Source organism: Roseovarius albus, assembly GCF_900172335.1.
GTDB classification, from domain to species: Bacteria; Pseudomonadota; Alphaproteobacteria; order Rhodobacterales; family Rhodobacteraceae; genus Roseovarius; species Roseovarius albus.
Window position 1 is genome coordinate 115344 of sequence record NZ_FWFX01000010.1, and the last position, 40517, is coordinate 155860.

29 protein-coding genes are annotated in these 40517 nt (G+C 54.4%); 4 read left to right on the forward strand and 25 right to left on the reverse strand.

Features of this window, described 5'->3' with window-relative positions; all coding sequences use genetic code 11:
* Positions 1-193: 193 nt before the first annotated feature.
* Together ROA7450_RS15095 and ROA7450_RS15100 are read left to right on the forward strand one after the other, a co-directional pair.
* The gene (locus tag ROA7450_RS15095) at positions 194-775 is read left to right on the forward strand and encodes a hypothetical protein (RefSeq protein WP_085806715.1); all 582 of its coding nucleotides are present in this window, start codon (positions 194-196) and stop codon (positions 773-775) included.
* A gap of 9 nt (positions 776-784) precedes the next feature.
* A complete protein-coding gene (locus ROA7450_RS15100; protein ID WP_085806716.1) occupies positions 785-2257 on the forward strand; it encodes a hypothetical protein in 1473 nt (490 codons plus the stop codon).
* 26 nt (positions 2258-2283) lie between these two features.
* On the opposite strand, the gene ROA7450_RS15105 is transcribed toward ROA7450_RS15100, so the two are convergent.
* The 22 genes from ROA7450_RS15105 to ROA7450_RS15205 form a co-directional block, all read right to left on the reverse strand.
* Positions 2284-3030 carry an endonuclease/exonuclease/phosphatase family protein gene (locus ROA7450_RS15105; RefSeq protein WP_159454062.1) on the reverse strand — a complete coding sequence of 249 codons (747 nt, stop codon included), beginning with the start codon at positions 3028-3030 and terminating at the stop codon, positions 2284-2286.
* A 324-nt stretch (positions 3031-3354) separates the two neighbouring features.
* Positions 3355-4590 carry a cytochrome P450 gene (locus tag ROA7450_RS15110; RefSeq protein ID WP_085806719.1) on the reverse strand — a complete coding sequence of 412 codons (1236 nt, stop codon included), beginning with the start codon at positions 4588-4590 and terminating at the stop codon, positions 3355-3357.
* The gene (locus ROA7450_RS15115) at positions 4587-6158 is read right to left on the reverse strand and encodes a Dyp-type peroxidase (RefSeq protein ID WP_159454063.1); all 1572 of its coding nucleotides are present in this window, start codon (positions 6156-6158) and stop codon (positions 4587-4589) included. Before ROA7450_RS15115 ends, ROA7450_RS15110 begins: the two co-directional genes overlap by 4 nt.
* Positions 6158-7771 (reverse strand): hypothetical protein, encoded by a 1614-nt coding sequence (locus ROA7450_RS15120; RefSeq protein WP_085806721.1) that lies wholly within the window; start codon positions 7769-7771, stop codon positions 6158-6160. Before ROA7450_RS15120 ends, ROA7450_RS15115 begins: the two co-directional genes overlap by 1 nt.
* 709 nt (positions 7772-8480) lie before the next feature.
* Positions 8481-11336 (reverse strand): DUF6519 domain-containing protein, encoded by a 2856-nt coding sequence (locus ROA7450_RS15125; RefSeq protein ID WP_085806722.1) that lies wholly within the window; start codon positions 11334-11336, stop codon positions 8481-8483.
* A gap of 33 nt (positions 11337-11369) precedes the next feature.
* A complete protein-coding gene (locus ROA7450_RS15130; RefSeq protein ID WP_085806724.1) occupies positions 11370-13433 on the reverse strand; it encodes a phage tail protein in 2064 nt (687 codons plus the stop codon).
* Positions 13430-16123, reverse strand: a complete 2694-nt coding sequence (locus ROA7450_RS15135) for a putative baseplate assembly protein (RefSeq protein WP_085806726.1) — start codon at positions 16121-16123, stop codon at positions 13430-13432. The genes ROA7450_RS15130 and ROA7450_RS15135 overlap by 4 nt, the downstream gene beginning before the upstream one ends.
* Positions 16120-18588 (reverse strand): baseplate J/gp47 family protein, encoded by a 2469-nt coding sequence (locus tag ROA7450_RS15140; RefSeq protein ID WP_085806728.1) that lies wholly within the window; start codon positions 18586-18588, stop codon positions 16120-16122. Before ROA7450_RS15140 ends, ROA7450_RS15135 begins: the two co-directional genes overlap by 4 nt.
* 1 nt (position 18589) lies before the next feature.
* The gene (locus tag ROA7450_RS15145) at positions 18590-18955 is read right to left on the reverse strand and encodes a GPW/gp25 family protein (protein WP_085806730.1); all 366 of its coding nucleotides are present in this window, start codon (positions 18953-18955) and stop codon (positions 18590-18592) included.
* A gap of 13 nt (positions 18956-18968) precedes the next feature.
* A complete protein-coding gene (locus ROA7450_RS15150) occupies positions 18969-19298 on the reverse strand; it encodes a hypothetical protein (protein ID WP_085806732.1) in 330 nt (109 codons plus the stop codon).
* Positions 19298-19795, reverse strand: coding sequence for a phage baseplate assembly protein V (locus tag ROA7450_RS15155; protein ID WP_085806733.1), 498 nt, complete (start codon positions 19793-19795; stop codon positions 19298-19300). Before ROA7450_RS15155 ends, ROA7450_RS15150 begins: the two co-directional genes overlap by 1 nt.
* A complete protein-coding gene (locus tag ROA7450_RS15160) occupies positions 19792-20934 on the reverse strand; it encodes a hypothetical protein (protein WP_085806734.1) in 1143 nt (380 codons plus the stop codon). The genes ROA7450_RS15155 and ROA7450_RS15160 overlap by 4 nt, the downstream gene beginning before the upstream one ends.
* Positions 20935-20938: 4 nt before the next feature.
* On the reverse strand, positions 20939-21229 hold the full coding sequence (locus ROA7450_RS15165) for a hypothetical protein (RefSeq protein WP_085806735.1): 291 nt from the start codon (positions 21227-21229) through the stop codon (positions 20939-20941).
* Positions 21230-21239: 10 nt separating this feature from the next.
* Positions 21240-21890 (reverse strand): CIS tube protein, encoded by a 651-nt coding sequence (locus ROA7450_RS15170; RefSeq protein ID WP_085806737.1) that lies wholly within the window; start codon positions 21888-21890, stop codon positions 21240-21242.
* A complete protein-coding gene (locus ROA7450_RS15175) occupies positions 21890-26974 on the reverse strand; it encodes an eCIS core domain-containing protein (RefSeq protein ID WP_085806738.1) in 5085 nt (1694 codons plus the stop codon). Before ROA7450_RS15175 ends, ROA7450_RS15170 begins: the two co-directional genes overlap by 1 nt.
* A complete protein-coding gene (locus ROA7450_RS15180; protein ID WP_085806740.1) occupies positions 26971-27216 on the reverse strand; it encodes a hypothetical protein in 246 nt (81 codons plus the stop codon). Before ROA7450_RS15180 ends, ROA7450_RS15175 begins: the two co-directional genes overlap by 4 nt.
* Positions 27213-29033 (reverse strand): ATP-binding protein, encoded by a 1821-nt coding sequence (locus ROA7450_RS15185; protein WP_085806741.1) that lies wholly within the window; start codon positions 29031-29033, stop codon positions 27213-27215. Before ROA7450_RS15185 ends, ROA7450_RS15180 begins: the two co-directional genes overlap by 4 nt.
* Complete coding sequence (locus ROA7450_RS15190; protein WP_085806742.1) at positions 29030-30346, reverse strand: Pvc16 family protein; 1317 nt, start codon at positions 30344-30346, stop codon at positions 29030-29032. The genes ROA7450_RS15185 and ROA7450_RS15190 overlap by 4 nt, the downstream gene beginning before the upstream one ends.
* 3 nt (positions 30347-30349) lie before the next feature.
* Positions 30350-31126, reverse strand: a complete 777-nt coding sequence (locus tag ROA7450_RS20815) for a hypothetical protein (protein ID WP_143534479.1) — start codon at positions 31124-31126, stop codon at positions 30350-30352.
* The gene (locus ROA7450_RS15195; RefSeq protein WP_143534480.1) at positions 31123-31728 is read right to left on the reverse strand and encodes a hypothetical protein; all 606 of its coding nucleotides are present in this window, start codon (positions 31726-31728) and stop codon (positions 31123-31125) included. Before ROA7450_RS15195 ends, ROA7450_RS20815 begins: the two co-directional genes overlap by 4 nt.
* 50 nt (positions 31729-31778) lie before the next feature.
* Entirely contained in the window at positions 31779-32306 is a 528-nt protein-coding gene (locus ROA7450_RS15200) for a phage tail protein (RefSeq protein ID WP_085806744.1), read from the reverse strand.
* Between the two features lie 18 nt (positions 32307-32324).
* Positions 32325-33917, reverse strand: a complete 1593-nt coding sequence (locus ROA7450_RS15205; protein ID WP_085806766.1) for a phage tail sheath family protein — start codon at positions 33915-33917, stop codon at positions 32325-32327.
* Positions 33918-34883: 966 nt separating this feature from the next.
* Here ROA7450_RS15205 and ROA7450_RS15210 point away from each other — a divergent pair.
* On the forward strand, positions 34884-35600 hold the full coding sequence (locus ROA7450_RS15210) for a DUF8692 domain-containing protein (protein WP_143534481.1): 717 nt from the start codon (positions 34884-34886) through the stop codon (positions 35598-35600).
* 322 nt (positions 35601-35922) lie between these two features.
* On the opposite strand, the gene ROA7450_RS15215 is transcribed toward ROA7450_RS15210, so the two are convergent.
* Positions 35923-37065 (reverse strand): phosphoenolpyruvate carboxykinase (ATP), encoded by a 1143-nt coding sequence (locus ROA7450_RS15215; RefSeq protein ID WP_159454064.1) that lies wholly within the window; start codon positions 37063-37065, stop codon positions 35923-35925.
* Positions 37066-37172: 107 nt separating this feature from the next.
* Complete coding sequence (locus ROA7450_RS15220; protein WP_085806749.1) at positions 37173-37406, reverse strand: hypothetical protein; 234 nt, start codon at positions 37404-37406, stop codon at positions 37173-37175.
* A gap of 392 nt (positions 37407-37798) precedes the next feature.
* Here ROA7450_RS15220 and ROA7450_RS15225 point away from each other — a divergent pair, with 392 nt between their 5' ends.
* Positions 37799-39079, forward strand: a complete 1281-nt coding sequence (locus ROA7450_RS15225; RefSeq protein ID WP_143534482.1) for an ATP-grasp domain-containing protein — start codon at positions 37799-37801, stop codon at positions 39077-39079.
* On the opposite strand, the gene ROA7450_RS15230 is transcribed toward ROA7450_RS15225, so the two are convergent.
* Entirely contained in the window at positions 39076-39870 is a 795-nt protein-coding gene (locus ROA7450_RS15230; RefSeq protein ID WP_085806753.1) for a TauD/TfdA family dioxygenase, read from the reverse strand. The two genes, ROA7450_RS15225 and ROA7450_RS15230, sit on opposite strands and share 4 nt — an antisense overlap.
* Positions 39871-40517: the final 647 nt, after the last annotated feature.

The window sequence follows — 40517 nt, forward strand, 5'->3', positions numbered from 1 at the left end:
TCTTGACGATGAATATGTTCCTTTGTTCTCAAATCATGCTGCCAAAAGCTGACCTAACATTCCCGAATTCACGCGTTGTAGTAATTTCGCCATCACCACAACCATAACGCGCACAAGCGGCTCAATTGCTTTTTAGACGAAAACGTGAGATTGTTAAGTATCACTTCGAAATCAATTTATTGATGAATTTTGCATGCTGACATTCGACATTTCTGAACGTCTTCGGCTAACGAAACTACTCGTGACACTCTTCCTCACCACAGTGATTAGCGCAGACGAATTGGCGGCGAAGGAACCCGCTTATTTGCAGGCATGTGGCGTCCTGGGTGCGCTTAAAAGCAACGAATCCCCCTTTTGTGACGGCGCTCTGATTGGAGGAACCCAGTCAAACGCGCACAATTGCCCGCAGAGCTTCGATCCTGTGCAATCACTCCACTTTGATGATGATCTGCACGTTCGATGGTATGCCAGATTCTGGACTGGAAAATGCAAGGGCTTTGGAGTTTTTGATTTCTGCGTTGAGGAAGAAGGCGGATGGCACCAGTTGGTAGACGAAATGTCCTCACTTGTTCCAAAGGTTGAACGCCCACGCGCGCGTGCAGAGCTTTGGGCAATCGGGCGAATGATTGGTTTCGAATGGGCGAAACGCAATCACTTGCGCAAGATCAGTACAGAAGATCTTCGTGACTGGTATCCAATGTTTCGCGCTGAGCAAAACGCGTGGCGTGCCATGAGGCAGCTATGTACGAAGGCGAAGAATAGGCTTGGCATTTAGGAGGACGATATGAACGATCAGGTCGTTGATCCTGACAAAAATGCGATCTTTGACGATCAGACTTATCTAGTTCGCACCGTCCGGGCATTCTGGCGTATCAATCCGTTTTTCATTTTGGCGATTACGTTCATGTTGGGTGTCTTGCCGCTAATTTTTTCTGTGCTCGCCTCGCCAGTAGGCTCGGTCTCCTACTACATGCCAACAGACGGTTTTGAAGGCGAACTATGCACCACGGCCGACGTCAAAGCTGGTACGTGTATTGAAAAGCAGGTTGGATATGGCTTCGCCATCAACTGGTGGCCTGTCCAAGTTATCCTGATGCCCTTTGCATTGTTTTTCGCCTTCAGCTCGGTACAGAACATGCAGAGCGTTTTCCGCCGTATGCTTGAACAGGGGATGTTCTGCACACTGGACTGGTCAAAGCCAAACAAAGAAAACGGCGGCATCGCCGAATTAAAAAAACTCGTGCGCTACATGTGGGTTACTTTTTCAGTATCGGGTTTTGTTATTTTTGTCTTAATTGTCGGGACCGTATTCAGTGATTGGTACTGCGTCGTAAACGCACCGTTGCAATATGGTGAGCTTCTAACGCAGATTCCGGTAAAGGATCGCCCAGCAATCTGTCAAAACACTTCTGGACAGGAGCTTGATTGGTCGATTTCAGCGATTTTTGGGACAAGCCCGGGGATAACCCTACCTGCGCATGCAACTTTGCCCAGCAATACGATGAACTGGTGGTTCTCGGCCTACGTTTATTTGGTTTTGTGCGCCGAGCTCGCACTCCTGATGATTTATTTTTGTTTTGTTTTCTCGCTGGCCGTCACGGTTTTTCGCCTTCGCCAGCGCACTTTGAAATTGCGATTAATCCCAAATCTAAGATCAGCAGACCCTCTCGAAAGAATGGGTTTCGAGAATTTCGAACCCGTCATGCAGCCTTGCATTCTTGTGACCATTCTCAGCTTCACCATGGCATTTCTGATGCGGTTGCAAAATGAATACTTGCGGAGTGAAGCGCCTGGCAATGTCTTTCAATTCATGTTCTCAGGCATTGAAGACATAGTCTCAACTGAAGGCGGGATCCAAAATATAGGACTTCTATTTGATACTGGGCAACTCGGTGACCCCAATTCCCAAATCGCTGGTCCCGCAGTTATTATCATCTTCGCTTTGGTTTCCATCGTTCTTGCATTCATTCTGCGTCAAACCGCCATCCAAGCAAGAAATCGGGTGCAGACTGCTTTGAACGACGCAGAGAAAACTCAAAAAGTTGTATCGCTCTATAAAATGCAACAGGAGGAGCTGCACGAAAAATTGGACCAGATATCCGTCTGGCCCCTAGGTTGGCCGAGATTGCGGCAAATGCTCACGCTTGCGGGTTTCGGTATTGCCTGCTTTTATTTTTATAAACTTGTCTTCGTATGGATCGCGATCGTTTTATTGCGGCTTGTTCAAGGTGGGTTGTCTTCTAAGAACCCGGAATGACTTTGCACAATGTCGGCCTTGTTTGATCATTTAGGAACACTAAGCTCCACCTTAATAGGCAGGTGGTCTGAACCGAAGTTCTTGTCTATAATTTCGGCGTTCACCGCATTGGTATTTTTCAGAAATACCTGATCGAGTTGCAACCGCCATCTGGGCATTGTAACCCCGCGGATGGCTGCATCAAAACCCTTGCCTTTCCACCAGTTCTCGACGGTACGCCTTTCGAAGGTCACCATATCTGGCAACCGGTAACCGAACGGCAAAGCAAGTAACAGTGCCCACGCGGGCGTCGAAAACATGTTGAAATCGCCAACTACGATGCATCTTCCAGATTGCTCCAGGTGCGCTTTCACAGTAGCTTCAATTTCTGCCATTCGTGTTGAAGGGCCGGTGGCGGCAGACGTATGGAGATTCACGATCTTCAGCATTGAGCGATCCGGCAACTGAATGCAGGCGGACAGGCTGTCAAGAAACTCAACCCATCCAGCCCATTTGGAAAAAATGGATGGATGTGGTTTGTTGTCCGGGAAGTGCATTACCACATTGGGTGAAATAAGTGGCTTACTTGAAGCAATCGCGAGATAGCATGGAGAACCTCGCAGAATGTAGTCCCGGCCCACAATGCAATGCTTATACCGTGCCCGAAGACACTCTAAATGACCAGGCAACGCCTCCTGCAAACAAGCGATGTCAGGTTTGACGAGATCAAGACATGCATTGACCCTGTCCGTGTCCGGATTTTCATTGAATACATTCCAGGACAGAAGTTTCACTATGACATACCATCCTGCTGATCCGGGCGCGCTCGCCACCTGAGCGCCAACTCAGAAAAGGCGCGCGATAGGAGCAAGATAAGTGATGCGGCTTGATTATTTAGTATTGCCTGGGCCAAACATTGATGACGACCTGCGCTGACTCGATTTGGATGCCATTGAGACGTCGTTGCGATCTCTTGCTCCTTTTGTCTCGTTGCAACGTTTCCAGGGGGCTTGGCCATTTTCATATACCTTAAAAGGTTTGGGATAAACCTTAGATCAATGTCCGGTTTTCTAGCACCACTTCAATTTCTTTGAGTTTAGGTCGCGTCCGGTTGTTACCTAAGAAATGCGGACCACCAATCGATCCGCAAAGATCTTACGTTTTTGCAGCCTCCCAGCTTGGCCCGGCGAACGCGAAAGGGCCTTTCGTTTCAATACCGGTTTTAAAATTCTGTGCAGGGTGGCCCGGTTCATGTGCAGACCGAAGCATTCGTGCAGGCCGTGTCCGAAATGCACATACTCGTGGGCCCCGCGATAAGGATCAAACTCTTTCGGATTGCCTATACGGCGCGGGTCCATCATGGCCGAGGCAAAACCCACGTATATGGTTGCACCCTTCGGCACTTTGCACTGACGAGACGTCCCCCGGGCAATCTCGGTGTCTCGGAGGACTATTCTGGGCAACACAGGAGCGAGCGGATCAAACCGGGCCGCTTCCATGACGATTGCACCCAACCGATCATCATCGTCCGCCTCTGCCGCTTTGCGGGCAGCATCCAAAGCCTTCGGTCGACGCAAAAGTTGCTCCATAGCCTGGGGCACCACCATCGGCACCTGGGGCGGACCGCCAACCAACATGCACAACAGATTTGTACGGATGAAATCATCGGTGAAAATCGCTTCTCCGTCGGATTGCGCCTTGAGGCAGCGCCCGAGAACGTCGCCCTTTGTGACACCATTGGATTTCCGTTTAACTATCTCATCTGTAATGTGGGCGCGCAATGCAGGGGCTATGGCGTCGACTTCTGCGCGAAGCTCTTTGTCCTTTGGAGAACCTGCGAATTGGTATTCAAAGAGTCTGGTGGACCAGACATCGATGTTTTCTGTCGGCACCTGTGGGATGCCGATGTAGTCCATATAAAGGTCAAAGGTCACTTTGCGAACCAGTTGGTCAACAATCTCCAACTCCGCACCACTTTCATCGACAATCTTTTCGGCGCGCTCTTCGGCCATATCCCCGAGCCAAATCAGATCCTCAGTACGAAAAACCGATAACATCGCCCGTTTAGCCGCCTGATAGGCTGCCCCTTGCTGCAAACCAAGAAAGAAGTCCTCTCCACCCGTGAGGACATGAATATTTTCAATGTAAGGAGTGTCGAATTCTTCATCTCGTGAAAACACTTCGCGCACGTCATCATAGCGCGAAACGATGACGACATTGCGTAGTTTTAGGATCGGCTTAAAGCGACGCAACGCCGCAAAGCCCGCAGGTGCCGCCGCCATCATTGCATTGGCGAGCCAGGTTCCGATTGCCCCGCTTTCGCGAAGCGGGTTTTTGCTTTCGAGGCCATTCATAAGCTAGCAAGGTATTTGAGCCCCGAGATACTGGGCAGAAAGAAATATTCGCCACCGACCATCTGCACGAAAGTCTGAACAGGCACCCGTCGGCGTAAAGGGTCTTCAGGGATGGTCATTTGACCGTCAGGGCCGACCAAAGGATCCGTTTCTTCAAAGAGCACCGAGAAGTCGGAATTCAAAAGCCAGGTCTGTTGCGTAAATTCGAACTGACGCGCGATGTCGGTGTTCAAGCACATGAACAAAAGACCGCGCTCTTTGCCGTCATCCACAGATGTATTCATAAGCGTGCTTCCGTATTTGCGTGCTCGACGCAGAATCCGGTGATTGTTAGCCGCATCAAGCAGCGTCTGTTTCATCTCTGGCTTGGGCGCAAGACTGTCTCGTGGGTTGGCACGTCGCACATGGCTTCCAAGGGGGCAACCAAAGCCGTGCCTGTCATCGTCAAAGAAAAAGAAATCGTTATTGATTTCACTGTTTGGCCCATTTGGAATTCGTCCGTCAGGACGGAGCATACGTCCATCGACACCGCGCCCGACGACCTTTTCAGCAACCCACATAGGCGTAATGTGTTCCGCCATTGGATCTTGTTTTTTCAAAACCTCCGCAGCGGCTTCCATACCCTTCCAAAAGCCGGCAACATTCTGATGCAATTGACGGACCACAAGGTATGAGCCGTTCAGACCCAGATCGCGGAACCCACGCGCTTCATGATGGGGGCGGAGTGGATTTTCGCCATCCTCTTTTCTCTCTTCAACCACCGGCCCCGGAGCCACCTCCTGATGACCGTTCTTATGTCCCATTAATACTTCACCCAGTCGCACTCCATGCACCGGGTCACCTGTAAACGACTCCTCTCCGTTCAGGCTGACAGCACCGCCTTCATCATAGGGAATTGGTTGGGAAATGCCGTCGGCGAACCCGAAGTGCTCGCGGCTGAAGCCTTCGTCTGCGACAGTATCAAGAACCAGCGGAAGCGTGTGAACGACCGATACCTGATTGGCATTTAGGTTGCTCTCCAAATTTGACCTGCGCACTAGGACTTCTTCTTCGGTCTGGGCGTAGAGCAGCAACATTGCGTGCACGGTCTTTTCCGTTGGATTTACGAAAGTATCCTCTGTGGCCTGAGAGGAAACATCATAGGCACCCATTGGTGTTTTTTGCTGTGGTGCATCGATGTTTCCGCTCCAAATTGGCCCACCGTCGATTACAGTATCGAGCCACTTTCCCTTGCGCTTATCCCCCAAACGACGCAGGCGGTCCTGTTGCATCATGCCTTCGCGAAAGGGCGCAGAGAATGAAGCAAGTGCAGCATCGGGCAGTCCCATTTTTTCAAGACCCGTCCAGGTAAAAGCCAGCGAGATCGCCTGTGGCACAACCGGCCCGGAGGTCTGGCTCGCTGTGGTTGCCGGAAAGTCCTCTGAAATGGCACGAAGCCACTCGGCACCGTTTGTGTGAGATAGCTCAAGAAAAAGAGCGACACCGTATTCTAACCGCCCGAAGCCAGACGCGACGATCCCTTGCGTGTCGTCCGCTATATCGTTTTGAAGTTTCCAAGTCGCTACCATCAAAGATCCCTCACCCATTTGATTGCATCTTCTGCGTTCAGGTTGTCTTCGCGCAAGCCCTTAGCCAGACGGTAATTCCGTTCAATTTGATCTACCGATAGATCGGGATAAGCACTGATCCAAAAGCGCGAGACAGACCGAGAGGCCAGCGCCCAGTTTTTGAACAAACGTCCGCGACTTGCACCGTCATAAATAAGGAATCGTGTAGGTGGAAAACCGACTCCGCAGCCCCAGGCAAGTGTCAGGCCCACATGGGCTTTTTCAATGAAGTCATCCAGGTAGCTGCCCCAGCTTTGGTCATAGTTGCTAAAGAACAATAAGCGGCTGTGGTTGTTCAAAAAGGCCCAATGGGCAAAGTGTACTGTCCGCATACTGCCCAGATACCCATCGCGCGCAGTAACACGAAGCAACAATCCAAGGCCTCTGTGCCCAAATCGAACGATCAACGTGCGTAACACGCCGGGGCGTATATGCACGATTGAGCCCATATGGTTTTGGGAGACCCAGTCTTCGCGTTTGGCCATCTCGGCCACTTCTTTTGGCTCGATCTGCGCGGCATGTTGCGAGCTGTCATGAAGCTCCAAACGGCGCAACCAATAGATCATCCCTGGGAGGACGACAAGCAAACCGATGAATCCCATAAACAGTACGTAAGCCAGTTCGACGTACCAGGATGTTTCTGTCGAATAGCCGAAAAGGCGTAGCAGTCGGTCGATTAGCCAGAAGATCGCGAGAAAAATTGGGTAAGAGAAAATTACCGCTGGGATTTGTTGTGTCAGCGCCTGGAGCAACTTGAAGTTGGTCGTCACCTCGTCGTCTTGCAAAGGTTTATGCAATTTATAAATTGCAAAACTCAGGACCGCGAAGAGCACGGCAACACCGATCAAGTAATAGAACGTTCCAAATAACGTAAAAGCAATAATCCCCGGTAAAGACAATATCGCCATGACAACTGCCGCATACCCCGCCAATCTTAGCTTATCGGCAGTCCTTTCTTTCTTGCTTACGCGCGGTTCCGCGTCTTCGTTCAGCCATGGAAAGTCGCCCTTCAAGGTCAGACGCAGGGCTTTGCGCAATGCTTCCGGATCCAAACCAAAATAAGGATTGTTCTCCGCACGATCTAATTCAGAACGAACGGCGCGAAATAACTCGGCTTCCTTTTCGATTCGCGTACGTCTCAGTCCCCTATTCCCATGGTGAAACACGCTTGGCGGCTCAGCCATAGCTTCAAGGTATTTGGCAACTGCCGCTTTACTACCGGGCTGTGTCACCTCCTGATAGAGAATATGGTTTCCATCCAACGGCCTTTTGCAGCAGCGCACCATGTCCCGCAAATCTTCTCCGACAAAGCTGTCCAAGGCCGCCCAAAGTGGGCCCGGCGCGCCATCGCAATTAATTTCCAGAATGAAAATCGGATCATAGGAGGGATCCCGAAAAATACTTATCGACATGAAATGGAGGGTTGGTATCCCATCAATCAGCCTGCCAAAGTTATTTTCAGACTCCCCTATATTAACGTCTTCTTTATCCCGAAATTGTTCCACAAGCGCCTCCAGTCTTGGCGCGCTTTCCGGTTTGACATCGAGTGGAACAGAAAGAGTGGTCTGGAGCATTCACCTGGCCCTTAATCAATTCATCCCAAAACTTCGAAGAGGAGATCCGTCAAAATACATGCGACACTAGCACCCTGAAATAATCGGCACTATCTCTCCCGCAGCGTGAACGTCCTACCATCGCTGGCACGCAACGTACGCTTCTATCACTAGCATTCACTAGGAAGGCATCAACCGTCAAGAGAATATTCAGAGGAGTTTCCAGATCGGCATAGCAGTCGTGTTTGAGATTGTGGAGCCTATTAATCAATCCAAATGGATAGCGCAGTGATTTCTCACAAGTGCCATCGCTTTGCCCCACAGATCATCACGAAAACGTCTTGGATATATGTAAAATTATGCTTCACTTAAGGAGAGCTAAGAATGTTACATAACGCGAATTTTGAATGGACCAACCCGTTAAGAGCGATCAGCAAGTACAATGAATCCTCACTTACCGCGACTTCGGATTTCACCCAATATAACGGCGCAACCTAGGTCAACTCAACGCCCGATTGCCGCAATAATGACGTCATGCCCTGACCGGTTCAGCAATGCCGACCCTTAAAATGGGTAGAGGCACGGGTATGACCGTGCCTCATCCTGACTCGCTCTGCCAGTCGAAGGTCAGAAGTTCCACGCTTTGACACGCAGATACCACAAGCGATCACAAACCGGATTGAGTCTCGATTCCCTGATACCACAAAAACGCGTATTTGGCCACTCTTGCTCAGAATACTTCGATATCAGATGCTAAGGCGTATGGGCGGGCGCAATTGCGTGTTGCGTTGTCCCGCAAGCGCCAAATACCAACACCTCCGACCGGGTCAATTGTCGGCACCACTGCGAAGCCATGATAAAAACTGCGCGCCGTATTTTCGGTGATGGTGAGGCGCGCACCACGGTAGCCATGTTGGTACAATCCAAAATGCGGCTGCGGGCGATCATCGTCAAACGGCAAGCTTGGCCCAGAGAGCTCATTTTCGCCCACCGAAACGCTTTCCACGTGACCCAAATAAATACCATGGGCGTCGGTTGTTTCGGACAAAGGCCGCACCCCGATGACATTCCCGGTGATCCGCGCGCGGCGCACGATGTTTGGCGGCTCTCTTCCGATCCAGGAAGCAGGAACGGGATCCGCATCGGAACTGGCTGCGATGCGGATCCCATCGATTGCACCTTCAATCCGGTTACCGGTGACCTGTGCCTCTTCAACTGACGCGCCAGCGATGGTGATCCCCTGCGCGATGTATGAGCGATCTGTTAAACCTAAATCTACCAGCCGGAATTGCCGTGGGCCAATCCTTGCCCGTCCATTGGTGTCACGAATGGCAGTATTGACTAGATTGATCAGATGCTCGCGGAGTTCGCGTTCTGACGAAATGCGTGACGCCCGGTTTTGCTGAAGAGAGGGCAGCAAACGTCGCGCCAGAGTGTTATCAGTCTGGGCGATAACTGTAGCATTGCGACCTCCCACACTAATCGTGGTTTGCTCACGTGGGGCCGACAGGGCAGACAGCGGGATGGCTCGTCCACGCCCTCCGCGGACATCAAGCAGATTTATCGTCCTGTTCTGTCCAGAGCGAGCAGAGAAACTGATTAAGGACTTTCGAAGTCGTGCCACGAGCACTGGATCGTTTGTAATGCGTCGCCGCACGATCGGACCAAAAATGGGGACCGGTAGGATCAGATTGTCTTGTACGATGGCGCGTTGCGCGCCAATGATTTGAACCCCGGTCTGACTTTGGCCAACATGCATAATGCAATCGCGCACCAAAATCCGTGCACTGCGTGAGGTGTTGCGTGTCGACAAACAGGCCGCTTGACGATCCAGCCCTGCCCGACATCGCAACCGCAATCGTTCAAAATTGGAATGACCGCAGTTCAACACCGTAATCGCCCCTAGACGGTTTTGTGTTACCAGGTCCCCGGAATGTCCGGTCGGCCCGCCGTTCACCGACATGTCGGTCACCTGAACTGAAGCACAGTTTTTAAAAGCAAATGCGGCTTCACCATTGGCCACGCTGACAATCGTCTGAGGGCCAGTGCCCACAACAGTCACATGACCCAATCGACCAAAAACTAGTGTTCGCGGCAACTGAAACTGACCGGCGCGCAGGCAAATGCGAACCGACTGACCTTGCGATAGTCCGCCTACAGCGGTGATAAGCTCAGCTGCTGAGGAGACAACAATCGTGCATAGGCCTGACGAAGTGCGTTGACACAACAGGTCAATTGCCTCTTGCACCGTAGCCGCCCCCATCTGGCAGATACTGTCATCATAACCGACATCTTCGGCCTGCAAGCAGGTCAGATGCGGAAATTCTGCCCGCAGATCGGTGATGTCGGTCAGGGCATCGTTTTCAAGCGTGCCGAGGGCCAGCGCTGCCCGACGATGCCCCCACCCCATTGGCGGAACTGGTTCGGCTGGGTCATCCATCGGATATTGTGGCCAGACAATATTGCCTGTCGCAGCGCGCGCTTCAAAGACCCAATAATCTCCCTCGCGATAGCTTCCGTTGGTAAAACTGATCTCGATTCCGCGTTCCAACTCGGTTGGCGTCGTGGGCAAGGTCAATCCCAACGCTGAATTTCCGCCGTGGTCCCAACGACGCACCAACGGATGTTCCATCTGATTGAAGTCGGCGATTGCAGGGGCAAAAGTCACGGTTCCCCCCGCCACCGTGATCCGGTGCAGACTGCCCGATCTCATGTTGTACGTGTCCGCTTCATCGAACACTTCAACCCAATTGTCGGTTTTAAAGGAAAGCGCCTCGTCTTCGCGATCTCCTTGCAGGATGAAATCACCGTCGCTGTTGCGGGCCAGCGCCGCCAGAACAGACCCGTTTTCACGCGACCAGACGTAGCGCGCCTGTGCACGCGAACCGCCACGAATGATCTTGACATGATAAAGCTGATTTTCCTGCGACAGATAGCCAGCTTCTGGTGGAATCTCACAATCGCTGGTTGGGGGAAGAACACCTGCTGGCAAGGTTCGTGCCGACAGCTGGCCGGTTGATGCGCCCCACCCTGGCAGATTCGGCGGAGTGCCGCAGGCAACCGAGTCAATCAGATCATCGCGTTCTGTGGCTGTCAGCTGAACCGTTTCAACCCCGACGCGCCATCCAGCACGAATTCTGGTTGCGGTGTCGATTCCAGCCAGCGCTGGATCGGCCATCCGGTTGTCTTCCAATGCGGTCACATGCTGATGGTTGGCCTCCAAAAACACCACGACCTCGGTACCATCGCCACCGACATTCGACAAAGGTGGAACCGCCACCACATCCCCCTGATCATCGTAGGAGGTGGCAGCATCATTTTCGACCAGTGCCCCATCCAGATAATAGCGCCCTGCCCCGATAGCGAAGCCACCGGATCCTTCGGTGATTGCAAAACCACCCTCACCTTTTGGCGTGCCAGTTGGGCCGATTACATCGGCAAGCGCGGTCTCAGAACGACTTAGGCCGAGCATGACCTGCTCATTCCAGTCCGAATCCGTTTGTGGTCGCCCTTGCTGCATCAGCACACCTTTGTACATTTGGTGCGCCGCATTCAGGGCCGTCCAGCGGGAAAAATCGCCATTCATCGGTATGCCCTCCTTCTGAAATTCATTGTCTCGTTATGTTTCGCTAAAAGCCCCGGCGGCATGGCCGAAACGCAGGAAATCATCTATGGATCTTCGGATGTTATCAGCCCGGACACTCCAGGCTGCGCGGTTATATGCCCCCACCTGATCACCGTTTTCTGCCCCGCGCAGAAGCGCTGGATGCGTACAGGGACTTAGCGCCATGTAGGCTGGGTCCGCATACCGGGTGCTTTCAAAAACCGGAGACGGCTCGCGCATGCAGCGATATAGCCGGGGCACAAGTGCACTGGGTGGCACATAAGAAAACCGGATGCAGCCGATCTGGCGGAAAGTTGCCTCAACCTCAGGGGCCGTCTGGCCCACAAACAACGTATCTGATGTTGCAAGCCGTTCATCTGCACCTGTCGCTACACCAAAGCCTTCAGGTCGGACACGTGCACCATCGGCAAAAGCCGAGGTCTGGACGCGCCCCAATATGGTGCACCGATCAAAGCTGGCAGTAACTCGTTCAGAACCGGCCACCGGGGCAAAGGCAATCGTGTTTGTATCGCCTGCATCCAAGATGCATTCGCCAAACCGAATATCTGTGTCTTCCGCAACCTCTACCGGTCCAGTGATTGTACGATCTATTCGCACTGCAGCGCCGACCATTAGACTATTCAATGACAAGGCACCGGGAGAAACGGGCTCTCCCGACGTTCTCAGTGCTAGCCCGGGTACCATCGTACAATCTCTTAGGGTAAAGGCAGCGCCCGTGCCGGTGACAGAGATCCCACGCCGGTTAAGTCGAAGACCATTCAATTCCACACTGGCATCATCACCCAAATCAAATCGCAGGCCAGCATTGCCAATCCGAATGGTGGGGAAGGCCCCGTTTCGCGCCACGATGCGCAAGGTTTCACCTGTGGGCACCGAAATTGTCCCGTTTGCGCGATAGTGGCTTGAACGGCTGAGCGTGAAATCTCCGCGCCCTCCTGCACCGTTCACGGCGGCAACTATCTCGGTTGAAGGTGTAATGTTCGTTGGCGCATTCAATATTGGTAACGAGGCAATCCGATCATGCTCTCCCCCGCCCAATTCAAGCGGCTGCGCAAAATGGCAAGAGACAACAACAGATCCGCTTAGATTTGGGTCGACGACCAATCGCCCAAGCTCAGGGTCGACCAGCGTCAGGCCGGGAATACCTCCCGTGCGAGTCCAATCTGGTTCCGGCACCCCCGGCGTCGCCCGACTGCCAAGGTTGGCTGCGCAAATGGTGTTAGGATCCAATTCCGAGTTGCCGACCCAAATCCGGATGGATCGGCCGTCGCCGACGTATGCACTTGGATCTTCGGCCATGATCGAACGTAAAATTGGTGACGGGTGGCGCAGATTAGTGGTCGGATCCGGGCGAGTGAAAAGCTGCGCGTCGTATTGCAACGGGTGAAAGCGAAAATCGCGCCGCCCAGTGACAGGACGCAATCGATGGCGGGTGATAGATACTGAACGCAGGCGCCACAGATACAGGCCTATATTGCCAAGATTCCAGCGCCCTCCGTGAGTGTCGATGCGCCGTACCTCGACATTACGTGCTGTTCTCTCAAACGCGGTTCCCAGACGCGCGAGCTCAGGTCTTGAGCGCATATTTATGGTTAGCCCCATATCCAGATGCGGGAGGCGCAACGTCTGGGCATGTGCCAATAGTTTCCAGAATTCAACGGCATGGACGGGCCAGCCAGAGCTGTCTGCAGCAGCCTGCTCCAGTGCTGACAATGTTCCCTTGCGGGCGCGTAGCTCCAATGCGTTGGCGACGCGGGCACGCATGTCTATGCCTTCGGGTATATCGGCAAGCCCTCGAACCCCGAGCAATTCGCCGAGATAGGGGATCACCCAAGGCGCGCAAGTCTCGATGAACGCATTGGCATAGTGATCTTCCAACCCCTCATCTGCGATCTGTGCTTCGCGCGCAATGAGAGAAGCAAGCGTACGTAAGGGGCCGAAATCTTCGATGTCGCGGGCATCCCCAAACGGGCGTTGTTGTCGACCCGCTTCAGCATCTGCGAGACGCAAGAAAGCGGGTAACAACTCAAATAGACGATCTGTACTCAGATGGGTCATGACGTGTGCTCCAACCTGGTCGCGGCAATGTCGATTGTCAGAAGCTCAGCCGGATCCGGGATCACCCCATCAAGTGAAGGTTGCGGCCGAGCCGAGCCCAAACGCTGATGCAGGAACTCGGCCTGCCCGGTGCGATAAAGTGCATCCAGATCAACCCCATCGACCCCATCAACGGACTGCAGAACCGATATCACTTGAGCGCGGCTGACATTTTGCCCCAGAGCTCGCGCTTCAAATCCAAAGCCACTTGCAAGTGCTGCATAGGCCGCTTCCAATACGTCATCCGCATTGTGGCGCTCGTTGACGAAAAGCCCTGCTTTCACGGTAAAAGTGACTGGTTGGTAATTGCGCACTGTCACGCGAACATCTGCCTCCCCTGCAGCAGCCAGTGCATCGCGCAGGTTAGCCATGTCTTCGCCGTCATCCGGCAACAAGGCCCCTTGCTGCCCGGCTACGGTTACAAAGATCGGTCGGGCGAAGCCATCAAATGTCCAATCCGCCCGCGCTTTCGCAACTGCGGCAAACCCTCGGGCAAAGTCTTCGTAATCTCGCAATGAGACAACGCGCCCCAATGTCAAAACTTTTAGCGGAGCATTGGTGCGAGCATCTTCCAACTCTTCTGCATCGGCTGCCCCTGAGGGGGCCAACGGATTCCAGACGGATTTGAGGCCTGCGGGTTTGGTTGCCAACAGCGACAATTGTCCGGCCTCAAGCATCCCATCAAGGCCTGCACCTTTGCGATAAGACGCGTGGATATTATCCTGTCCAGTTGGTACGCGAAGACCATTAATACCATCGCCAAAGATGATTGATGCGACGCCACTTTCGGAAATACGCAGCAAGTAGTGTCGATCTTCGCTGCCGCTGTTGCGAAAGTCATCAACCAGATCCCACAACACGCCATTCACACGGACTTCAAGCGCGGGGGCCATGCCGGTTTCGGACTTGGCGGCAACATGCGTCAAAGGTATGGATTTCAGGGCAAATGTCGCAAATGCGCGCGTGGCATCACCATCGCCAAGGATTTCCTGAACCGTTTCACCATGGGTTGCCTCGGCAACGTTGGCGCTCAGACTGACCGTGTTGCGCAGATAGGTAAATGACGGCTGCCGTGTAAAAGTCAGAACTGAAACACCATTTTGCAGCGTATTGTCCTGCAACGTCAGGATTTCTGAAACCATGACACCGGTCAGATCAGCGCGCTCGCCAGTTAGGGCAATCCTCTTGCCGGCAACCAGTTCCGGTTCTGCCGTACTGAGCACTACCTGATCTGCTCCAATTCCATCCACCGTCGTACCGACATCGCCTTCGATCGGCAAGGCCGCAAGATCCAGCATTTCAGGCGCCGCATAAATCGAAGTGCGCCGGATCGAAAAGCTTGATGCAGCATGGGTGCCATTAGGACCGGTCAAGGTGGCGTTGATTTCGATCCGGGTGACCTTGGCAGACATACCGTAAGCTTCGACAGAGATCGGCTCAACGGAATGCACTGGCGAGATGCCTTCATGGGTCGCGTCCCGCACCAGAACATGCGTGCCAGCAACAATATCCGTATATTCTCGATCCAGGTACACAAACACATGCCCTTCTGGGGGCTCGCTATCCAAAACAGCAGCTTGTGTGCTGGTTATTGCACCCGGTGGTGGAACGTTTCCAGTTCCCGTTGGGGCAATTAACACCGCCAATGGCGCAGGTTGTGTCACGGAAGTATTTCCAAAACATCCTGCCCGCACTTTCATCAAGGCAGGCACGATGGGGGCAAAGGCAGACGTCAGATCAATCTTGCTGATCGCGGCCGTCAATACAGCATAAGAGGTTTGAGTGTACTGCGTTGCCGTCGACAGCGCCGATGTTGACCAGCCACCCGATCCAAGGGCCCAAGATAGTGTATCCGTTGTCATTGCGATACCTGAAACCCAACTCAAAACAGGAGCCATCAATATAAATTCAATCGGCGCAGGAGCGGTTGGATTGGCTGAAAGTTCGATCAGCCGATCACCACCCTTCTTCGGATCAATCTTTACGATATTGCGTAAAAAACCATCGCGCTCAGCCTCGGTAAAGGCTTGCGGGACACCATCACGCAAGAACATGACGGGATCGCCCAGCTTGACGGCCTCCGCCGAAGCCGCCAAGCGTAGGCTAGTCGTATTCGCATCCAGCAACTGATCAGAAAACAAACGCGGTTTCAGGGCATTCCAACGATGAAACGCCAACAGTGGCTCAATCGTTTCGAATAGCTGTGGCAGCTCTCCATCTCGCGGGATGGATCTGACTTGGAGCCCGGTGTCATATTCCAGCGGTGCGTCGGGCGCCTCTTTGTCTTCGGCAACAAAAGCCATGAAGGAGGCGGCAGCCTTGGCAGGGGCCAATTGGTACCCGATTAACCGTGCGTGATCCCGGATACTGCGACGCTCGGTTGCTGTGGCCAGATAGGCCTCATTCGCTGTGCGTTCGCCGTAGAATGTCAATGTATCCAGAACGGCGGCCCAGGCATCAAGCAGGCCAAGCGTGATGTCGCCATTTTCACGAGCGCCCAAATCGGCAAGACCCAGTCGATTGGCATCAGCAAGTCCGCGCTGCATTGATCTGTAGAACGCGGAATGCGTCCCAATCCGGGCAGAGATTTCGCGCAGACCCGGACGGTTATCGATCTCAACCGGAGTAGGTTTTCGTTGTGAGCTGGTCATCTTCCACCCTCCGCTAATATGACAAGTTTGCCTTGATCGGGATGATTGGGATTATTTGCCAAGACCGGAATTTCTCGGGGGCCAAACGTCAGAACCCCATCGCCTATTGCGCTGGATGTGCTTGAGGCCGCGCGCCGAAATTCCAAAACCTGTACATCGCGCACACCCTGAATGCCCATTGCCTGCCGATAGATGTGAGATAGATAGATACGCGATGAAAACGTGACATTATCTGGGTGGAAAAAGGCCAGTTGCCCGTCGCGCATATAGCCCGTGGAAAATGCCTCTTCCAAAGCCTCTGCAATGTCCTCGGCAAAATGATTCATGTCGACGCAGGCCTTAAGCTCAACATTCAAGGGCACATAGATCGGCGCATCGATGGTCAGATCATGCCCCATCATCCGAAATGGTTCCAAATAGGTCAGCAGCGTGGTCTTAAAGCCATCGTCCACCTCAAGGCTGCCGAGCCTGTCCACCGATAAAAAAATCGCCGACCACCCCCCCAACCATCGTTTGCGAGCATGGGCGCGCTGCACATCCGGATGCGCATTCAAAAGTGCTTCGTAATCGGAAAGAGTGACGGCACGTTTTTGCTTCAGAAAGCTGACGGGTGCACGTTGACGTGCCTCATCAATCGTCTCACGCCGCGCTCCTCCGAGAGCTGGCAAAGGGTTGCTGACACGCTCAACATTCGCCAATGCCAGAGGAGAGGCCGCGACATGAGCTAGAGCATTCGCACCAATGTTGCCAATAGGACCGACACCAACCCGGTAGTGTGCGGAGAACGCATCCTCGGCCCGTGGTGTTTGGCCGTGCGACGAAGGTACGTCCCCATGCCCACGGCCAAAACGCAATGTAGTTGTCCCATCTATAGCCACCTCAGGTACGAAGACTAATGCTGTCGGGCCCTCAGCTAGCAAATCCCGGCGCGGCAACCAGCTGTCAGGTTCATGTGTTGATGTCAGGTGGAGCGCTGCGGTGGTTTTTGCCGGGTTAACCTGCAACACCTGCGCCGCTGACACTAATGGCTCGCCCATTTCAAACGAGCCTGCGGAAAAGGTTAGGTTTTTGTGCAGCAACGTTGGCGCAAAGGGACGTTGACGATCAAGCGCACTCAAGGCTTTGGGCGGTCCGGGCAAGGCTGGGTCGGGGACTTCTGGATCGGTGCGATGAGGCGCTGTTCCTAGCTCCTCGGGTACAGGCAGAGTAAATCCATGATCGGCCACTACGATGTTCCCAAGCGCATGAGCTAACTCCTGGCCAGCAGGTCGTTGACCGACACACAATGTAAATTTCAGCGCATCTTCTGGCCCCCAACTGATCCGATGTACCCGCAATGGAGCCCCCGAGATAACTTCCAGCGGATCCTCCATCGTTTCAGGATCTGCGTTTAACCGCACGGCTTGACGGTGGTCTGGATCGGCATCTTCTGAACGTCCGGTTGCAGGGTCACGTTCCTCGACAAGAACCAAAATATCGCCTGCAGCCAATGCCAGGTTTTGATCGGGGTCGCGGACCCAGGCTTCGGTGGCACCTTGTGCCAGAATGGCATCAGGGTCCCCCCAGTGGTGAAGCGCGATCCGGTTGTGGGCCTGACGCAAAATCATGTCATGCGCAGGTTCAAATATCTGAGCGCCTTGTGTATGGGCCTCTGCCAATCGATCCTGTGTTACAACCTCGGCCCCAAGACGCGGCGTGCGCGTGACAAAAGCCAGATCTTCCCTTGCCAAAGGTACATTGGCAGCAGAAACTTCGACATTTGCCAATACCCGGGCTGAGGCGCCATTATGCATCTGATAGCCCACCAGCCGCGCATGACGCGCTGCTGATTGGCGCAATCGGGCAGTTTCAAGCGTGTATTCCGTAGTGATCTTATCCAGCTTGTAAGATAGCTCGTCCCCCAAGGCTGCCATCCATTCGACCAACGTCATTTCCAACGATGCCGGATGGCGTTCAGTCATATCTGGTGTGTTGACCGCAAGTCGATCCAACATCATCGAGCGGTAACTCTCAAAGTCGCGGGCAAGATAATCCAGTCGCGGTTCTGGCTCCGGCGCCCCCGGGCCATCTGCATCTGCCTCGCAATCCAGATCAGTGTCGCAATGGACACGAAAGCGAAAATTGATTCCACGAAGGATCGGATCAAAATCCGGCAACGCTGGATCAATGGTCAAGGTGTAGCGCGAGAAGTCGCCCTCTTGCGTGAAGGTCAAATCAAGATCATCGCCGTTCATTGCTACGGCTTCGACTGCGATGCCTCTGATCCGGTCGCCCCCACTGACAATGAAATCCGAGGGGCCGAGTGCTGTAGCAGGGACGCCACCCGGCCCGGGCGTGTCTTTGACAAACCGAAGGGTCGCGACGGCCCCATTAATTTCGATGCCAGCGATCCCATTTACTGACGCAGTCGAAGCGGCCAGCGCCTCGCGGCGTTCATCTAGAAATGTCCGCGTGCGTTGTGTCATGTCAGCCCACCCCTCTCACAAAGGTTTCGATCTGACGGTCCTCCTCACCAACAAGCGCATAAGTCACATTGATCTCCAGAACTCCCTCGTCGCGTGTAATTGTCAGATCTTCGAGCACCAACACATCTGAGAGGTATCGCTGTACAGCGGTTCGGATCAGAAAATCCGCCGCTGTTTCCAGTGCCTCAGAATTTCCATCAAACAGCATGTCAGGCACACCCGAGCCGAACTCGGGCCGCATCACTCGTTCCCCGGGCACGGTGAAGAGCACGGCCTGCAACAGGTTACGCACACGTATTGCTTTGTCTTCCGTATTGCCGGTTCGCCCGGATCCGTCAGGGCCAAAGGGATATGTCAAATAGGGCATTGGATGTCCTTCCCTACTGCCCGCTCACGCGGGTTTGTTGCATGACAGTCATCGGTGTGCCCTGCGTGCCCAAAGGCCCAAGGGTGACCCCCTGCGAGGTTGACATAAGGGCCGATTGCCCCTCGATCCGAACTCGCGTTGCGGGCGTGGTCCACTGCACCTGCGTGCAGGGCTTCGGTCCACTTTCCGGTGTGGAAAACGGACAACCAGAAATCATGTAAGTGTGTGACAAGGTCGTTGCGGGCTGCCCCCCCAATGTGACCCGGGTCGAGGCCACCGTTGGTGTGGCCTGACCCCCATGTGTGCACAACACTTGCGCCCCCTGATGCAGCAGGAAAGACATCAGACCACCTCCAGTGCGCCGGAATTCACACTAACTTGTGGGCCGGTAAGCTCGACTTTCGCGCCCGCGGTTCCTTCCAAAGTGATGCCCTGCGCGGTGATCGTGATCTTGTTGCCCGCTGCGGTTTCGATCACAACCGGTGCCGCCGGATTCAGTTCATCCACAGTCATTGTAGCCACTGGTGTTTTGATCATTTTGGTAAAGGGGGCCTGCGCAGGACATTCACCCTGCCCCCAGAAACACCCTGACCAGATCGGCATATCGATGGCACCGCCTTCGAATTCGACCCAAATGTTCGCGCCAATCGGCGGGATCATATAAAACCCCTGATCCGGCCCGGCATAGGGCACCGATGGCATGGCCCAGTTCAACGTATTGGTGCCGTATATTGATGGCACCTGAACCTGCAGACGCCCCATCTGGTTCGGGTCGATATTGTTGACAACCGTACCGCGATATTTGCCATAGGCGCGCGTCTGTGAGCTTAAGTCATTCATGGTAAAATGATCGGCGTCGTAGTGCCGACCCCTTCTCTGTTCAGGGTGAAAGATTGGGTCCACGTCCCGCGTGAAATCTTCTGGATCACGCTTTGCACGTAGTAAAACCCGTCGTGATCGAACCCAGCGCCGCGCAGACCAACAAGACCACGTGGTGTCAGGATGGCCCCATATTGCGCAGTATCAAGATCGCCTGTCACCGTAACGGTATCCAGCGATGCGTCCGATTGCGCCTGCGCCTCGCCCATGGCCTGCGCCGCAGTTGGCGCACCATTGGTGCGAAATAGATTACGACGGCTGGTTGTACCATTGGCCAATGCTGGTCGCGCAGCCAACGGTGGGCGCAGTGGAATGACTGATTGCACCGGGATGGTTTGCCCGGTCTGACGGTCCTGCACCTGACCCGAGACGCTGCCTGCTTCGGATTCCGCATTTTCGATATTGAGACCCGACACATTGGTTTCCGGTCCCATATCTGTAGTGATTGCAGCTTGCGGTGCGCCAAGACGCGGTTTGGGCCCCCAATATGCTGTTGAGGTCAGCGGCAAGGGCCCGGGAATGAGAGTAAATATCGCATCATGCGCCTCGGCCAGTTCAGTCAGATAGGCAAAATCCGTAGCGCGCTGCATTGGAACGCGGTCCAATGGATTGGGTCGTTCGGCGGTCATTGGGGGAATGACTGTCGGGATCACCCCATATTGGGTGTACTTCAGCAAAATCAGCGCAGCAATCTCACCCGGTCCTTGTGCCGGATGCTGGGCCTCTACCTCTTCACGATCCATGACAAAGCTCATGTCCTTGCCGCGCACTGCCAGCTTTGCCGTTGTCTCGCCTTCGGCTGGGGTAAATTCCGCCTGTTCAATGATGCCGTCCATCAACACATTGGGGCGGATCCCGATGGTGGCGGTGATCACGACACGCGACCCGGCCTGCAGTCCTGGCTCTGCCATGATCGGAAAGGCCCCAGCGATGGTACCAGAACGTCCAGCTTCAAACACAAGTTCAAATCCTGACCGTTCGCTATCCGATGCTGCAATCTCGGCCGAGGCGAAATGTTCCATCACCAGAGCACTGGCGGGGCGGGGAACACCCTGCCCGATCAAAAGAGTCATATGTGCGCCAAGCAACTGGTCAAGCATGGGATCACTCCGGGTCTATCAGTGTCAGGTTCAATCGTCGCCCGGTCATCGCGGTCAGGCTGGGCAACTCATTTGGGGTTGGATTGGCATCACCAACACGCCAAAACTGGTCGGCGGCACCGATGCTACGATGCGCCACAAGGTCCAGTCTGTCCCCGGGCTGAACCTTGACCTGTGCGATCGGCACTTTACCTTGCGGAATGATGCGTCGCGCGACATAGGCAACCTCTCGCCCTGCTGCATCGGTTAAAGACTTGATTGGCAAATTGTGGTATCGGCTGAATTTGTTGAACATATTGATTTTCCTATAAAATACTTACATCACCGCCCAATACCGCCCCAAGCGAATTGGCTTGTCCGATAACGGCCATGGTTTCTTTGACCACCTGATGGGCCAAGAACATCGCGTAACCCGGGTGGGTCGTACGCAAGTCGCTGTAGGACAGGACAGCCAGATCCATCGACACCTTGGCCCGGATCGGATTGAGGTTCGGATCGTAGGCCTCTTCGGTGATCGACAGTGATGATAGTTTGACCGGCAGAATGCGCCCCTTGCCCCAGATAAAAACGGTGAAGGGGCTCTTCATCGGCAGGATTTCGATCGTACCGATGTTCATCAAGATCGAATTGGCGATCACTGTAGCGGCCTGCGGATATATCAGTGTTTCCAGTGCCGCCAAGCGCGGATGCAGGCCGCTCTGTGCAGCAATGTCATCTGATTTTTCCAAATCATCTGCCGCATCAAAAACAGTTTCGATCTTAATGGTTTCGCTGGGCGCGCCGGCCAGCCGGAAGCTTTGCGTGCTTCCCTCTCCTTCTGCGGTACGGGCCTCAACCGTACGCGACAGGCTTTCGGGATTGATCTGAAACGGGATGACTGCCGGGATCGGAACCGGTGGCCTGAACGCGACAATCGCGCCTTTCAAAAGTCGGGGTGATCGGGAATATCCAGTCATCAGAACACCTTGTCCATGTCGCTTACAAGTTCGGTTTCGGCAGAGGTAAAGGCGGCGCTTGCATAGGATTTTAGACTGTCGTAGCTGCGCCACTGGCTGTCGGTAGAGGTAAAGTAGAGATCAAACCGGCGACCCCCTGTCGCCTCAAGTGGCAACGCCCCACGCCAGATGGTGTCGCGATAAAAGCCGAGGATTGCTGTTTTGATGGCGGTGCCATCAGAGTTCGAGGCAATGTTGTCCGCGATTGGTTGATCCACCTCTTCGCCTAGCTTGCGGTGCCATTCCGGGCTGGCCCATTGCAGCCGGTCACTGCGCACTTTGACTGCGCCCTCAACCTTGCCCGCATCCAAGCCACCAGCATGAGCTTGCAACACGATGATCTGATCGCCGTGTTGTGGGCCTCCTTCGGGGTAATAAAGTTTCTTTTGCTCTGCGGTCATGTCGGCAAAGGCAACACCCGCATCCGCGTGAGCCTCAGAGTAATAGGGCACCGTGCGACCTAGATTGCTTAGATCGGCATTGGGTTTAAAAATAAGTTTCGACGTCGGCGTTCGCACTTCGTGTTGAAACTTCAGAAGTTTGGCGAGACCTTGCAACGGATCCGTATCGCCAGAGGATCCCAACTGTGCTGCGGTGGCCGAAATGATCGAGGCCGCACGGCTTGATGGAATCCATTCGTGATTGCCTGGATCGGCAGCGCGCACTGAATCGGCAAGACGTGTCCGGTTTTTTGAGGCCCGCTTGCTTTCGGTCAGGAAGAAGGTCAAAGGCTTGTCGACACCCCCGTCGCCCGTTGCGTTGGCAGCGTCATCTTCTATGTACTTGCCGAAGGTGCCGGTCATCAGGGTCCCGGCGTTCGGCACCAATTGGGTTTTGTAGAAGCGACCCGTCACATCATTGAACTTGAAATCAAATTCCATGAGACTGCCAAAGGCGCGATCAGCGGACCCTTCGATAACGGTTTGCAGGCTGGTTGCAATCGCGTTGCCGTCCGAGCCATCCAATATCATGCGAATGATCGTTTGGGCGTTGGGTACTTGGTTTAGGTCGGCGACCAGATAATTGGAAAGGAAGTCATCAAGGTTCTGTGCTGAAAGTTCAAAATCATCAGGCGTTTCGATATGGGCTTCGACAATGCGTGTGACCCCTGTGCGGAATGTCGTGTCATGTAGGCTGCGCAAGATCGCATTAGAGGACGCGGGTCGTGCCCATGTTCCCGGGATCGCCGCATCCGCTGCAATCGCGGGTTTCGCCTGTGGCCACGCCAATGTCATGTAGCGCGCCGCATCCAATCGGTTCATGACATTCGAACGCAGGCGGGATTTCAGATCGGCGTTACCGGTGGCGTCGATGTCCTCGGCAAAGTGATCTGCCAGGCTTTGCTCGGTATCTATCCCAAAAAATTCCAGAATTTCGACCAAGGCCCGTTTTGTTTGTTCGCCTTCGGTCTGGGTGTTTTGCTGTTCATCCGTTGCGGTAGCCGGATCGGCATTGAGCGCGTCTTCTGCCGCTTCGGCTGCGCGATCAAGCTGGGCCTCTTCTTCATTGGCCCGTGCCACCAGGGCTTCAAGCTGCGCTTTCTTGTTGTTCTTGACTGCCCCGCGCCAGTTTTTCTCGGCCGCCAGTGCCTCATACGGTGCACCCGCTCGGCTATCGAGCCAGCTTTCCAGAGTTTGCGGGGTTGAATGGATCATGGGCACAACGGTTTCACCCTGATCCTGAATCACCAGTGTATGGCTTTCTCCGCCTCCTCTGACGGCAATCGGTGCCATAATTTCACCGTCCGAGGTAGCGGCATCCTCATCGCTATCTCCAGATCGTCCACCCATCCGTCCACCGGTAAAGGCAGACAGTACTCGGTTGATCAAAGTGACCAACGCATCTTCGATACGCTGACGTACATCACCGATGATCTCGCGAACTTTGCCAGCAACATTGCCTAGACCCAATAGCCGCGCCAACAGATCGATCACAATCGGCAACAATCTTCCCAACACACCTTCGACCCCGTCGATGGCCGGTTGCAAAACCCCGGTTGCGATTTCCCACATCGTATTTACAACGGTTTGAACCACCTGAATGATCCGGGCGAGTTGATCTTTCAAGAACATCAGGAAGTTCCAGATAGTCATCACCAGTTTGACCAGCGCGCCAATCGGATTGAACATGCTGGCCAACCATGTAATCGCCGCCATCACGACGCGTTCCATCAAGAAGGATTTGATTCCGTCTAGCACCATATCTTTCAGCGCTGACAGGTCACTCATGATCCGCTCCCACAGTGCCGAAAACCCGCCTGTGATCAACTCCACGACATAGCCCATAAAGAACTCGATCCGCTCGACCGCTTCTTCGCCCAACACCCGCACAGCCACGCGCCGGATCATGTCGACCGTCAGCCCCAGAATCTGCCGCGCCAGATCCAGAACACCCATCAGATCGAACCGCTCGGGGATCTGAATGTCGCCGCCCAGAGCCCCGGTCAGCCAGCTGATAATGCCCTGCTGCAAATGCGCGATGATATTGCCGCCAAACTGGCGAATACCCCCGACGACCACATCCACCAGATTTGAAAGAAACCCAATTGGATCGTCGATGATGGTTTCAAGTGCTTCCATCGCCCGTTCGATCATCTGGTAGAAGGCCGCGGGTTCGATCCCAAGCGCGTAAAGGATCGGTTCGAGCACCAGTTTCGCAAGTGCAGCCCAATCGCCGGTCAGGGCTGCCCGAGCAATCGCCAATGCCGCATTAATCGCCGCCTGATAGGCTGCAAGAATAGCATCAATGGCGGCAGCCAAGGCATCCAACAAGGCGGAAACTGCAGCTTTCAACCCTTCGCCGATAGCTTCGACCACTTCTGTTGCGACTTCAACAGCGGTGTCGATTGCATTGTTCAGCGCTTCGGCCAATGCGGGGAAATGTTCTGCCAACAATGCATTGACTGCTGCCTTAAGCGCTTCGCCCAAAGCTTCGATTGCCGCCGAAATCGCAGAAACTGCCGCATCGATCAGGGCAATCGCGGCTTCCTTAACCGCATCAATGATGTCCTTCACAGCCGAGCGTACGGCGTCAAAGACGTCGTTGATAAACTTGGTCAGCTTGTCGAACTGTTCGGCCACCCAATTTGCGGCAAGCTCCCACCAGCTTGCATTCTCGCTTTCGCGTTCCTGCCGGTCGCGTTCTTCCTGTGCTTGCCGCTCTCCATCGTCGACCTCGGCCTGAGCATCGGTTTCGGCCTCCCCAAAATCAGCCTCCACTTGCGTTTCTGTCTCAGACACTTCCGTATCAATGGTAGATTCCGCCTCTTGCCGATCCAGATCGGCCTGGGTTTCCATCTCATCCACGCGAGCCTGCTGCTCGTCCACCGCGTGTTGACGTGCGTCTTGGACCTCTTGTCTGCGATCTGCGACTTCGCCCCGCTGGCCTTCATCCGCCTCCTCGTTCAGGCGAGCGCGCTCTTCTTCAGCATGGGTCAATTCCGCATCGCGTTCGGTATCACGGGATTCAACCGCTGTCGAAACCTCTGAATTTGCCTCTTCCATCGAGGCGGCCATGGCCTCGCCGTGGTGTGCATCAAAGAGCGCGACCACTTCGGTATCAAGCTCTTTGTCACGGAACCCCGCCGCGCCCTCGACCGGTGCTTCGGCCTGATCAATTACAGGCTTTTCGCGGGCCTCCATCGTATAATCTTCGCGCAGTTCCTTTAATTCGACCTGTTCGGGTCCGGGGCCTTCTGTAACGGCTTGCGTGGCTTCCATTCGCTTGGTTTTGGCATCATCGCGGGCGGCTGTGTCTTGATCATCAACTCGTTGTGGATCGGTTCCGCCTTGCAGCGGTACATCGGGCCGGTCCCCCGCCGAGGTGTCCACATCGTTGTCAGAGGTCGAAACCCGGCTGAATGTGCGGCCCAGACCTTCGGCTTCGCCAAAAGAGAAGAAATTCGACAGCAGGTTACTGATTTCTGCGTTCAAGTCTGGCGTACCGGGATCAGCAGTTGGATCAACCTGCGCGTCTGGGGCGGGTCCCGGGGTGCCATCCTCCAATTGGACTTCGCCGCTTTCGGGTGTCTGCACCGCCTCGGGTTCATCCAGATCATCTGTTCCAGACATCTCAGCCGGAAACTCAGGCATTTGTTCCTCGAACTCTGCCTGATCCGTTTCCGCCATCTCGCCAACTTTACCGTCCAGCTGATCGTGATGCATCGCCTTCACGGATGGCGGCGCATCCTTGAAGGCTTCAATCAGACCGTCAGCTTCCTCCGCTCCCTCTACGGCAGCTTCAGCCTCGGCCTGAGCAGCTTCCGCCGCGGCTTCATCCACCTCAATTTCGGGGGCGGCTGGGGGCTCAAAAGTTGGCACCGGATCCTCGGGTAACGGTTCCCCAGCAACGACATCGCCCAGCACTCCTTCGCCACTAGGTTCAGCCAATGAACGTGAGGTATCCTCCTCGGTGCTTTCTGTCGCCGCGCCTTCTGCGTCAGCAGAGTTTTCCTGCGCGGCATTCGAAAACTCTGATGCTGCTTCGCGGTCATTGCCTTGCACAAGCAATTGCTCATCCAGTGCCTCATTGCTGCGTAGGGCAACAGTATCCATCGGCAGGACGGCCTGCGGTATGGGCACCTGGCCCTCATGTGCGACCCTTTGTTCGGTTTGCAATGCTTCCAGTTCTGCCCCATCGGCATCCGCCTCAGTCAGGGATCCATGCTGTTGCAGCACATGTGCCACTTCATGTGCTACCAATGGCTTGTCTGCACCCAACGGCAATAAAATCGCTTCACCTTGAACCGCAGCGGCTGCGTTATCTTCTGCAAGAGCCGCGTCCACTTCGGGCCCCTGATAGGCCAGCAAACCAGCAAGCGAGGTTTCGAAATGACGCTCCAACTCTGCCCGCCACGGCAAAGGCGTTGAATCTAATACTGCCAGTTCAAGTTCGGCCACACCAATATGAGGTTTCGCGGAGTCGACGGCAGCATTTGAGTTAGCAGGTACCCCACTTGGCTCCTTTACATTGACGCTCCAGCGTCGCTTGGCGCCTTGGTTCTCTTTGGCCGCTGTTTGGGGCGTCTTGCGGGCGGAGGTGCTCATGACTGCAACTCCGAAAACAGGGCGCGGGCCAGCTCTGCACCGCGCGCTTCAGGCCCGGTCATTGTCACCGGAAGGTGCCCAAGATCGATCAAGTTCAGATCGTTCAATCGCCGCCCCTCAGGCAACCCGTGCATGTCCAGCAGAGATTGCAACTGGCGCTCAAAGGCCGCGGCGGCGCGTCGGCCTTCCTCTTCGCTCATCCCCTCAAGCACGAGGGTATCAATTTCGATCACCATGCTCATGCCCACCCCCGGATCTGTGTCTCGGGTAGAGGTTTGCCAAGTTTACCAAACTCAGCCCGTGCCGCTTTGCCAAGATGGCGCATCTCGATACGGGTTCCTTCCGCTGCTGCAAGAAAGGCGGCAGACAAGGCGATTGATCGAATAAACCCACCAGAAATTGAAAGCCGGGACAAAGCTGCAAAGTCCAATTCACCAAGGGGTGCCGCTGTAGGAAATATCACCCGCCAGATCCGTTCTCGCTGCGCCGCATCAGGGAATGGAAAGTCTATCACGACACGGAACCGCCGTAAGAAAGCATCATCAACGGTGTTCTTCAGGTTGGTAGTGACGATTGCGCAACCGGTATAAGCTTCCAGCCGTTGTAGCAGATATGCGGTTTCCGTATTGGCGTGGCGGTCAAGACTATCCTTGACGTCTGATGTGCGTTTTCCAAACAGCGCTTCGCCTTCGTCAAACAACAAAACGGCGCTGGAGTTTTCCGCCGCATCAAAAATACGGGCGATGTTCTTTTCGGTCTCGCCTATGTACTTTGACACTACGGCCGACAGGTCCACCCGATACAAGGCCGCATGATCGTCAGCCTGTCCCAGTGCAGTCGCTACCAGCTCAGCGGCCATTGTTTTGCCGGTTCCGGACGGGCCAGAAAAGAGCGCGGCAAGCCCCAGACCGCGTTCTGACTTGGCTTTGAACCCCCAACTGTCCAACACCTGATGTCGGTGGTTTTGAAACTCGGCCAGATGCCTGAGCTGGGCCATCTGCGCCTCGGGCAGGATAAGATCCTCCCATTGCGCCTGTGGGCTTATGGGCTGTGCAAGACCATCAAGAGCACGGGCGGCACGGGCGCGGGCGGTCGCTACAAGGTTTGGGACCAATCCCAGAGCAAAGGTTGATCGCGCGTTGCGCACCTCCGTTGCACTCAGGAACAGATCCGGTGCCAGCTCAGGATCTGGCTCTTCAGGGTTGAATTCGGCAAGGGGGCGGCGGGTCACTGGCGCCTTATCTCCCCAGATAATGCAGGGAACCGTAACCAGATCAGCCAATCCTTCGGCATCGTCTGTCGTTAGCATGAGCCCGCCACCGAGCAAGATAAGGTCGCGGTTTACTTCGGCAGCCAACCGCGCCGCAGGCAGAGTGACAGCGCTGCGGTCTAATGCAAATCCTGCCAACCCCAGCTGTGCAAACGCGCCCTGCGCCAGCATTTCAGCCGCGTATCTGTCGGAGTGCCTGAGATGCACCAAAGGCCGATCATGCGCTTGCGCAGCCGTTTGCAACGCCAATGGCAGCAGTTCCGTTCGTTGGTTGGGGATCGCATTGCGAGCCAAGAGAATCAAGGCCTGCGATAATGCGTCTCCGGGGCTGGGATGACCGTGCAAAAATTGCGCGATGCCCGGATCTATGGACAGCTGGCGCTGCGCCAGCCCTCGACCTGCACCCACAACAACAAGGGCGGCCTGCGACAGCAAGGCATTGGTCGCCAAAGTGATAGTGGCCTCTGGCCCTAAAATTTGCGTCACAAGTGCTGGCGTTACCCTACCTTCCAATGCCAGAGGATGTGTCGCGACAGCATGTGCCGCTTTGGGGCCCAATTCTGGCCCGGCCGCCATTAAGAAAACGTCCAGTTCGGTGTCAGAAAGGCCAAAGCGCGCAATCACTTCTGCCAATCCCACAGCGCCAACAGCCGATAGCGTCTGAAGTCCCTTTTCCAGATCTGGCGGGCTTCCGGTCTGTCCAGCCAAAAGCCAGCAAACGCGCTCTCCCGCCAGATCCAGCGCCCGGGCTTGTAAAGCCGCTGAGGGTATGCGTGCTTCTCGGGTCATGGGGCCAGATCCGCCACCGGCCCGTCAAAACCCATGGCCCCCATGGTTAGGGCCGAAGCGGCGCCGCCGATTTCGACTCTGATCAGATAATTATCTGCTGGAATGTCACTCAAGTCCGCGATCACATTCATGCCATCAGTTGCGCGCGACCGACAGCGCACCGAAAAGGCGTCGGTTATACTGCCGGCTATTGGGTTGAACAGCAGGGCAGCCACCTGATCGGCCCCTACCGGATGTGACATGGTTGCAGCGACAGTCCCTGAGAACCTCCCACTGGCCTGCGCGCCATTCACCACATGTCCGGCCAGTTGCGGGTTCACAACCAAGGGCCATGCGTTCGACATTTCCCACAGACGATTGGCACCCCCGCCTTCAGGTGTGAACAGATGCTCGATCTGAAGCAGGGTCAAACCCGCGCGAATGTCAGTTGGCAATTGGACATCTACCCTGGCATTGGAGGCATTGGCAGGCACCACGGCCAGAATCCGGTCACCAAGACGAATGCGCATCAGATCCGCTGCCAGCGCAGATCCTTCGATCGCGATCCATGCCCCCGGATCAATCGAACCGGTCAGATCACGCGCCGTCCCCGCCCCGCCTGCCAAACGCGAAATACGCGTGATTGTTGGACTGCGCAGCTGCGACGTGCGCCCGCCCAATGTCAAAACCGGCAAAGCCGACCGCACAGGGGTTCGGCTCTCGATCAAAACGCAGGATACATGATATAGCGCCGAGGCACGGAGCGGTGCAGAAAACGCTGACCACAGGTTTGACAGCCCCTCCAGTTTCAGCGGGTGATCCGGATCAGCCTGTGCCGGGGTGATCCGGATCTGTTCAAACTGATCCGCCAGATCCGAGGCCAAAATGGCCTGCAGCGCCGGCGGTAAAAGAGAAGCATCAACTGGTGGGGTCACACCCCCCAAAGACGTCCGAATAACCTCACGGGTGAGCACGGGCATTTCATGCAACACCTGCATCCCGTATCCAAGCAAAATCTCGGCGTTGAGATCCATGTCCCCGGTTGCAGTCAGGATAAACTGCATATCCAATGCCAGATATGGGCTGTCCAACCGTGCGCCTTCGGTATTGCGGGCCGGAAGGCGCTCATTGGCCCAACCCGTGTTACGCGACGCGTTCCACATATAGATATTCAGCCGGTTGGTATTGTCGCTGTCCTCGTCAGTAATCCGGTCCGGAGGCTGCGCAGTGACCGAGATCAATCCCATGGCATCCAAGTTGGCATTGGATAGGCCATCGTTCAGCCGGTCCATCAAAACCGCAGTCACTGAAGCAAGGGCGAGCGCATTGGACATCGGTCAGTGCCTCTTCCATCCAAGGTAGTCGGTTAATCCGCTGCGCCCCCTGTCTTTGCCCTGTGATACCGATGTACGCGCAGCGTCATTGGCGGGTTTGCTCCGCGGCGTAGCCGGTGGCGCGGGCTGGGGTGGAGGCGCAGGTTGCCGCATCTCGACCCGCCCGATGTGAACAATTGTGTCCGGTGTAGTAAAGTGAACCGCCTCGGGCGCATCATGCACCCTTTCAGGCGCTTCTACGACATGCGTTTCGATTATTCGAAGTTGATCTGCCTCCCGATGGGTGTGTCGTGCTGACGGCTCGTCCCGTATTATTTCAACTGGAGCGTGTCTGATTGCGGCCTCAGGTACTTCTGTTGCGATGGGTGCTTCAGTTCCTTCAGACTCAGGTTCATTAACCGGAGAGACAGGCACAGAATTGTCGGTCGCAGGATCATCCGACAAGTGGTGTGAGTGGTGATTTGAGACTTGTGCCTGTTTTCTCTCCGGTTTCGACGGCGTATTATCCAATGGTTCGCGTGTCGATCTGTGATCAGTATCAAGGGGTAATTGAGACCCTGAGGGTTCCATGTTCTGCACATGTTGCGTGGGCTGTTGGGCAACGCGTTGCGATGCCACTTTGGAGGCCGTCTCCGGAGCGCGCACCGAAATTACACTGTCCTCCTCAACAAGCGCATCTGGCGTTTCTGTTGCCTCAAAGCGGGATGTTGGTCGCGGTCGGATCGCTGGCGGTCCGGTCGCCGTAAATCGCGTTGATAGGGCATCAAACAAATCGCTCATTCCCCCAACTCCCGCAGATAGATAGCCCGGCGCGCGGCGCTCATCCCAGTTATTTCGGCCTCGGACCAGCCATACCCCTGCGCCAAACTTGCCACATCTCGTACGATGGCTTTTGCAGCCTGCTCTAACCGCGTCCAAACAAATCCGGTGACATCAAAGCGCTGAGTCTGATCCGCGCCACAGGCGGCGCAGCTAAGATTCAGTTCAAGCGTGAGCCCCGGATCGGCTGAAACCAGTGCTGCCTCGGCAGCCGCACGGTATTGCGGGTTGGCCCAGTCTCCTTCCGGGGCCAGGCAAACAGGGTCGAACGCCCTGCCCAGCAGATCAGACAGGCGCGGCAGCCGGATGTTGTGCTTCTGGTCTCCACATCGAAAGGTGATGCTGGACTCGGATTTTGCCTTTGGGGGTGCAAATTCTCCTGGAAGTGTGAATTCCACATCCGTATCGCATGCGGAACACGTTAGAACCGCCGCCTGCTCTTTGCCAAATTGGTCTTGCAAAAACTGCCACGCAGCACGATCCACATCACCCAATGTGGCGTCAGATCTCGCACCGCCGGCGCACGCCAACAGTGCGGCCCTTGCCGCAGGATGTGCAGTCATCCCCTGTTCATATAATTCGAGAATGACGCGACCACTTGGGTCCGCCCGCATCAGCTTGCAGGCTCAAGAAATTGAACTTCCGCAGGTTCGGCAACATCATAATCGCGTTCCCAACCTTCGCATTCCAGCTTGATCGACTGGATTGCGACCGCATTCGCATTGGCATCCAATTCGGGCATCGCCTGATACTCTGACACCCAACACCGAAAGATTCGGTAGGAAATGGCCAACTGGCCAGATTCGTTGAAAAAATCCAAGATTACATCTTTGCGGAAATCAGCAAGTGACACTTCGGCCCCTAAACCAGAACCGAAGTTCCACACCTTGTTGGCCCATTGCTCAAACTCGACATCATGGGTCACGCCACGTTCTAGGGTAATCCCCTCGAACATTGTGCGTCCGGGGCTTTTGCGCGGGGTCGAGGGATCACCGCCTTCGCGATGTTCGACGATCTCCGTGGTGCGCTTTAGCGGACTGACTTTGGACACGCCTGCAACATATCGGCCGTCCCATTTCAGGCGGAATTTGAAGTTCTTATAAGGATCAAAGCGGTTTGCGTTGACTGTAAACTGTGCCATCTCAAAATTCCTTCAAACTCAAGCTGCGTTGGGGAAACGTTGTTGGATTCGGACCACGACAAATTCAGCCGGTCGCACCGGGGCAAATCCAACGTAGACATTGAGAATGCCCAGATTGATGTCAGCCTGCGTGGTAGTTTCGCTGTCACATTTCACCAGATAGGCATCGCGGGCCGAGGCCCCCTGAAAGGCACCTTGTCTGTGAAGCTGGTTCATGAATGCGTTGACGTTCATCCTGACATTCGCCCATAGCGGCTCGTCATTGGGCTCAAAAACCACCCATTGCAGCCCACGCTGCAAGGAATTTTCGATGAACAGCGCCAGTCGCCGCACATTGATGTAGCGCCATTCACTAGCCCGGGCATCCGCACCATCCAGCGTACGGGCCCCCCACATGACTGAGTTGTAGACCGGGAAGGTCCGAATGGCGTTCACGCCCGAGGTGTTCAAAGGCCCTTGTTGCCTGTCGGTCATCACATCGATTGGTGTCCCGCCGGAAACACGCGCCTCTGTGCCAGCGGGCGCTTTCCATACGCCTCGCGCCCCATCGGTTCGCGCCATTAACCCGGCGGCCATACCAGATGGGCCAATGACCCTCGGCACCAAGGGATTCAGCGGATCCTGTCCGCTTACACGCGGGTAGTAGAGCGCCGAATTAGGCCCGGCCGCAGCCCCAAGTTCTCCCAGATAGGTCTGGAAATTTCCTCGGTTCACGTCCGGGGCCGGATCAACCACTAGGAAGGCAAAGTTGTTCCGGCAATAGGTATAGGCTTCCTGATAGATCGCAACAGTCGAGGCATGCGCGGCTTCATTAAAGCTGGCCGCCCCCGGCAGGCACAACAAGTTGAAAACCTGTGGCACGATCTGGTTCAAGGCGTAGATCCCGGTTGGTGGGGTTGCCGCTTCGCTTCCGCGCAGCGTGGCCGAAGACACGGCCACCCATCCGGCATCGCCCTCCATCGTGCCATCTGCGCCGGCTGTGGCGCTGCCCATGACGCTGAAATCACCGGCAACCCCCTCCAGCAAATCATCAAGAGAGGTCGCATCCGCACCACCAATTTGGGTGCGCGTCGGTAAGTTTGCGGCGTTTTGTGTGGCGCGGATCAACTCGCTGTTTTCGCGCAAAACATCCTCGACAAAGCGTGGATCCCCCGCTGTGATTGACACATCAATGAATGCCTCTTCACGCAGCACGGTGGTCAGTGCGGCATCATATTCGCGCACCAGAATGGTGTAATTCGTTCCAGCATTGGTATGCGCCAATCCAATCCGTACGGTGTTGGCCCAGGCCCCATCAGAGGTTGCTTCGAAATCGACGTCTCCGCCAATCTCAACTTCAGCAGTGTCCGCTGCACCAGCAGTGACGCGAACGACAAAGGCCACCGAACCCCCGTTCAGAAAGAAAGAGCGAATGGCGTAAGATGTTTCGGATCGGGCGTGCAGGCCACCGAAGATACGCTCAAACTCACCAAATGAGGTCACGCGCGTGGCCTCGTTCACCGGGCCACGCGCAAAAGTCCCGACAAAAGCTGTATTAGACGTGGCCACACCGGCAATCGGCCGGGACCCGCTTGGGATTTCTCGGATGAAAACTCCGGGTGTGTCGAACATGAGATAAACCTTCCCTCTGTCTGGCGGGCCAGGCGAAATTTCAACTGGCCGCAAAAATTCGCGAGCCAACAGCGCATCATGCACGTTAGCAAAGCCGACACGCGTCAGCGAATATGCGTCTTGATGGACATTTTTATGGGTGGCCGGTGAATATTGACGACCTGGAAATCAAAATACGGGGACGACGGAAATGTCGCTGCTCGATGAATCGAAACTCAAACCAAAATGTCTTCTCTCTAGGGTAGAACGTAACATATTTCCCCCCATCAAACAACACTTCTAGGTTGTCAGAAGCGTGCTATGCACATCGCGCTGTGCACGAACTTTATCCGTTACCGCTTGGCAAGCAACAGCAAGTGCGTTTAACCAAACATTCAGCAAGCTGCTATGTGCTTCGTTTTACGAAAGGAATGCAGCGAGGCAATGTCATTTCCCGCGTCTTAAATCGATCGGCATTGTCAGGTTAACTTCCCATGGCAGAAAACAGCGCATTAAAATCGCAACAGGCTTCCAGTTCTATGACACAATCGTCGCAGTGATCGAATGCAGTGACCCGATTCTGGCGATACGTTAAGGCAGTCATCTTGGGTTTTGTCGCTTAAAATTTGCCCTGCTTCGAAACAGCCTTCCCCAGACACACTTATGCTGCGAGGGTGGCGAACTGCTTCTAAGCGACGACCTATGTCAGCATTGCGAAAAGCTGCGCCACGGCTAACGCAACAGCCCCTTAACAACTGTGGCCATTAGACCGGTCGGCGCGTGCAAGTGCTGCAGATCGCCTATTGCCGTAACCAATCCAGACAGGCTGGAATAGATTAATCCGAACTGCCGAAGTTTAATCGATAGGCCGGTACTTCGTCACACACTTTGGCAAGAGGCGCGACGCTCACAGTCTAGTCGGGACGGGCGGGCACCCAAGAGATCTAATTTGAGCAATTTCGTGTTGCCCCAATTAATTGACTTCTCGTGAGAACAGAAATACTTTTGAAAGGCTTAGGAAGATTGGTAGCAAGTATGCGGAATAGAGTTGGTAACAATCAAGACCAGCTTACCCAATCACGGGTGTTTAGTGGGCACCAGATCCGAGAAGTCGTTCTCATATTTGCAATATGCATACTGGCGCTAAGCGCTGTTGTCGCTTTTGGTCACTTGACCGGAACCAAGATCAGCCATCTCACCAAGGACCCGTTGGTCGTAACCAAGGGCCGGGTCTATTTGGGTATGCAGTCTAATTTTGGGGTATTGATCTGGTGGTCAGGCGCAGTCATCGGACTGTTTACAGCATTATTATTGCGTCAAAGATTGGCGAGCAGTTTCCTTTTCCATCTGAGTTTATTCACGGCGTTTCTTACCCTGGATGACATGTTTATGTTCCACGAGAGGATCTGGCCAAGTATAACTGGCCTTAGCGAGACGCGTTTGTTTTTAGTATATTTTTTATGGGCCACTTTGATTTTTTTTCTGGGGAGGAAAGATATAGTAAGAGCACCCGTTTTGAGCCTGATTGTCTCGGTGGTCTTTTTTGCTTTATCCGTTGGGCTTGACCGGCTTCCAAACAGTCAATTGCAAACTCTATTCGAAGATGGGGCCAAATTTATCGGTCAGGTGTTCTGGACATTATTTATTATCCGGACTGCTCTCTCTCATTTTGAAAAAACCGAACAAAAGATGCTCGTTAGATAGTTACGCTCTGCGGTATCGTGATCGACTCTGTTAAGTCATGAGAGCATCACAACATGTCATCAATGCCAGTGTTCAGAGTTTTGGAACCAAAGGCGGCCTAAACTAAGAGAGGGTTCGGCTCATCTGGTTAATTAACGCGACAACACCACGGAAGAAAACAGTTCTGGAATTCCTAGCTTTGCCGGTGTTTGGCGGGCAACTAGGTGGCATTCTTCAACCAAACAAATGATTTCCAGTTTTTCAGATGCGGCGTTTCTCGTCCCCGGTCGAATTGAAAATTCGCTGAAACAATTGCAAGTCGCGGGCAAGTGCCGCAGATCGCTTATTGTTGCAACCAATCCAGACAGGTCGGAATGGATTGATCGGAACTGCCGAAAGTCAATCGATACGCCGGTACCTTGTCACACATTTTGGCGAGAGGAGCGGCGCTTGCTGTCTGTCGGGAGGGGCGGGCGCCTGAGAGAATGCATTCAAAAAACGCTTCAGGAGGGGCGACTCGCTCGACCTTTAGATCTGCCCCTTCGAAAAATTTAGGCATGACAATCGCGCGAATTATATGGCGCGTTGCGATCTGACCGGCTGCAGGGATCTGTAAATAGCTGACACCCTTTCTCAAGCTGCCCTCTTTTCCGTGACAGTCTACCAGTGCTTTCACTTCGGGAAGCTCGCGTGCCCCCGGTTTCACGGCGCTGCCGGTAGGAAAGGCCATCAAATCCCGGCCATCAATGTGCAACGGCAAGTGATCGTCTGCGAGAAAGCCGCATCCTGCGGCCACTAGACCTTGCGCCAGGGTGGACTTGCCATGCCCGCTGTCGCCCACAAAGAGCAAAGCACCTGTGTCGCCTCGCACCGAGGACCCATGGAGAATTGACCCGACCCTGTCAGCGCCACACAGGATCTCGGCTGCTTCCCGCACCAGGAAGTAACGTGCTTCATCCCGCGTAGAGCGCCCCCAGATGGCTTCGCCTTCAAGGAAAACGCCCCGCCGGCCACCGTTCTGCGATACACATCGCGCGCGTTTGGTCGGAGTGCAAACGCCTTTGGCGGCACGATACCTTCCCAAGATTTCGTCCAGTTGGTCAGCAAGTTTTTGATCGTCTGTTTCAATGACAAAGCACCCATGCGGCGAAGCATAGGTGCGCATGTGGGGTGCGTCCCGCCCGTCATCATACACCGGTTCGGGATACGGGTAGCGTTCGGTCGCGAAAAGGCCGACGTCTTGCCATTCTGACAAGGCCGCGACCGCGCGGCACAGAACATCTTCTTCTGTCGTCGGGAAGAACCCTGAATGGGAAAGACGCGCCAGCAACTCCGACTCGGAGGGCGCGTCTTTGACACACTCGATGAGATCGCGTCCAAAGCCATCTGTAATCAAGATTGCCCCAGTCGCCCGCGAGTGCAAAACGGTGTGCCCGTTCAGCTGCGAGATCTCAATATCGTATGCGCTTTCAGAGCATTCTCTCACAAATGCGACAAACGTTCCAAAATCACACTTCCCAGTATCATAAGTTTTATTCACAGAACCTCAGATGCTAGGTTAACTGATTAAATGGAGCGATCTGAAAGCTGGTCTTAGTCGTCGTCACCAACACTGACTTTTTTAATGGGAGGGTCGTAAGGAGGGTCCTGAGGAGGATCGTTCCGACCACTTACGCTTGCAAGCGAGACTGAAGTCGACGCTGAAAGCGCGACTGCAGACGCACCGGCAACACCAGCTGTGTACTTGGCCAGTGAGGCAAGCACTTCGCGACGATCTGCGTCTTTCAATTCTTCGTTTGTTTCAGGATCTTTATCGTCTAATGACATATTAAACCTCTACGCAATATTATTACTTTACGGGATCTACATAGCACGCTTGCTGCTGGAAATCACGTTATTAGTGCCTTATTGTGGCCACAATTCCCTTGAATGCTTTGTTTTCATGCATTTATATCAATCGCATGCCGTTGTATTAATGTCAATTAACGAGAGATTAGTGCGGCAGGTGAAGCTGACTATGACTTTCAATTTTTTAGATTAGATACGGATGATTCGATTTGTGCCCAGTGAACTGGCATCCAGGAGTAAACAAGAGGCGGAAGACCAAAAGCCTTCGGAAGCACCTTTCGAAAACCTACGCTGATCTCCGCGCTGATCGAGAGAATATCGAACTTCGCCTCGAACTAGCGCAATCTTTGGTGAAACTAGGGCGGTTGGACTTGGCAAGGCGCCATGTTTTTCGCGTTACAAATGAGCCCGATCTCAACCGTCACCAACGGCGTTTGGCAGGCGAGCTGCTATTCAAACTTGGGCACCATGCGCAAGCCGTCAAGCTTCTCGGGCCAACCATTAAAGGAGAAAAAGGCGATGCAGACGCGCTTCGCACAATCTCGGCCATTCGGTGCAAGTACGAAGACTTCCTTGGTGCGCGGCAGGATCTAGTCTTGGCCTCGAAATTGGACCCTTTTATTCACGAGGTATCAAACGACAATCGACCGACGGTCCTTCTGGTGCGCTGTGCCGAGGGTTGCTTTCTGAACGCAGTCCGGGACATGGAAACGGGGATCACAGAACGTTTGCGAAAGCGCGGTCATTTTTCCACTGACGAGTTCATTTCAATCGATGACTTCAACGTCATCCTATACGATATGGTTAAGGGTTTCACGCCTTCGCCCGAGGACATTCCGAAAGTTGATATGATCCTCAACACAGCGAGCGACGGTGACTCAAACGGGCCGTTGTTTCCGTGGATGTCCGAGATGCTTGAACTTTTCGCAGGGGTCCCGGTCCTGAATCATCCGAGGCAGGTTGCAAAAACCACCCGAGATCGAAACGCATTGCGCTTGGGTAACATACCGCACGTGCTGTTTCCCAGGACGCAAAACTTGGGCTACAATGGCCATGCTCTATCCTTCTTGAACAAGTTGAAGGACGAAGGGTTCAGTTTTCCGCTCATCATCCGGATTCCGGGCACCCAAACCGGGATTACTGTAAAGAAGCTGGAGAATTCAAACGAAGCCCTCGACTATCTCGTTTCGAAAGAAGGCGCGGATGAGTTTTACGTCACTGAGTATGTAGACTGTAAAAACACCAGTGGTAGGTATACGAAGTGCCGGTGTTTTTTCATTGATGGACGCTTCTACCCTGTCGCTGGCCTGAGCAGTGATTGCTGGCAGATCCATTCCGGTGATCGCTATCGGATCATGGACAAAGAGCCAGACACGCAAGAACGGGAAAAAAGATACCTTTCAGATCCCGAAGATTTTCTTGGGCCCGAGGTATTCCAAGCGCTCCACGACGTGCGCGATGTCATAGGGCTAGAGTTCTTCGGAATTGATTTCACCGTCACAAACGACAATCGCTTGCTGATTTTCGAAGCGAATGCCTCGATGCGGCACAACTTCGATCATGCCGACAACTTTCCCTATACCCGTCCTTACCTTGAGACGATCAGTTGGGCTTTTAACACAATGCTGCGGCGGAGGTGCGGGCTCACTTAACCGATGCAGCCGACATCCGCACGGAGTCGAAACATCAAACGGTCGCTGGTCTGGGCGAAGGCACTGCGACCATGAAGGATTTTGGTGTTGTGCAGGCAGATGACGTCGCCCGCTTCAAGCTTTATGCGATGCTGCAAACTGTCATTTTCCAGGACGGCGTCAAGTCGCCGGACCGCTGCCAAAGCAGGTTCTGGCAGGGGCGGGTCTGCCTCTTCCAAGTCCATATCCAGTTGACTGCGGTAATACCGGATGTGGGGACCAGACGCGGTTTCCCAAAGGATTGGGACGCGTAGCTTTCCGAAAGGGTAGATCGGGAAACTCAGCACTTCTTGTGTAAAGTCATCGAGCGCGTTGATAACATCTTCAACGGTCGCCAAAGTTGTTTCTCCGCCCTCTGCGTCTGGGCGGATCATCTGAAAAGCAACAAATTCGTGCGGCGAGGCGCGATAGCTTGAATCCGTATGCAACGGGATCTTTTGATTTGTTCGGCTATAAGCTGTTGCGTTGTTGCCAATGGGATCGATGCCTTCTTTGATCGCGACGCGCGTGCAAGACACCCGTTCGATCATGTCTGGTTTTACCCCTTCCTTATGTGGCAACCGACGCGCCATCGCTTTGGCAAGCGCCGTTCCCGCGTCGGGGCTATCGGTCTGGGGAAACCCTCTTAGAACGACAAAATGGGGTGCTTCGACTAGCCGACGCGCTAAGTCGTCAAGAATCTTTTCGTTTTCTGGGTTTGGTGCATCCAGCACCGTTTCAAAACCAGGGGAGACTTCCAAAACTGTTTTCATACGAGCACCAACACCCAATCTAAAGATCGATTGCGATGTTAGACCGCACTGCCCGCTTTGACAATCGCACTTCAATTATGTCCGATTTCGTATGGCGTAGAGGGTTGATATGAAGCGCTGAAAACTTTCCGGTATCTCCGCACAAAACGGCCATTCCCGGTGAACCGCTGAATGACCGCTATGCACTGATTGCACCCATCGGCTCAGTTGAGAACATTAGAGCCCAATATCGACCAAGTGGGGCCACCTCTTTGCTTGGGCTGTGATGGCAATTCTGACCGAAGAGGTCATCTAGTAAAAAAATTAGGCAGATTGAAAATCACACGTTAAGCTATCGATATTGGTAACTCACACCGCAAACTCAATTATCTATATGCGAGGAAACAATGTTCAATCATACAGCATTCAGCACGCTTTTGAAGATTACAAGCAAAGCAGCCTACGGTGTCGTGATTGTTTCCCTTTCCGCTGGACTAGTGGCCGCCGAACAACATGAAATGGTGTCCGTCACCAGAGTTTTTGGAACCAATGTGGGCCTAAACTAAGTGAGAGTTTGGCTCATCTTGTTGGTTTGATTATGCGGCGTGTTTGCGGTGATGCAAGCGCCGCGCTTCGAGCGTCTTCAGTTTGATCCTTTCGCGTTGTTT

Bases quoted from the DNA above. Each gene is read 5' to 3' on its own strand.
- ROA7450_RS15110 (WP_085806719.1), bottom strand. From the start codon at position 4,590: ATGAATGGCCTCGAAAGCAAAAACCCGCTTCGCGAAAGCGGGGCAATC.
- ROA7450_RS15200 (WP_085806744.1), bottom strand. From the start codon at position 32,306: ATGGCACAGTTTACAGTCAACGCAAACCGCTTTGATCCTTATAAGAAC.
- ROA7450_RS15120 (WP_085806721.1), bottom strand. From the start codon at position 7,771: ATGCTCCAGACCACTCTTTCTGTTCCACTCGATGTCAAACCGGAAAGC.
- ROA7450_RS15180 (WP_085806740.1), bottom strand. From the start codon at position 27,216: ATGAGCATGGTGATCGAAATTGATACCCTCGTGCTTGAGGGGATGAGC.
- ROA7450_RS15190 (WP_085806742.1), bottom strand. From the start codon at position 30,346: ATGTCCAATGCGCTCGCCCTTGCTTCAGTGACTGCGGTTTTGATGGAC.
- ROA7450_RS15170 (WP_085806737.1), bottom strand. From the start codon at position 21,890: ATGACTGGATATTCCCGATCACCCCGACTTTTGAAAGGCGCGATTGTC.
- ROA7450_RS20815 (WP_143534479.1), bottom strand. From the start codon at position 31,126: ATGAGCGATTTGTTTGATGCCCTATCAACGCGATTTACGGCGACCGGA.
- ROA7450_RS15100 (WP_085806716.1), top strand. From the start codon at position 785: ATGAACGATCAGGTCGTTGATCCTGACAAAAATGCGATCTTTGACGAT.
- ROA7450_RS15140 (WP_085806728.1), bottom strand. From the start codon at position 18,588: ATGACACAACGCACGCGGACATTTCTAGATGAACGCCGCGAGGCGCTG.
- ROA7450_RS15195 (WP_143534480.1), bottom strand. From the start codon at position 31,728: ATGACTGCACATCCTGCGGCAAGGGCCGCACTGTTGGCGTGCGCCGGC.
- ROA7450_RS15220 (WP_085806749.1), bottom strand. From the start codon at position 37,406: ATGTCATTAGACGATAAAGATCCTGAAACAAACGAAGAATTGAAAGAC.
- ROA7450_RS15115 (WP_159454063.1), bottom strand. From the start codon at position 6,158: ATGGTAGCGACTTGGAAACTTCAAAACGATATAGCGGACGACACGCAA.
- ROA7450_RS15205 (WP_085806766.1), bottom strand. From the start codon at position 33,917: ATGTTCGACACACCCGGAGTTTTCATCCGAGAAATCCCAAGCGGGTCC.
- ROA7450_RS15185 (WP_085806741.1), bottom strand. From the start codon at position 29,033: ATGACCCGAGAAGCACGCATACCCTCAGCGGCTTTACAAGCCCGGGCG.
- ROA7450_RS15155 (WP_085806733.1), bottom strand. From the start codon at position 19,795: ATGAATGACTTAAGCTCACAGACGCGCGCCTATGGCAAATATCGCGGT.
- ROA7450_RS15095 (WP_085806715.1), top strand. From the start codon at position 194: ATGCTGACATTCGACATTTCTGAACGTCTTCGGCTAACGAAACTACTC.
- ROA7450_RS15145 (WP_085806730.1), bottom strand. From the start codon at position 18,955: ATGCCCTATTTGACATATCCCTTTGGCCCTGACGGATCCGGGCGAACC.
- ROA7450_RS15135 (WP_085806726.1), bottom strand. From the start codon at position 16,123: ATGACCAGCTCACAACGAAAACCTACTCCGGTTGAGATCGATAACCGT.
- ROA7450_RS15175 (WP_085806738.1), bottom strand. From the start codon at position 26,974: ATGAGCACCTCCGCCCGCAAGACGCCCCAAACAGCGGCCAAAGAGAAC.
- ROA7450_RS15160 (WP_085806734.1), bottom strand. From the start codon at position 20,934: ATGCTTGACCAGTTGCTTGGCGCACATATGACTCTTTTGATCGGGCAG.
- ROA7450_RS15165 (WP_085806735.1), bottom strand. From the start codon at position 21,229: ATGTTCAACAAATTCAGCCGATACCACAATTTGCCAATCAAGTCTTTA.
- ROA7450_RS15150 (WP_085806732.1), bottom strand. From the start codon at position 19,298: ATGTCTTTCCTGCTGCATCAGGGGGCGCAAGTGTTGTGCACACATGGG.
- ROA7450_RS15125 (WP_085806722.1), bottom strand. From the start codon at position 11,336: ATGAATGGCGATTTTTCCCGCTGGACGGCCCTGAATGCGGCGCACCAA.
- ROA7450_RS15230 (WP_085806753.1), bottom strand. From the start codon at position 39,870: ATGAAAACAGTTTTGGAAGTCTCCCCTGGTTTTGAAACGGTGCTGGAT.
- ROA7450_RS15130 (WP_085806724.1), bottom strand. From the start codon at position 13,433: ATGACCCATCTGAGTACAGATCGTCTATTTGAGTTGTTACCCGCTTTC.